General features: G+C 64.0%; 35 protein-coding genes. 27 read left to right on the top strand and 8 right to left on the bottom strand.

From position 1 onward, the window contains the following. The 3 genes from dprA to RMN95_RS09000 all read left to right on the top strand — a co-directional run. Positions 1–915 (top strand): DNA-processing protein DprA (gene dprA / locus RMN95_RS09010; RefSeq protein ID WP_309616597.1); only part of this gene is annotated, 915 nt, incomplete at its 5' end. Positions 916–933: 18 nt separating this feature from the next. After that, a complete protein-coding gene (locus RMN95_RS09005) occupies positions 934–1,869 on the top strand; it encodes a phosphodiesterase (RefSeq protein ID WP_309616596.1) in 936 nt (311 codons plus the stop codon). Continuing rightward, positions 1,866–2,774, top strand: coding sequence for a tyrosine recombinase XerC (locus RMN95_RS09000; RefSeq protein WP_309616595.1), 909 nt, complete (start codon positions 1,866–1,868; stop codon positions 2,772–2,774). Before RMN95_RS09005 ends, RMN95_RS09000 begins: the two co-directional genes overlap by 4 nt. A gap of 54 nt (positions 2,775–2,828) precedes the next feature. On the opposite strand, the gene RMN95_RS08995 is transcribed toward RMN95_RS09000, so the two are convergent. Then, complete coding sequence (locus tag RMN95_RS08995; protein ID WP_309616594.1) at positions 2,829–3,317, bottom strand: MarR family transcriptional regulator; 489 nt, start codon at positions 3,315–3,317, stop codon at positions 2,829–2,831. Positions 3,318–3,394: 77 nt separating this feature from the next. Here RMN95_RS08995 and RMN95_RS08990 point away from each other — a divergent pair, with 77 nt between their 5' ends. After that, positions 3,395–5,509 carry an MMPL family transporter gene (locus RMN95_RS08990; protein WP_309616593.1) on the top strand — a complete coding sequence of 705 codons (2,115 nt, stop codon included), beginning with the start codon at positions 3,395–3,397 and terminating at the stop codon, positions 5,507–5,509. Here the strand turns inward: RMN95_RS08990 and RMN95_RS08985 are convergent. Next, the gene (locus RMN95_RS08985; protein WP_309616592.1) at positions 5,461–5,961 is read right to left on the bottom strand and encodes a M23 family metallopeptidase; all 501 of its coding nucleotides are present in this window, start codon (positions 5,959–5,961) and stop codon (positions 5,461–5,463) included. The genes RMN95_RS08990 and RMN95_RS08985 overlap by 49 nt on opposite strands. Before the next feature lie 299 nt (positions 5,962–6,260). Between RMN95_RS08985 and rpsB the strand changes: the two genes are divergently transcribed. The 9 genes from rpsB (at position 6,261) to RMN95_RS08940 (ending at position 12,989) form a co-directional block, all read left to right on the top strand. Continuing rightward, the gene (rpsB, locus tag RMN95_RS08980) at positions 6,261–7,334 is read left to right on the top strand and encodes a 30S ribosomal protein S2 (RefSeq protein WP_309616591.1); all 1,074 of its coding nucleotides are present in this window, start codon (positions 6,261–6,263) and stop codon (positions 7,332–7,334) included. A 52-nt stretch (positions 7,335–7,386) separates the two neighbouring features. After that, the gene (gene tsf / locus RMN95_RS08975) at positions 7,387–8,214 is read left to right on the top strand and encodes a translation elongation factor Ts (RefSeq protein WP_309616590.1); all 828 of its coding nucleotides are present in this window, start codon (positions 7,387–7,389) and stop codon (positions 8,212–8,214) included. A gap of 137 nt (positions 8,215–8,351) precedes the next feature. Further along, on the top strand, positions 8,352–9,065 hold the full coding sequence (gene pyrH / locus RMN95_RS08970) for a UMP kinase (protein ID WP_309616589.1): 714 nt from the start codon (positions 8,352–8,354) through the stop codon (positions 9,063–9,065). Positions 9,066–9,140: 75 nt separating this feature from the next. Beyond that, the gene (gene frr, locus RMN95_RS08965) at positions 9,141–9,692 is read left to right on the top strand and encodes a ribosome recycling factor (RefSeq protein ID WP_309616588.1); all 552 of its coding nucleotides are present in this window, start codon (positions 9,141–9,143) and stop codon (positions 9,690–9,692) included. Continuing rightward, a complete protein-coding gene (locus tag RMN95_RS08960) occupies positions 9,692–10,567 on the top strand; it encodes a phosphatidate cytidylyltransferase (RefSeq protein ID WP_309616587.1) in 876 nt (291 codons plus the stop codon). The genes frr and RMN95_RS08960 overlap by 1 nt, the downstream gene beginning before the upstream one ends. A 45-nt stretch (positions 10,568–10,612) precedes the next feature. Next, on the top strand, positions 10,613–11,164 hold the full coding sequence (locus tag RMN95_RS08955; RefSeq protein ID WP_309616586.1) for a DivIVA domain-containing protein: 552 nt from the start codon (positions 10,613–10,615) through the stop codon (positions 11,162–11,164). A gap of 58 nt (positions 11,165–11,222) precedes the next feature. After that, entirely contained in the window at positions 11,223–11,888 is a 666-nt protein-coding gene (locus RMN95_RS08950; RefSeq protein WP_309616585.1) for a transglycosylase SLT domain-containing protein, read from the top strand. Positions 11,889–11,937: 49 nt separating this feature from the next. Then, the gene (locus tag RMN95_RS08945; RefSeq protein WP_309616584.1) at positions 11,938–12,258 is read left to right on the top strand and encodes a hypothetical protein; all 321 of its coding nucleotides are present in this window, start codon (positions 11,938–11,940) and stop codon (positions 12,256–12,258) included. Continuing rightward, positions 12,255–12,989, top strand: a complete 735-nt coding sequence (locus tag RMN95_RS08940) for an alpha/beta hydrolase (RefSeq protein WP_309616583.1) — start codon at positions 12,255–12,257, stop codon at positions 12,987–12,989. Before RMN95_RS08945 ends, RMN95_RS08940 begins: the two co-directional genes overlap by 4 nt. A 4-nt stretch (positions 12,990–12,993) precedes the next feature. On the opposite strand, the gene RMN95_RS08935 is transcribed toward RMN95_RS08940, so the two are convergent. Beyond that, positions 12,994–14,055: an AI-2E family transporter gene (locus tag RMN95_RS08935; RefSeq protein WP_309616582.1), complete on the bottom strand. Its 1,062-nt coding sequence runs from the start codon at positions 14,053–14,055 to the stop codon at positions 12,994–12,996. Positions 14,056–14,088: 33 nt separating this feature from the next. Next, positions 14,089–16,005, bottom strand: coding sequence for a hypothetical protein (locus RMN95_RS08930; protein WP_309616581.1), 1,917 nt, complete (start codon positions 16,003–16,005; stop codon positions 14,089–14,091). Positions 16,006–16,306: 301 nt separating this feature from the next. On the opposite strand from RMN95_RS08930, the gene RMN95_RS08925 reads away from it, so the two are divergent. Continuing rightward, positions 16,307–18,055, top strand: coding sequence for a hypothetical protein (locus tag RMN95_RS08925; RefSeq protein WP_309616580.1), 1,749 nt, complete (start codon positions 16,307–16,309; stop codon positions 18,053–18,055). Continuing rightward, the gene (locus RMN95_RS08920) at positions 18,052–18,981 is read left to right on the top strand and encodes a tetratricopeptide repeat protein (protein WP_309616579.1); all 930 of its coding nucleotides are present in this window, start codon (positions 18,052–18,054) and stop codon (positions 18,979–18,981) included. Before RMN95_RS08925 ends, RMN95_RS08920 begins: the two co-directional genes overlap by 4 nt. Positions 18,982–19,038: 57 nt before the next feature. On the opposite strand, the gene glgB is transcribed toward RMN95_RS08920, so the two are convergent. After that, on the bottom strand, positions 19,039–21,216 hold the full coding sequence (glgB, locus tag RMN95_RS08915) for a 1,4-alpha-glucan branching protein GlgB (RefSeq protein ID WP_309616578.1): 2,178 nt from the start codon (positions 21,214–21,216) through the stop codon (positions 19,039–19,041). Beyond that, a complete protein-coding gene (locus RMN95_RS08910) occupies positions 21,213–23,177 on the bottom strand; it encodes an alpha-1,4-glucan--maltose-1-phosphate maltosyltransferase (protein WP_397545272.1) in 1,965 nt (654 codons plus the stop codon). The genes glgB and RMN95_RS08910 overlap by 4 nt, the downstream gene beginning before the upstream one ends. A gap of 397 nt (positions 23,178–23,574) precedes the next feature. Here RMN95_RS08910 and RMN95_RS08905 point away from each other — a divergent pair, with 397 nt between their 5' ends. From RMN95_RS08905 to glgP, 6 genes are all read left to right on the top strand, one after another. After that, positions 23,575–24,153 (top strand): alternate-type signal peptide domain-containing protein, encoded by a 579-nt coding sequence (locus tag RMN95_RS08905; RefSeq protein WP_309616577.1) that lies wholly within the window; start codon positions 23,575–23,577, stop codon positions 24,151–24,153. Between the two features lie 84 nt (positions 24,154–24,237). Then, a complete protein-coding gene (locus tag RMN95_RS08900) occupies positions 24,238–24,810 on the top strand; it encodes a hypothetical protein (RefSeq protein WP_309616576.1) in 573 nt (190 codons plus the stop codon). Beyond that, the gene (locus RMN95_RS08895) at positions 24,810–27,047 is read left to right on the top strand and encodes a hypothetical protein (RefSeq protein WP_309616575.1); all 2,238 of its coding nucleotides are present in this window, start codon (positions 24,810–24,812) and stop codon (positions 27,045–27,047) included. Before RMN95_RS08900 ends, RMN95_RS08895 begins: the two co-directional genes overlap by 1 nt. A 2-nt stretch (positions 27,048–27,049) precedes the next feature. Then, entirely contained in the window at positions 27,050–27,814 is a 765-nt protein-coding gene (locus RMN95_RS08890; protein WP_309616574.1) for a hypothetical protein, read from the top strand. Beyond that, a complete protein-coding gene (locus tag RMN95_RS08885; RefSeq protein WP_309616573.1) occupies positions 27,811–28,407 on the top strand; it encodes a signal peptidase I in 597 nt (198 codons plus the stop codon). The genes RMN95_RS08890 and RMN95_RS08885 overlap by 4 nt, the downstream gene beginning before the upstream one ends. Positions 28,408–28,441: 34 nt before the next feature. Beyond that, complete coding sequence (glgP, locus tag RMN95_RS08880) at positions 28,442–30,997, top strand: alpha-glucan family phosphorylase (protein WP_309616572.1); 2,556 nt, start codon at positions 28,442–28,444, stop codon at positions 30,995–30,997. A 34-nt stretch (positions 30,998–31,031) separates the two neighbouring features. Here glgP and ybaK read toward each other — a convergent pair whose 3' ends face one another. Both ybaK and glgX read right to left on the bottom strand, forming a co-directional pair. Then, positions 31,032–31,505 carry a Cys-tRNA(Pro) deacylase gene (gene ybaK / locus RMN95_RS08875; protein WP_309616571.1) on the bottom strand — a complete coding sequence of 158 codons (474 nt, stop codon included), beginning with the start codon at positions 31,503–31,505 and terminating at the stop codon, positions 31,032–31,034. Positions 31,506–31,550: 45 nt separating this feature from the next. Beyond that, positions 31,551–33,599, bottom strand: coding sequence for a glycogen debranching protein GlgX (glgX, locus tag RMN95_RS08870; protein WP_309616570.1), 2,049 nt, complete (start codon positions 33,597–33,599; stop codon positions 31,551–31,553). Between the two features lie 56 nt (positions 33,600–33,655). Between glgX and RMN95_RS08865 the strand changes: the two genes are divergently transcribed. The 6 genes from RMN95_RS08865 to gatA all read left to right on the top strand — a co-directional run. Further along, complete coding sequence (locus tag RMN95_RS08865; RefSeq protein WP_309616569.1) at positions 33,656–34,810, top strand: cysteine desulfurase family protein; 1,155 nt, start codon at positions 33,656–33,658, stop codon at positions 34,808–34,810. A gap of 126 nt (positions 34,811–34,936) precedes the next feature. Further along, positions 34,937–36,076, top strand: coding sequence for a tRNA 2-thiouridine(34) synthase MnmA (gene mnmA / locus RMN95_RS08860; RefSeq protein ID WP_309616568.1), 1,140 nt, complete (start codon positions 34,937–34,939; stop codon positions 36,074–36,076). A gap of 110 nt (positions 36,077–36,186) precedes the next feature. After that, complete coding sequence (gene ligA / locus RMN95_RS08855; RefSeq protein WP_309616567.1) at positions 36,187–38,469, top strand: NAD-dependent DNA ligase LigA; 2,283 nt, start codon at positions 36,187–36,189, stop codon at positions 38,467–38,469. A gap of 248 nt (positions 38,470–38,717) precedes the next feature. Then, a complete protein-coding gene (locus RMN95_RS08850; RefSeq protein ID WP_309616566.1) occupies positions 38,718–40,121 on the top strand; it encodes an alpha/beta hydrolase in 1,404 nt (467 codons plus the stop codon). 92 nt (positions 40,122–40,213) lie between these two features. Next, on the top strand, positions 40,214–40,540 hold the full coding sequence (gene gatC, locus RMN95_RS08845; RefSeq protein ID WP_309616565.1) for an Asp-tRNA(Asn)/Glu-tRNA(Gln) amidotransferase subunit GatC: 327 nt from the start codon (positions 40,214–40,216) through the stop codon (positions 40,538–40,540). A 46-nt stretch (positions 40,541–40,586) separates the two neighbouring features. Then, on the top strand, positions 40,587–41,986 hold a 1,400-nt coding region (gene gatA / locus RMN95_RS08840), incomplete at its 3' end, for an Asp-tRNA(Asn)/Glu-tRNA(Gln) amidotransferase subunit GatA (RefSeq protein ID WP_309616564.1).

The raw sequence follows: 41,986 nt of genomic DNA, 5'->3' as shown, positions 1-41,986 counted from the left end.
CTCTCCGATCTCGGGCCGCACGCTCCGCTCGCGCTGTGGACGAGAGGAACAGAGGAGGCGCTCGACTCGCTCGGCCGCTCGATCGCGCTGGTGGGGGCGAGAGCGGCCACGGGTTACGGCGAACACGTCACGATGGAGGCTTCGGCCGGACTGGTCGATCGTGGCTATGCGATCGTCTCGGGCGCGGCCTACGGAATCGACGGGATGGCGCATCGTGCCGCGCTGGCCAGCCACGGGCAGACCGTTGCATTCCTGGCCGGTGGAGTCGATCGCTTCTACCCGAGCGGGCACGACGCGCTCCTGACAAGAATCGTGGAACACGGGATGGTAATCTCCGAGCTGCCGTGCGGTTCACAACCCACCCGCTGGAGATTCCTGCAGCGCAACCGGCTTATCGCGGCGACGAGCCTGGCGACGATTGTGATCGAGGCGGGCTGGCGCTCGGGCTCGCTCAATACCGCGCACCATGCCCTGGATATGTCCAGACCGGTGGGCGCTGTACCGGGGCCGGTGACAAGTGCGGCATCGGCCGGATGCCACAAACTGATCCGAGAGGGCCAGGTGATGTGTGTCACCAACGCCGATGAAATGGCCGAGCTCGCACCACTGTCGGCGCAAATCGGTTGGACCGCACCGGTCGCAGCGGTCTCTGAATCTTCTGAGTCGCCGCCGCCAGAGGCCGCTCCCGCCAGCATCCCCTCCGCAAGCATCAGCCCCGTTGCCACCAGAGTGCTCGACGCACTGAGCGTGAGAGCGCCGCGGGAGGCGACTGACATCGCTTCGAGGTCAGGGCTTTCCCTCGCCGACGTGCGTGCTGAGCTCGGTCGCATGCAACTCGACGGGGTTGCGCGGGAGAACGACCGGGGGTGGATGAAACGTCTCGTCGCCGCGCAGAAGCCCCAGCGCGACGGCTGACACGCTTAGTCTGATCCTGTGATCCAACTCGGACAGTACCCTGCGGCATCCCACGTCATCGCACACATCAGTGACACTCACCTGCTCGCGTCGGGTAGGCCCCTGTATGGCCAGGTCAACACGATCGCACACCTCGGCCAGGCGCTGGCGCAACTCGAACGGTCCAGCGCGAAGCCGCAGGCGATCGTGTTCACCGGCGACCTGGCCGACCTCGGCGAACCCGATGCCTACGTCAGGCTTCGTGCACTTGTCGAACCGGCAGCGAAGCGCATGAATGCTCAGGTCATCTGGGTGATGGGCAACCACGACGAGCGTCCCGAGTATTCGCGACTGCTCTTCGACGACGAGTCCGATGCTCCGCAGGATCGCGTGTACGACATCGACGGGCTGCGCATTATCTCGTTCGACACTACGGTTCTCGGCTACCACCACGGTGAGATCACCGACGAGCAACTCGACTGGCTCGCCGACGTGCTGGCAAGTCCCGCGCCGCACGGCACCATCATGGCTCTTCATCACCCGCCCATTCCCACGCCGATGCTTGAGGCGATGGGCATGCTTGAGTTGCGCGACCAGCCGCGGCTTGCAGAAGTGCTCAGGGGTTCGGATGTTCGCGCCATCCTCGCGGGTCACCTCCACTATTCGACGCACAGCACGTTCGCCGGCATCCCGGTCTCGGTCGCTTCGGCGACCTGCTACACGCTCGACCTGAGCGCGCAGGATCGCCTGCTGTCTGGGGTTGATTTCGGGCAGTCCGTTAATGTCGTGCACGTCTACGAGGAACAACTCGTGCACTCGATCATCCCGGTGGGCGACACAACGGAAGTGTCTGGCTTCCCGGCGGCAGCATGGCCACAGCTTGAGGCGATGACTCCAGAGCAGAGGCTCGAGGCGTTCTCGTCGAAAACGTCGACCTTCAACGCAGCCGAAGTAACGAGCTCGGGCCCGGCATGAACCTCCGGGCGGCCGTGGACGGGTTCATTGCGCACCTCGGCACTGAGCGCGGATTCAGCGAGCACACCGTGCGGTCATACGGTTCAGACCTGGCGCAACTGGTGGCGTTCGCATCAGAACGGGGTGCGACGCAACCAGGCGAACTCGACCTCGAACTTCTGCGTGACTGGCTATGGCACTCCTCGCAGCGGGGCCTGGCCAAATCCACGCTGGCGAGGCGCGCTGCTGCCGTTCGCAGTCTCACCGCGTGGCTTGCGCGTACCAACCTCTCAGCGGCGGATGCCGCCAGCAGGCTGAAGGCTCCGAAGCCCGACCACTACCTCCCGCGGGTTCTCACGCGCGAGCAGATGGACGCCATCCTGGGTATTGTCGCGGGCCGAGCGATTTCCGACGATCCGGTGGCGCTGCGAGATTGTGCCATTGTCGAGTTACTGTACGCGTCGGCGTTGCGCGTGAGCGAGCTGACCGGGCTCGATAGGGGTGATGTCGACCAGGGCCGGCTGACGGTCCGGGTGATGGGTAAGGGCTCGAAAGAGCGAATTGTGCCCTTCGGCGTGCCCGCTCGAGCGGCGATTGACGACTACCTTCGGCGGGGTCGGCCCGCCCTTGCTCCGGATGAGTCAGCGGGTTCACCCCTCTTCGTCGGTGCCAGAGGCGGGAGGCTTGCCAACCGAACTGTCTACACGCTGGTTTCGACGCTGCTGTCCGGCGTTCCCGGCACGGGGCCAGCGGGCCCCCACACCCTCAGGCACACGGCCGCGACACACCTGCTCGACGGGGGAGCCGATCTTCGTGCCGTGCAGGAGATGCTCGGACACGCCAGCCTCGGGACCACCCAGCTTTATACCCACGTCTCGACCGAGAGACTGAAGGAGAGCTACCGAATCGCGCATCCGAGGGCCTAACAGCGAGGGCTGTACCGCGCGAAGGCTCTCTTTTCCGCATGATCGGCCTGTAACTCAAAGCTGCATGGCCCCGTGCGCGTGCGCGGGTACCTGCGCCTGGTAGATGCTGACGACGCGCTCGAGGTAATTCGTGATGACACCGCGCTGTTCCGCGGGAAATTCATCCAGCACCCTGTCGATCCCTGTGATCATGGGCATAATCAGACCCATCGCCTGACTGACGGATGCTGCGCTCGGCACAATCACGACCGCGCGACGGTCGGTGGGATTCTGGAATCTGCTGGCGTGCCCGACCGCCTCGAGCCGGTCAACGACCGTGGTGACGGCCGCAGTGCTCATCCCGAGGCGCTTCGCAAGCTCGGTGGCCCCGAGTGGGCCGCCGGAGATCAGGTGCGTCATGGCAGTGAGGTCGGTGGTGTTGACCGCGAGCTCGCGGCCCAGGTGGCTGAGAAACTCGTCATGGGCAGAGATCATGTCGCGAAGCAGTTCGGTCGCCCGGTGCACTGGCATGCCTGGCGCTTCCGTCTCGTCCGCGTTTGTCATGAGCTCCACTTTACCGCTACATTGTTCGAGAGATAAGTAGTTCGACAATCTAATAAAATAAACGAGCGAATGAGTTCATGACACGCCTGACGAATTTCATCACAGCCCGCCGCACTTCGTGGATTGTGCTGGTGGGTTCGCTCCTGCTCGCAGGAAGCATCTTCGCCATTGGTTCTGGCTCGAAGGGGGATTCGTCTCCGGACGTGGGCCTTCCCGCAACCGCAGAGTCAGCCATGGCGGCGGCCGCCCAGCAAGACCTTCCGGGCGCCGACTCGAGCACCGCGTTGCTTGTGTTCAGCCGGGTGGGCGCAGGCGGCGGCGAATCCCGTGGCACTCTTAGCGACTCTGACATCAGCGCGGTGGCAGTTGCGTCCACGGCGTTGGCAGACATTTCCGCCGAGGGTTTCATTCCCCCGCCTAGCGTTTCCGACGACGGTACCGTCGCTCTCGTCGTTGTGCCGCTCGATACCATCGAAGACGTCGCCGAGCAGGCGGATCGCGCCGCAGAAATTCGCGCCATCGCCAACGCCGAACTCCCCGAGGGAATGACGGCGCTGCTCACCGGGCCTGAGGGGTTCGCCGTCGATATTGCGGCGGTGTTCAAGGGAGCGGATGTCACCCTGCTGCTCACGACGGTGATCGTCGTGGCCGTGCTGCTGTTGGTGACCTATCGCAGCCCCTGGCTCTGGCTGGTGCCTCTGGTGGTAGTGGGTCTTGCCGATGGCCTGGCTGGCGTCGTGGCCGCCAGGGTCGCATCCGCACTGGGAATCGCACTTGATGCGTCGGTCACCGGCATTCTGTCGGTGCTGGTGTTCGGTGCAGGCACGAACTACGCGCTGCTCCTGATCGCGCGCTATCGAGACGAGTTGCGAGCCACCGAAGATCGCCGTGAGGCGATGGCGAAAGCGCTGAGGGGCGCGGGCCCGGCCATCATCGCCAGCGGCAGCACGGTGGTGCTGGCGCTGCTCACTCTGGCTTTCGCCCAACTTGAGGGAAACAGAGCTCTCGGAATAGCCTGTGCGACCGGAGTCGTCATCGCGATGATTTTCGCCCTGATCGTTCTGCCGGCGACTCTTGTGCTGTTCGGCCGCGGACTATTTTGGCCGTATGTTCCCAGGTTCGGCACAGCCGGTAGCGCCGAGCGGGGGGTGTGGCATCGCCTCGGCATCCTCGTCTCGCGCAAGCCGGTCGTGGTCGCCCTGATCGGCGCCGTCGTGTTGGGCGGGCTTGCGCTGGGTGTGCCGCAGATTCGCATCGGGCTGGCTCAGACTGAAAAGTTCACGGCCGTTCCTGAAGCGGTGGTCGGCCAGAAGGTTCTGGCCGATGCATTCTCTGCTGGCAGCGGTTCACCGGTGGTGGTCATCGCCACCAGCGAAAAGGCTCAGGCGGTGGCGGATGCCGCGGCCGAGGTCGCGGGCGTCGTGTCGGCCACTCCCGGCGAGACCAACGGTGAACTCACCCAGGTCGACGTGGTGCTGGATGCAGCTGCTGACACTCCCGAATCGTTTGCCGCAGTCACGGCGCTCCGAGAAGAGCTGCACGGCATCCAGGGCGCTGGAGCCCTGGTGGGAGGGCGCGACGCGCAGACGCTCGACGTCAACCAGGCCCAGACTGCCGACCAGAATCTGGTAATCCCACTGATCCTTGGTCTGGTCTTCCTGGTGCTCGTCCTGCTACTTCGTTCCCTGGTCGCACCACTGCTGCTTCTCGCCACGGTGGTGGCGTCGTTCTTCGCAAGTCTGGGGGCAAGTTGGCTGCTGTTCAAATCTGTCCTGGGGTTTCCGGCGATCGACACGAACGTCGTGTTGTTCAGCTTTCTGTTCCTCGTTGCCCTCGGTGTCGACTACAACATCTTCTTGGTCACACGAGCCCGTGAGGAGGCCGTCATGCATGGCACCAGGGTCGGGATGATTCGCGCCCTGTCGTCCACCGGCGGCGTGATTACCAGCGCAGGCATCCTGCTTGCCGCGGTCTTCGCGGTGCTGGGAGTCCTCCCGCTCATCACCCTCACCCAGATCGGAATTATCGTCTGCATCGGCGTGCTGCTCGACACTCTCATTGTGCGAACGGTCATCGTGCCGTCACTTGCCTTCATTGCGGGCGAGAAGTTTTGGTGGCCGGGACGCCCGCATAACCCGCACGCTCACCTCCTCGTTGGTAGCAGCACTGACGGTTCCAACCCGCCCAGGTAAAGCATCGGTGACACATACTCGCCATCCAGTCGCACACCGAAATGCACGCACAACGCAGAGCAATGACCCTGTATTGCGGTGCCAACCGGGTCACCGCGTGCGACCGGGTCGCCGGCGGTGAGCGTCGTCTCGACGGGTTCGAAGCTGGATATCAGGCCTCCCGGATGCCGGATCGACAGCACGGGACGATCCACGACGACCCCGGCGAAATGCACGATGCCGTCGGCGGGAGCGTAGACGGCGCCATCGTGCGCGGCCAGGTCGACCCCGCGGTGGCCGCTCGCGTAGCGATTCGCGGGAGCGATGAACTGCCGCACCACGACGTGGGGTGCGGCAACGGGCCAGCCCCACCTCGCGTCCCCGGTGTCGGCCGCCAGAGACGAGGGCGGCTCGGCAGCCGCAGACCCGGGAGCGACGAGCAGGACGAGGACAAGGGCGATAGCGCGCAGCATCCGGCAATCATCGTCACTGACTCAGGCCGTCGGGGACACACCGCCGAATCGGTGGGAACAAGCCGGGCGGGCGCTCGGTGGGGGAGCGGTGCTATCATGTGGGAAGCATCCGGAGCAATCCGGCTGACTACGCGTGCCCGTGATTGCAGTGCAGTCACCTTCGGCCATCACCTCCATTCAGTCCTGGAAACAGGCGGTTGTGTGCCCGGGTACCAGGTTTCGCACCGACCGGTAGCGAAAAACAACTGAGAAATGGCACGAGGCTGCAGAGATGCAGCGTGCCGAGAAGGAGCACGGTCATGGCCGTTGTCACCATTCGCCAGCTGCTAGACAGCGGCGTCCACTTCGGGCACCAGACCCGCCGCTGGAACCCGAAGATGAAGCGCTTCATTCTGACCGAGCGTTCGGGCAGCCACATCATCGACCTACAGCAGTCCCTCAAGCACATCGACGCGACCTACGACTACGTCAAAGAGACCGTTGCTCACGGCGGCACCATCCTGTTCGTTGGCACCAAGAAGCAGGCCCAGGGCTCCATCGCCGAGCAGGCCACCCGCGTCGGACAGCCCTACGTCAACCAGCGCTGGCTTGGCGGGCTGCTTACCAACTTCCAGACCGTGTCCAAGCGTCTTGCTCGCATGAAAGAGCTTGAGGAGGTTGACTTCGATGACACCACCCGTGGTTTCACGAAGAAAGAGCTGCTCATCCAGAAGCGCGAGCTCATCAAGCTGCAGAAGAGCCTCGGTGGTATCCGTAACCTCACAAAGACTCCCTCAGCGGTGTGGATCGTCGACACCAAGAAGGAGCACCTCGCGATCGACGAGGCGCATAAGCTCAACATCCCCGTCATCGCTATTCTCGACACCAATTGCGACCCGGATGACGTCCAGTACCCGATTCCGGGTAACGACGACGCCATCCGTTCGGTCGGCCTGCTGACCCGCATCATCGCGGATGCCGCCGCCGAGGGTCTCATCCAGCGTCACCAGAAGCCAGAAGATGGCGCGGAGATTGAGCCTTTGGCCGCGTGGGAAGCCGAGCTTCTTGCATCCTCCGAAACGCCGTCCACCGAGGCGGAGAAGATCGAGGCCGTCGACGGCCTGGTCGAGTCCACCAGCCCTGACACTGAGGCTGTGGCCGAGGTTGTTGCGGCCGCTGTTCCCGTCGAGGAGAACGACGCAGATGCTGTTGCTGCCGAGCACGAGGCGGCCGCAGACGCGACTATCGTCCCCGAGCACCATGTCGAGTCCGATGAGGCCACCGAAGCGAAGATTGAAGCCGAGGCCACCGACGACGAAAAGGCTCCGCCGGCCGAGAAGGCAGCAAAGGCTCCGGTTAAGGCTGCTCCGAAAAAGCCAGCCGCCGCCAAGTAACCTGCGGCACCGCGCCACTGGCGCATGCCAAACCCAAGAGTGAGGAAGAACAATGGCAGACGTGAGTCTCGCTGACATCAAGGCCCTTCGCGAACGCCTCGGCACCGGCATGGTCGACACCAAAAATGCTCTCGTCGAAGCAGATGGCGACTTCGAGAAGGCCGTCGAAATCCTTCGGCTCAAGGGAGCGAAGGGGAACGCGAAGCGCGCCGACCGCTCCACGAGCGAGGGGCTCATCGCCGCGGTCGAGAGTGCAACTGCGACCACGATGATCGAGCTCGCCTGTGAGACGGACTTCGTGGCCAAGAACGATAAGTTCGTGGCGCTCGGCAACGTCGTCCTGCAGGCTCTCGCTGATTCAGGCGCCGAGACCCTTGAGGCTGCACTTGCCGTCAGCTTCGAAGGAAGGACGATCGGGGCGATCATCGACGACGAGGCCGCAATCCTCGGCGAGAAGGTGGAGTTGCGTCGGGTTGTCCGCCTCCCGGGAGACAAGTTTTCTCTCTACCTGCACCGCACCAATAAAGACCTGCCACCGCAGGTCGGCGTCGTGCTGTCGTACACGGGTGACGATACAGAGACAGCCCGGAGCATCGCGCAGCACATCTCGTTCGCCGACCCGCAGTACCTGACGCGGGAGGATATTCCGGCGGCCGACGTAGACAACGAGCGTCGCATCGTTGAGGAAATCAGCCGTGGCGAGGGCAAGCCCGAGGCCGCTTTGCCGAAGATCGTCGAGGGGCGCGTCAATGCCTACCTCAAGCAGGTTGCCCTGTTTGAGCAGGATTACGCGCGGGATAACAAGCTCACGATCAGCACGGTGCTGGCAAACGCAAAGCTCACCGTGACCGGTTTTGCGCGGTTTAAGGTCGGCGCCTAAGCGCGACACCTCATCGAGCCTGTCCCGACGATCACCGAATTGGTGATCGCCCGGGCAGGCTCGATGTGTGTCCGGGATAGGGTGCCCAGCCCCGCCGTCGGACGATAGCCTGTAACGGAACACCCTGAAGGAGAACGATGACCGACGGTCGCACACGCCGAGTCCTGCTCAAGCTTTCTGGTGAAGCATTCGGTGGTGGCTCTCTCGGGGTCAACCCGGATGTTGTCTCGGCGCTGGCCAAGGAGATCGCCGCGGCATCCGCCGAAGTCGAGATCGCGATCGTCGTGGGCGGCGGCAACTTCTTCCGCGGCGCTGAACTCAGCCAGCGCGGTATGGATCGTGGTCGCGCCGACTACATGGGCATGCTCGGCACGGTGATGAATGCCCTCGCGCTCCAGGACTTCCTCGAGCAGGCTGGTGCAGCGACTCGCGTACAGTCCGCCATCTCGATGACGCAGGTTGCTGAGCCATACATCCCACGCCGTGCCGAACGTCACCTCGAAAAGGGTCGAGTCGTCATCTTCGGCGCTGGGGCGGGTCTTCCCTACTTTTCCACAGACACCGTCGCGGCCCAGCGCGCACTCGAGATCGACGCACAGGTCGTACTGCTCGCGAAAAATGGCGTTGATGGCGTCTACGACTCCGATCCGCGCACGAATCCCGATGCCAAGCGCATCGATGAGATCACGTATCAGGAGGCACTCGTGAAGGGCCTCAAGGTGGTCGACTCAACGGCATTCAGCCTGTGCATGGATAACTCCATGCCAATGGTCGTGTTCGGAATGGAACCCGCGGGCAACCTGACGAAGGCAATTCGCGGCGACCGCATCGGCACGCTCGTCTCACACTAGAAATCTGCCACCCTGGTGCTGGCCGGTCCCGTCGTGCCCGCACTCTAAACTTGTCCACAACGCAAAGGAGTTCCCGTGATCAGCGACGTTCTGTCCGAAGCCAAAGAGAAGATGCAGAAGGCGCTCGAAGTGGCCAAAGACGACTTCGGAACAGTGCGAACCGGTCGCGCCAATCCGGCGCTGTTCCAGCGTGTCTTGGTGGACTACTACGGCACCCCGACCCCGCTCGCGCAGCTCGCGTCCATGGTGAACCAGGAGGCTCGCACCCTACTCATCACGCCGTACGATAAGGGCGCTCTCAAAGACATCGAGAAAGCCATCGTCGGGGCATCGAACCTGGGCGCCAGCGTCGGCAACGACGGCAACGTCATTCGCGCGACTCTCCCGGAGCTCAACGAGGAACGTCGTCGCGAGTTCGTCAAAATCGTGCGCGACAAGGCCGAGCAGGCGCGTGTGAGTCTTCGCAATATCCGTCGGAAGGCTAAAGATGACCTCGATGGCCTCAAGGAGGTCGGCGAAGACGAGATAGCGCGCGCGGAGAAAGACTTGGAAGCGGCGACGAAGCAGCATGTCGACGCGATCGACGATGCACTCAAGCGCAAGGAAGCCGAGCTGCTAGAGGTCTGATGGCCAGCGACTTCGAGGCTCAGGTTCGCGCCACAAACGACAAGATCAACGCTCGAACAGGCAGGCCGCTGATCCGCGCGATTGTCGTTGGATTGACCCTCGGTCTCGCGTTGCTGGCCAGCCTTATCTTCGTGAAGGCGCTCTTCATGATCTTCGCTGGCGCGCTGGTGGCGTTCACTGCCTGGGAGCTGGCCAGCGCGCTGCGCTTTGCGGGCCGACGCGTGCCTCGCATCCCTGCCCTGATCGCCGCTCTCGCAGTGATTCCTGCGGCGTTCTTCTGGATGGCGGTGGGCCATTGGGTGGCAACCCTGGCGGGGATCGCGCTCATCGTCGTGTGGCGACTTGCTGAATTGGTGAGGCCTGCGGCGAGAACGTCTGCTCGTGAAGTGCTGCTCGACCTGGGTGCCGGCGTTTTCATCATGATCTACATTGCCTTCATGGCAGGCTTCACGGTGCTGCTCACCGCCCAGGAGGGTGGCCAGTGGTGGACACTGGCGTTCCTGATCGTTGTTGTGTCAGTGGATGTCGGCGCGTACGCGACCGGTCTGACGTTCGGCAAGCACCCGATGGCCCCCACAATCAGCCCCAAAAAAACATGGGAGGGGTTCGCCGGTTCCGTCGTCGCGGCGATGACGGCCGGCATCCTCACGGCGCTGTTCATGCTCGGCCAGCCCTGGTGGGTCGGAATCATACTCGGGGCTGTCCTTGTCCTGACGGCTACGGCGGGTGACCTTGCGGAGTCATTGATCAAGCGTGATTTGGGGATAAAAGACATCAGCACATGGCTGCCCGGGCATGGCGGATTCCTAGATCGAGTTGACTCCTCACTGCTCTCGGCTGCCGCGGCATATGCTCTCTTCCTCATCTTCACTTAGGGTCGTCGTCAGGCATCCTGGCGGCACCTGGGGCACAATGGTGACGTGAGCACAACTTTTCCCCGAACCCGCAGGTCGAAACTTGGGTACAGCGTCGACCAGGTCGAAGATTTTTTAGAAGAGGCTCGACGCGCATACACGGCGGCTGCAGACCAGCCCAATGTGCTCGACGCTGACAACATCCGCATCATGGCGTTCGCCATGCAGAAGGGCGGCTACTCGACCAACCATGTCGACGCAGCGCTGGAGCGACTCGAAGACGCTTTTGCATTACGTGAGCGCGAACGCGCAATGGCCCGAGAGGGAGACGCGGCCTGGTATTCAAAGGCCCGTAGTTCTGCCCAAACCATCCTTGACCGGCTTGCCCGTGATGAGAGTCACAGATTTTCGAGGGTCGGCCCGCTGACCACGGGTTACCACCCGAAAGACGTCGATGAGTTCGCTGACCGGATGGTGGGATACTTCCAGCATGGCAAGGCCTTGAGTGTCGACCAGGTGCGAACCGTGGTCTTCCGCAGCGTCAAGAGGGGCTACAACGAGCAGCAGGTCGACCTGCTGCTCGACGCTGTGATCGATGTCATGCTTGCGGTACGGTGAGCCCCCGTCACGGCGCTGTCGCGACTTTCTCAGCCTTCTCGACTAACATTCTTTAACCGTGGGCAGGCATTCTCGAATTGACGACCTCCGTGCGCAGCTGAAAAGTGCTGGCGGGGACATTTCCGGTCGCCACACCCGAGCAGCATGGTCGCTGCCGATCTTCGCCTCGGTAGCCAGTTTCGCCTTTATCGCCGTGATCCTTGCCCCACCGTCCGCCTCCTCCGCTGCAGCGTCCGAGTACGGCTCGGTCGTGTCACCCTCCACGGCACGAGTGATCGAACTGCAGTCAGTCACGGTGGCAGGAGGGCCGACTTCTGTCGAGAGTCGGGATGCCTTCTCGATCACCGACCCCGTCGCAGTCGCTCCCGTAGTGGAAGCGGCTCCCACCGCGTCAGCGGCCCCTGCGGCGGGAGTCCCCGATCCCGGCAGCGCCCAGGCAGTGGCGTATGGCATCCTGAAGTCCATGGGCATGGGTGACGACCAGTACAGCTGCCTTGTAGCCCTGTGGGCGCGGGAATCCGGTTGGAATGTCTACGCGTTCAATGAGTCAAGTGGCGCCTATGGAATTCCGCAGTCTTTGCCCGGTGACAAGATGGCATCGGCAGGCGCTGACTGGGCGACGAACCCCGCGACTCAAATCTCATGGGGCCTCAGCTACATCCAAAGCCGTTACGCGACCCCGTGCGGCGCATGGGAGCATTCAGAGAATAAGGGCTGGTACTGACCAGGCGCACGATCCGCGACTGAGCCTGCGGCGTGCTTACACTGGAGGGGTGCCTCGTTCGAATCGTCCCCGTGGCCGTGGCCTTGCAGGCCGTCGCGTCGTTGGGGGAGGCGACGAACAAGAATTCGATCTCTCCCGCGCCCTGGTCGGAACCAGGCGCACCACGAGCAAGCGGGATGGCCTGTGGAACGTGCAACCCCTGTCGGCCGCCGGGGCGACCAAGAGCTACGTGTGCCCGGGCTGCGGCCTCGAGATCAGCGCGGGCGTAGCGCACACCGTAACGTGGCGGGCCGATGGCATCATGGGCGAGAACAATGACCTGGCCGACCGGCGGCACTGGCACCTGCACTGCTGGAAGACCAGGCCGTGAGCGCACAACCGCTGGGCAGCACCGAGATCCGTGGTGGTATTGAATTGCCCGCTCGGCGCGAAAACATCGAGTTACACACCAGCGACGGCCTCATCCTGGTGGGAGAGCTCGCGCTGCCGCTCAGTACCCCTCCCGTCGCTACTCTGGTGACGCTTCATCCGTTGCCTACCGCTGGCGGGTTTATGGACTCGCACATCCTGAGAAAGTCCGCAGCGCGGCTTCCCGCCCTTGCCGATGTCGCGGTGCTCAGATTCAACTTCCGAGGCGTCACCTCGCCGCGGGGAACCTCGCAGGGAAAGTTTGGCAACGGAGTCGACGAGGCGCGTGATCTCGACGCTGCCATGCAGTTTGTCCGCGAGCGCAACCTGCCGAATCCGTGGCTGCTCGGCTGGTCGTTTGGCACCGATGTCGTGCTGACCCACGGCCGACAGTACCCGGTGGCTGGCGTCATCCTGCTCTCCCCACCGCTGCGCACGACCACTGAGGCTGAGCTCGCTGCCTGGGCCGGCTCCGCCGCTCCGCTGGTGGCGCTAATTCCAGAATTCGACGACTATCTGCGGCCCGTCGAGGCCGCCCGCCGGTTCGCTGCGATTCCTCGAATTGAACTGGTGGCCGTCGACGGGGGCAGGCACCTCTGGGTTGGTGAGGAGCAGACCTACCGAGTCTTGACCGAGATCGTCGCTCGCGTGAACCCTGCCGCGCTTCCCCTACCCACAACCTGGACTGGGTAGCGCGCTACAGCTCGTTCTGCCGGGGAACGAACACCTGGTTGATGATGAGCAGGATTGCGGCCGCCACCGGAATCGCAATCAGCGCCCCGAGGATGCCAAGAAGCGTCCCACCAGCGAGTGCCGCGATCACCACGATGGCACCGGGCACTTTCACGGCCCTCGCCATGATCCTGGGGTTGAGAATGTATGCCTCAACCTGCATGTAGACGGCGTAGTAGAGGGCGACCGCGATGACGCTGGGCGGGCCATTGAAGAGCAACACGAGCAGGGTGATGATCACCGACCCCGAGATGGTGCCCACAAGGGGGATCAGCGAACCGAGGAAGGCGATGAATGCCAGTAGCGCCGAGTATTTGACGGGAAGGCCAAAGAGTGGAAAGACGACGGTCAACACGATGAAGGAGAGTATGCCGTTAACCAGCGCCAGCGATCCCTGGCCAATCACGTACCGCCCGACCGCGGCAGCAACCTGCTCGGCGAGGTCGATGAATCCCGAGCGTTTGGACGCGGGGACCAGTTGGTAGAGCCCCCGCTTGAGGCTTGTCAGCGACGAGACAAAGTAGATCGTCAGGATGAGCACAACCACCGCGCCGGTGATTCCGGTAGCGATTCCGATCCCGACACTGAGCACGCCTCCACCGATGGTGGTGAAGTCGAGGGTGGTGACCCAGCCCCGAAGGCCATCCAGGGCGCCCTGCACGTCAAACCAGGGCACGGCCTGTTCGATATTCTTCCTCAGTGTGCCATCGCTGAACGCGTTGATGAGGTCGGGAATTGTCTTTATCGCGGTCTGTACCTGCTCGGTGATGACCGGGATAATCGCGAACACGAGGCCGGTGAAGACGCCGAGCACCGCCACGAGCACGGTGGCGATCGCCAGCGGCCGTGGAAACTTGTGTTTCTCGAGCCAGCTGACGACGGGGTCGAGGCCCAGCGCAAGGAACAGCGCGGCGCCGATATAGGTCAGGATCGTCGCGAGTGACCCGACCGTGGTGCCGATTCCAATGGCGACCAGAACTCCCAGGCCACCCAGAAGTCCGAACAGGAACGGGTTGTGAATCTTCACGGCGGTCCTTCAGTTGTCGGCGTTATAACGAAGCTAACCTGCCGACATCTTCTCGGCCTGCTGCAGCACACCTCGCAGGTTCTCGAGGTAACCGGCGACGGTGTCTCGTTCGATCATAATCTTCGCGAGACGCTCTTCCGCCTCGGACACGAGCTGTGTGCTTCGCTTCTCCGCATCTGACATCATCGCCGCAGAGCGCGCCTCGGCGTTGTCGAGAAGCTCCTTCGCGCTGGCTGCAGCGGCGTCGCGGGTTTTCTTTGCGGCCGATTTTGCCGTGGAGTCCAGGGTGCCCGCCTGCTGGCGTTTAGTGTCGGCCTGGCGAATCGTGTCGGCAAGCTGCACTTGCGCTTCTTCGAGATATTTCTGTGTTTGTGCCGTGGCCTCCTGATGCTTTTCCAGGAAGTCCTTCTCGTCGGCGTCGCGACGTGCAGTGATGTCGAGTTCGTGGTCGATGCGCGCCTGCTCTGTTTCCCGCGCAAGCGTGGAGCGAGCTTCGTCGGTGTCGTGGGCGAGAGCCGCGCGGGTGGTGTCGGCTTCGCTGGCAAGTTGTGAGCGCTGGCGTGCGATATCGCGGGCCAGGTCGGTAGTCTGCTTTTCGATGTCATGAGCGAGGGCGGCTCTGGCCTCGGTCATCTCAGCATCGAGTGCCGCCCGCTGTTCAATGATCTCCGCGGTGAGAGCGGCAAGCTTTTCTGCGGTATCTGCCTCGAGGGATGCCCGTGCCGCAGCCGTCTCGGAGGCAAGCGCGTTCTGCGCCGCCGTCGTCTCGGTCTCGAACTTCACCCGCTGGGCCCGGCTGTCTGCCTCGAAAGCCCCGCGTGCCGCCGCGGTTTCTGAGTCAAGCGCCACCCACGCGGCGGACGTCTCGCTGTCGAGGGCGGCTCGCGCGGTAGCGGTCTCAGCCTCAAGCGTGGCGCGGGTGTTGATAGTTTCGGCATCGAGCGCTGCCCGAGCCGCTTCGGTCTCTGCCGCGAGCGAAGCCCGGGCCGTCTCGGTCTCGGCCTCGAGCGTGGCGCGTGCCTCTTCTGTGTCGGCCTTGAGGGCGGCGCGCGCGCTGTCGGTCTCGATGCGAAGTGTGTCGTGAGCTCGCGCCGTGTCGTTCGCCAACTTTTCCCGCTGTGCCACGGTGTCGTTCTCGAAGGTCTCGCGAGCCGTCGCTATCTCGGTGGCGAGCTCGGCGCGACCGGATTCCAGCTCGCGTGCCAAATCCGTCCTGCCCTGCTCAATGTCGCGGGAGAGGTCGGCTCGAAGCTGGGCGTTCTCGTTCTCGTAGGTCGCGCGGCCAAGCTCAGAGTCGCGGGCAAGCTCCGCGGCGGCCTCCCGCGCTTCGGCCGCATCCCTGCTCGCCGTCGATTTCAGTTCTGCGGCCTCGTGCTCCGCCTGGGCGCGCAGCGCGGCAGCTTCCCTCTTCGACGTAGTGCGCAATTCTGCGGCTTCGGTGGCGACGGCGCCGCGAATTGCGCCTGCCTCCCGCATCGCATCCTGCATCATCGCGTCGGCGTCAGCCCTCGCACTCGAGACCAGGCTGTCGGCCTCAGCATGTGCCTCCGCCAGCAGTGTTGCGGCGGCTTCGGCCGCAACGCCTGCCGCCCTGGTGTTCTCGTCCTGGGCGTCGGCTTTGAGCTTGGCGACCTCTGCGGCGGTGGTATTACGCAGCTTCTCGGCATCGATGTCGGCTTGGCTGATGAGCCTCGTCGATTGCTCCTCCGCCACACGGAGCGTATTTTCGAGCTTGGTTCCGAGGCCGGCATAGGTGGGACTGCCGCTCTCATCGAGCTCGGCCTGAAGATCTTCGTTTACCGCCAGCAGTCGTTTAACTTCTTTAGCTGAGTCGCTGCGCCCTGCGTTTGCCTTGATGAGCTCAGCGCGCAGTTGCTGGAGGGACTTGTCGACTTCGTCCTTCTTATAGCCGCGCATCTCTGTGCCGAAAGTGGTGTCGTCAGCAGCCATGACATCTCCTTGGAACGTGACGGGGAACGGTGTGAGTTTAGCGTGACGAAACACCCTCTCCCGTGCGGCGATCGTCGATGATTCGGGCGGACAACCTCGAGGCGCGTCCAAGAAGCTATCAGCAAATTCCCAGACGCGCAGTTAGGCGGTGTCCGGCTGATCGGCTATTCTTGGAAGCCTTTGCTGCTACTACTCCCTGTGTATGGGGAGGCCCTCCTCTCGTCCCGAGTGCGAGCATCCGCTTCCCGTGGCGGAGGGTGTCGTGACCACGTCTGGCTGGGTAGTGCGAAAGGAGTAACTCGTGCGATTTGTTCTCGCCATCATTAGTTTTGTGCTCGCTGCCGTGATGATCGGTGCCGGTATCGCGCAGCGCACCATTTTCGCTGAGCCAGACCAGGCCGTGCTGTCGACCTCGGTGGAAACGGATGCCGCGGTCACCGTCATTGACGGCGCGGCACTGAATGCCTACCAGGGCAACCAATCGCTGACCCTCTCCGGCACAAAGTCGGTTTTTGCGGCCTACGGGCGCACCACCGACGTCATTGCCTGGGTGGGGGAGGCGACCTACAACGAGATTGGCTTCGACCCCGAGACGATGGAGCTGACCAGTGACCTTGTCCGTGGCACCGAATCCGAGGTCCCGAATCCGGCAGGTTCTGACCTGTGGCTGAACGAGTATGAACGAGATGGCGAGCTCACTCTTCGGGTCAGCGTCCCGACTGACTTCTCGTTCGTTGTCATTTCGGATGGCGTCGCACCAGCACCCGGAGACGTGAGGGTGGCCTGGCCCCTCGACAACGCGACTCCGTTCTCCGGGCCACTGATCGTCGGCGGGGCGGTGGCGTTGCTGCTCGGTCTCGCGTTCCTGCTGTGGGCCATCACCCACATGCGCCGGTCGCGCGGGCCACGCCGTAAGCAACTGAAAATGCCGAAGGTTCCCAAAAAGCCACGGTACAAGACCGCGCGCACGCCGCTGGAGAAGCCGCCTGTGGGCCGGCGGGCACTGGGGCGCGGTATGGCGGCTGCTCCCCTGGTACTGGTCGGCATCCTTGTGCTCAGCGGCTGTACCTCCGGATTGCCCGGGAGCGGCGGCGCGAGCGTGACGCCCACACCGAGCGCTTCCGCAACTGCTGCCAACGCAAAAGCGGCTCCACCTGCGGTCACTGTTTCGCAGGTCGAGCGCATCATCGAATCCATTTCACAGACGACGTCTGATGCGGATGCCGCGAAAGACCCGGCGCTGCTTGCCACCCGATTCGGCGGAGCCGCACTCGAGGTTCGCACGGCAAACTACGCCATCACGACGGCCGACCCGAATCTCGCGCCCCTCCCGGCTATTCCCGCCGGACCGGTCAAACTCACCCTGCCGCAGCGGACGGACACCTGGCCGCGTACGGTTTTCGCGGTAATCCAGAATGACACCGACGAGACGATCCCCTCGATCGCACTGTTTCTTGAGCAGGCGGATCCGCGATCCCAATACAGGGTCCTGTATACGATCACGCTCGAGCCGTCCCAGAAGATTCCGGACGTGGCCCAGGCCGATGTGGGTGCTGACCGGCTCCTGCCAGACACTCCGGTGCTGAGTACCACCCCCACCGAGATTGCGCTGGCGTACGCCGACATCCTTGCAAAGGACGTCGACAGTGAGTCGTACGCCGACTTTGAAGCCGAAGGTGACACTCTTCGAGTAGCGGTCGGACCAACCTATAAAGCCTCGGTGCGAGCCGGACTGCCCACGACAGCAAGTGTCGCCTTCGCCAGTGCGATCGGTCCCGCCGAGGCCATTTCTCTCGCGACCAACGACGCCGGCGCTCTGATTGCCGTGAATCTCAACGAGACCACCACTGTCGCACCGATTGAAGCGGGAGCCGCGGTGAATACCACTGGCCAGGTGAAGGCGCTTTCGGGGCTTGCCGTCAGCTCGAAGGGCGTCATCGCCACCTACGGGTTCCAGCTACTGTTCTATGTGCCCCCCACCGGCGGCGATGGCAAAATCGTTCTGCTGGGATACACACAGGGGCTCGTCAAGGCTGGGGAGATCGGATGACCAACGCACCTCTGGGTGGCGCTAACCTTCGTGGGGCAGTCGACCTGTCCTCCCTCGTCAGGCCGCCCGCGCCCGCGCCCGCGCCCGGAGCGCACGAGCCTGGCTCGTCATCGACCACCGCCGGTGGTGTCGTGCGGTCGGCGACTGACGCGACGTTCACCGAGGTGCTTGACCTGTCATCCACTGTCCCGGTCATCGTTGAGTTCTTCGGGCAGGGTGTCGAGGCCTCACTGACCGAGTTTGTGCCCCAGTACGGTGGGCGCATCGCGCTTGTCACGGTGGATGCCACGACCAACCCCCAGCTTGTGCAGGCGTTTCAGGTGCAGCAGGTTCCCACCGTCGCGGCCGTCGTAGGTGGCCGGCCCGTGCAGCTCTTCACGGGGACACTGGCGGAGCAGGACCTGCGCGACGTGATGGAGCAGGTGCTTCAGCTGGCCGCCCAGAATAATGTGACCGGATCCATTGCGGTGAGCGTGGATGCCACGGCCGAGGCCGAGCCGCTGGAGGAGCCACTTCCCCCGCATCACCAGGAGGCGTACGACGCGCTCGCCAATGGGGACTTCCCCACCGCGATCAAAGCCTACGAGACAGCGATCGCCCAGAATCCCCGTGACAGCCTTGCCGTTGCGGGGCTCGCCCAGATCTCGCTGCTGTCGAGGCTGGATGGTGTTTCTCCGGACGAGGTGCACGGTAAGGCGGCAGCTGATCCAACGAACGTAGACATCCAACTGGTGGTCGCCGACCTGGACGTGGCCGGTGGCAACCTGGATGATGCGTTTGCCCGGCTGCTCGACCTGTTTCCTACGCTGGATGCCGAGGGCAAGAATCGCATACGCACCCGAATCCTCGACTATTTCGAGATCGCAGGAGCCGATGACGAGCGCGTCGCGGCTGCTCGTCGCCGCCTCACTCTGCTGCTCTACTGACCGATGGGCCCTGCATCGGCCGGGCTGCGGCAGCGACGCAGACCGCAACGGCGAACGCTAGCGTTGCGGTGCCAGCCAGAGCCCTCCCAGCGGCGGAAGCGTGAGTTCAACCGACGCCGGTCGACCCTGGAACGGCGCATCAACGGCCTGCACCGAACCGAAGTTTCCGACGCCCGATCCGCCGAACTCCTCGGCGTCGGTGTTGATGACTTCGGCCCACCTTCCGGCGAACGGCAGGCCGATGCGATACGGAGCGATGGGGTTGCCACCAAAGTTGAAGATGCCGACGAGTGGCTCGCCCGAGCGCGACCAGCGCACGAAGGCGACGACGTTCTGCAGCGAGTTGCCGCCATCCAGCCACTCGAATCCGGCGGCATCGTTGTCTTGCTCCCAGAGTGCGGGGCTGCCGGTGTAGTGGTGGTTGAGGCTGCTGACGAGCTTCTGCAGCCCCTGGTGCACGGGCTGGTCGAGGATCCACCAGTCGAGACCTCGCTCTTCACTCCATTCTGATGGCTGCCCGAATTCGCTGCCCATGAACAGCAGTTGCTTGCCGGGGTGCGCCCACATGAAGGCAAGGTACACGCGCACGTTTGCCAGCTTTTGCCATTGGTCACCCGGCATTTTGTGAAGCAGCGAGCTCTTGCCATGCACAACCTCGTCATGGCTTATCGGCAGCAGAAAACTCTCACTGAACGCGTAAACGAGCCCGAAGGTGAGCAGGTTGTGGTGGTACGAGCGGTTGATTGGGTCTTCCTGCATGTAACGCAGCGTGTCGTTCATCCACCCCATGTTCCATTTCAGGCCATAGCCGAGCCCGGATGACGAGGTCGGCTTGGTCACGCCAGGCCACGAGGTCGATTCCTCGGCAATCATCACGACGCCGGGGTTGCGCTTATATGCGGTCGCGTTGACCTCCTGCAGGAAGCTGATCGCCTCGAGGTTTTCGCGGCCGCCATACTGGTTTGGCAACCACTGGCCCTCCTCACGTGAGTAGTCGAGGTAGAGCATGGACGCGACGGCATCCACCCGCAGACCGTCGATGTGAAACTCCTCCAGCCAGTACAGCGCATTGGCTACCAGAAAGTTGCGCACCTGGGAGTCACCGAAGTTGAAGATCAGCGTGCCCCAGTCCAACTGCTCGCCGCGCCGTGGGTCTGAGTGCTCATAGAGCGGTTGCCCGTCGAAATTCGCGAGCGCCCACTCGTCTTTGGGAAAATGACCGGGCACCCAATCCATGATGACGCCGATGCCGGCCTGGTGCAGGCAGTCGACGAGATATTTGAGATCGTCGGGGTGCCCAAACCGGCTGGTCGGCGCGTAATATCCGGTCACCTGGTAGCCCCAGGAGCCGCCGAACGGGTGCTCCGCGAGCGGCATGAACTCGACGTGGGTGAACCCGAGCTGGGTGACGTAGTCGATGAGCTCGATGGCGAGGCTGCGGTAGTCCAGGCCGGGGCGCCATGAGCCGACGTGCAGCTCGTAGATGCTCATGGGGGAGTTGTGCGGATCGGTCGACGCGCGCCGCGACATCCACTCTTCGTCGGCCCACTCGAACCGGCTCACGCCAACCCTCGAGCCGGTCGCCGGGGAGACCTCGGTGTATCTGGCCATGGGGTCAGCGCGGGTCACCCAGTCACCCGCCTGGCTCAGAAACTGGAACTTATAGGTGTTACCGGGTTCGAGGCCCGGGACGAACAGCTCCCACACCCCGTTATCGTCGAGGCGGCGCATGGCGTGGCTGATTCCGTTCCAGCCGTTGAAATCGCCCAGCAGCCGAGCGGCACTGGCGTGGGGAGCCCAGACCGAGAAGCTGGTGCCGGCGACGCCCTCGTGAGGTCGGAAGTGGGACCCCAGCACATGCCATAGCTGCTCGTGTCGGCCTTCGCCCCACAGGTACAGATCGATCTCGCCGACCGAGGGTACGAACCGGTACGGGTCTTCGGCCACCCAGTCGGCGGCGCCCTCGTAGGTGGCCTCGAGAGTGTAACCCTGGCCCTCGCCGGGAGCGAACCCCTGCCACAGACCGTCGGTGACGTGCTCAAGCGCGACCCGGGAGCTGTCGGTGCGCACGGCCGTGACGGTGGAGGCCAGCGGCCTCAGCGCGCGGATGACAAATCCAGAGCCCGCAGGGTGCTGACCGAGCGTGTCGTGCGGCTGCGGGTGGCGACCCGAGACGATGGAGGCGATCAGCCCGGGGTGTAGCTCGGGAAGGGTGGGGTGTGACTCGGCCATCATGTGCCTTTCGTGTACTCGACGCGCAGGATGTGCACAGGTTGGGTGAATGGGTCGAGTCGGACGTAGTTGTCGCGACCCCAGGTGAAGCTGTCGCCGGTAATCAGGTCGGTGACTCCGATGCGAGCATCGGCCTCGACACCGAGCCTGGTGAGGTCGAGGTGCACCTGCGTTTCACGCACCGCGTGCGAGTCGAGATTGGCGACAATGATCAGCCCATCGGGTGATCCTGTGCCGGTGAACTCGGCGGGCAGGAACTTCGAGAACGCGAGGATCGATTCATCATCGGTCCACTGCACGTCAAGGTTTCGTAACTGTCGCAGCGAGGGATGCGCCGCCCTGATCAGGTTCAGCCGAGTGAGGTACGGCGCCAGTGTCGTGCCAGCGGCGTCTGCCGCCGCCCAGTCGCGCTTCTTATATTCGTACTTCTCGTTGTCGACATTCTCTTCGCTGCCAGGCCGCGCCACATGTTCGAACAGCTCGAAGCCCGCGTACACGCCCCAGGACGGGGAGGCTGTGGCAGCGAGAGCCGCTCGCACCTTATAGGCGCCCTGGCCGCCGAACTGAAGGTACTCAGTCAGGATGTCTGGAGTGTTGACAAAGAAATTCGGGCGGAAGTAGTCAGCCGACGTGCTCGACACTTCCGTGAAGTAGGTCTCGAGTTCGAGCTTTGTATTGCGCCACGTGAAATACGTGTACGACTGTTGAAACCCTGCGCCCGCCAGCGATTGCATCATCGCGGGCCGAGTGAAGGCTTCGGCGAGAAATACGACATCAGGGTGACGTTCGTAGATCACGCCCAGCAGCCACTCCCAGAACGCCAGCGGCTTCGTGTGGGGGTTGTCCACCCGAAAAATGTGCACGCCAACCGAGATCCAGTACTCGACGATGCGCAGCACCTCGGTGCGGATGCCCTCGGGATCATTATCGAAGTTGACCGGGTAGATGTCCTGGTACTTCTTGGGTGGGTTCTCGGCAAACGCGATGGTGCCATCGGTGAGGGTCGTGAACCACTCGGGATGCTCGGCCACCCACGGGTGGTCGGGGGAGCATTGCAGGGCCAGGTCGATTCCGATCTCAAGACCCACCTTCTTCGCCGCCCGAAGGAAAAAGGTGAAGTCTTTGACTGTCCCGAGATCAGGGTGGATGGCGTCGTGGCCACCCGTGGCAGCACCGATCGCCCACGGCGAACCCGGATCATCCGGGCCCGCATCGAGCGTGTTGTTCGGCCCCTTGCGGTGGGTGACACCGATCGGGTGGATGGGGGGCAGGTAGAGCACGTCGAACCCCATGGCCGCAACCCCGGGCAGGCGCTGTGCGGCCGTGCGAAAGGTGCCAGAGATCCAGGATCCATCCTTCGCCCTCTTTGCGCCTTCGCTGCGGGGAAAGAACTCGTACCAGCTGCCCACGGCGGCACGGGAACGTTCGACTCGAAGGCTCATGGTCTCGCTGAACGTCTCGAGGCTGGCCAACGGCGACGAGTCCATCGCAGCCGCAATCGCCGGATCGGTCAGGGCCGCCAGCATTTGCTCGGGTGAGAGGGTACTGTTGCCGAGCGTCTTGCGGGCGCCGGCGAAGACTGTGCGCGACCCTGCGCGGGCGAGCAACTGCGCGGCGATGGTGAACATCAGCTCGACGTCCACCCTCGCCGGGATCTTCAACTCCGCGTTGTGCTGCCAGGTGAGCCAGTCGTCGGTGAACGCCCGGATGCGCCAGGTCCAGGTTCCGGCGGAGGTGAGCTGGGCATCCGTCGTCCATCGATCTGTGCCGGGCCCCATGGGCCGCATGCGGTGCACCTGCTCGGCGCCGGAAGGATCGGCGAGAACAAGCTGCACCCCGATCAGGTCGTGCCCCTCGCGGAAAACGGTGGCCTCGAACGGCACCACCTCGCCGACGAAGCTCTTTGCCACCCAGCGATTCTCGGGCTGTTGCGGTGAGAGATGGCGAATCGGGATGCGGCCGATGGCGGGCGTGGGAATGGTCGTGGCCCGCGAGACCACCTTGTCAGCTTTTGGTTGTGCCACCTTTCGAAGTTAGCGCACGAGGCTCAGCGGGGGGCAGCCCCTGACAAACGACTCGGAGTAAGCGACAATGTGATGCTTGTGCCAGCGGTCAGCACTTGGGGGGACACGATTTGTGCCCCGTTTTGGGTGGGGGACAAAGCTTGTCCCCCCTAGCGCCCACACGATATATTTCTTTTGGGGGAGAGAGACTCATCTTTTTCTGGGGGGCACATTCTCCGCCTGACTCAGTGCAGGCATCCTTACACTCCGCACGAACCCAACGTGCACACCAGGTTGCTGGTGTGTCAACACAGACCGACATCCGGTGCCATTTGTGGCGCCCTCGAAAGGAAACATAATGAACAAGCTCGTCAAGGGCGCAGTCGCAACGGCTGCCGGTGTCGCACTGCTCATGGGTGGCGCTGGAACCTTCGCCTTGTGGAACACCAGCGCATCGGTCTCCGCCGGAGCCGTTGCCTCGGGTACCCTCACCATTGCCACAAATGGCGCAGGTACGTGGAAGGACATCTCCGCTGACCGCACCGCAACCGCGATCCCGACGATCTCCAGCTGGAAAATCGTCCCCGGTGACAAGCTCGAATTCACGCAGAACATCAACGTGGTCGCGACCGGCAACAACCTCCTCGCAAACCTGAGCTACGACCCCGCGACGATCGTTGCAGCGACCGGCCAGGCAAGCCTCGACCTTAAGAGCAAGCTCGTCGTCACGATCACAGCGACCGGCACCGGAGTGACAACCAACGCCACCACGGGAGTCATCACTGTGGCCCCGAGCGCCGCGACCATCCCGGTAGCCGTCAAGGTCACCGTCGAACTTCCGTCCACCGTCGGCGACGCCGTCGGTGAGAGCAGCATTGCCCAAAACGGTTCGGTCAGCCTCGCGACCCTGTCGCTCAAGCTTAACCAGACCCGCTAGGCACCCTGGGGCATGCCGCGTTGGCGGCATGCCCCAGCCTGGGTTGGACCACCACCGCGATCGAATACCGAAATGGAGCCCGTCATGAGGAAGATCACCGCTTCCGTCACGCCCCCTCGTGCTTCGGTCGCTCCTCTTCGTCGGATTCTCACCACCGTCGGCATCTTCGCCACGGCCATCGTGCTCGCCACGAGCGCGGCCGGTGGAACCTATGCGGTCTGGAATTCCCGCACCATTGTCAACGCTTCAAGCATTACCTCAGGATCCACAGCCCTGACGATCAACGATGTGTCGAGCTACGCGGTGCCCGGCATGGATAACAGCAAGCTCCTGCCAGGGCGCTCAAGCGTCTCGGGGGTCATCACCCTCAAGAACACCGGCTACACTCCGATTTCCATCACCCTCGCGCCGGTAGTTTTCAGTGATCCGAGCAGCCTGCTCGCCGCCAACCTGACCGTGGTGCTCCGCCAGGCGACGACCTGTGAGGTCACCCCGTTTGGCACAACTCCGAGCTCCTTTGTCGCGCCCATTGTGCTCGCGAAAGGCCAAACGGCAACCGTCTGCCTCGAGGCCCGCCTCGGCGTGAATGCGCCAGCGTCGGTGCAGGCGGCTTCCACGTCATTCTCAGTACCACTCAACGCGAGGCAGGTGCGCTGATGAGAGTCCGCATCGCGATCGCCTTGGGTTTCATCCTGTTTTTTGTGCTGGCGGGCACCAGTGTGTCGAGCGCGTTGTGGTCGACCTCGGTCAGCCAGAACGCGACGGTCGCAGTGGCATCCCTGAACTCCAATTGCACTCCGGCCACGCGCTTGCAGAACGGTAGCTTTGAGACGCCCGCGATACCCGCGAGTTCATACTCGTTGCTCCCAGCCGCACAGGTTCCGCCCTGGTCAACGACCGACTCGAGCATTGAGATCTGGAGCAGCGGATTCAACGGGGTTCCGTCGGCGGTCGGCAGCCAGTTTGCCGAACTCAATGCGTACATCAACGGCACGCTCTTTCAAAACGTTGCCACCACCCCCGGCCAGGTCGTGCGGTGGTCATTGCTTCATCGCGCACGAGTCGGAACAGACGTGATGAGTGTCACTCTTGGAGCGCCCTCCGACGCCGGTGTTGTGCAGGGCAGCTACAGCGCGACGACCTCGGGGTGGGTGCGCCACGAGGGGATCTACACGGTCCCGGCAGGCCAAACGACCACGAAGTTTGCCTTCTCGGCAATCAGCACGGGGTCAGGAGACCAAAGCGTGGGAAACTTCATCGACGATGTGTCATTTGGCTCCGGGCCGTGCCTTGTCGCCTCGTCAACGGTGGCAAACATCACCACTCCGGGCGGGGAGCTGCGCGTCGGGGACACTCTCGAAGCTACGACCACCATAAAAAATACCGGGGGAAGCCTCGCGCTCACCTCGGCTATCTCCGGCGTTGTGCCGGCAGGAGTTGAGTTCGTTTCCGGCTCCATCGTTGTCGGGGGCACCACGATAAGCGATGCGGCAGGGGACGACCAGGGCGAGTACGCCCCGGCCAGTCGAACCGTGTCCGGGCGCCTCGGCCTCGGCTCCTCCGCCACCGCCGGCGGTTCGATTGCCCCGGAAGAATCACTCACGCTCAGGTTCAGGGCCGTTGTCCAGCAGGGCACGGCAGGTGCAAGTGGCGCCTACGGAGCCTCAGCCGTCTATACGGACTTCCTGGCTCCCCAGTGGGGCCAGTCGAGCACCGCACCAGCGATCACAAGCACCATCGCCCTCGGTGCCGACGTGACGGTCGCCGCGTTGGCCACGCCCACGCCGGCGGCGGGGAACGCCACGCCGTCGGCCTGGACTTTTACGGTCACCAATAATGGGCCAAAGCCAGCCGTTGGCGTGCGGACGACACTCACGCTGCCCGCCTCGCTGTCGGTGACCTCGGTGACTCGCACTACGGCGAACGCCCCGACGACGACGGCGGACTGCACCGTCGCGACCGCCACCACACGTCTCTGCGACACCGGAGCCGCGACTCAACTAGCCTCAGGCGAGTCACGCATCATCACGGTGCGAGGCACATTCCCCTCGGCCACCCCTGCGGGCCCCGCCGTCGTCACGGCTGACGTCGCCAGCGCGGTGAACGCGACGGTGTATGACCACAACCTGGCGAACAACTCCGCCACGAATAGTGCGACAGTGACCGCCGAGTCGGTTGCACCGAGTTCGCCGACAAATGTCATGACAAACACCTCCACGGCGGCACAAAACACGGTCACCTGGATGAGCTCAACGGACAACGTCGCAGTGACCTCGTACCAGATCTTCCGCGATGGCGTGCTCGCGGGTTCGACTGCTCCGGAAACCCTTGCCTACACCGACACTGGCCGTACCGCGGGCGTCATTCACGTGTACTCGGTGCGTGCCGGGGATGCCGCTGGTAACTTCTCAGCGCTTTCCACCTCCTCCGGAGCGATGACGAGGCTTGATCCGGCGCAGACCTACCGGGTGGTGTACGCAGCAACAACCCAGTGCCTGACTGCCGGTAGTACCACCGTGGATGCGCCTCTCGAAAGCGCCGGATGTTCGACATCTACACTGCACGACTGGAAATTCATTCCGACCGACACTGGCTACTACAACGTCATCAATGTCGAGAACGCAACGCGTGGATGGTCGCTGACGAGTGACACGACGCTCGATGGAACTCTCGTGATCATCGGCTCACAGAACGCCCTCACGAACGATCGCGCAGAGTGGATGGTCAAGCCCGAGATCGCGGCCGATGGGACTCCCAGGGGCACTGTCACGTTCGTCAACAGGTATAGCGGTGTCTGTCTCGCCGTACCTGGCACTGCGAACGGAACCCAACTTCAGCAGTTCGCCTGCAACGGTGGCGCATCCCAGTCGTTCGCCCTCACGAAGAAGCCGTAAGCGTGATGCGCAGCGCGTGGACGCGGGTGGCGGCGGTTGCCCTATCGACTGTCATCGCGACAGGGCTCATCCTCGCCATGGCCGGTCCGGCGAGCGCAGCCTCACCCGAGGTGCTGCTCAGTGACGACGGCGTCAACTTTTCCACGGGACTGCCCGGTGGTTTGTTCGACGACCTCGGCCTGCTGGTGCCGGGGGAGTCTGTCACCACCACCCTCTGGGTCAAAAATCCGACGGTAGATTTTGCCGTCGCTCGCGTGAGCGTGGGAGCGCTTTCGGTGCCATCAGCAGCGTTCGCCGCCGGGGTCACTCTCACCACACTTGACGTCGGAACTGCCGCAACCTCAAGGGCGAGCTTCGCCGAATTGCAGCGCTGTGCTGTGCTCGTGCCCAGCCACACTCTGGGTGCACGGGAGGTGCTGAGGATCGACTTCACCGTCACCATGTCAGAGTCTGTGTCGGGATCGGACGCGCAGGGGCAGGCAGCGGTGCTCGACTTCCAAGTGGCGATGCGGGATGCGGCCGCTGGAGCATTTCCGAACGCGGAGTGTGTCAGTCCGAGCACTCCACCGGCGCCCACTGTCCCGGCTAATCCGGGCTTGTCGACCACTGCCTCGATGCCTGCTGGCGTCTCACGGCGGCTCGGTTCGGGTCTTGCTTACACGGGCCAAGCACCCGCGACATTCCTGTTTCCCTGTGCCGGGGTGCTCATCGGTGTCGGTATATTCTGTGTTGTCCGTCGTCGGCGGAGGAAACCAGGGGAGTCATGACCGACACGGGCGCCGCGAAAACTCTCACACAGGAACGCTCACTCTGGTACTACCTCGGAGTGGGGCTCAGCGCGGCGCTGCTGATCATCGTTGTCACTCTCGCCGTCATGATCATCCTGATTCCCAAGGCGTCAGGGTCGATCCCACTCACTGTGCTGACGAGTTCGATGGAGCCCGGGCTTCCTCCGGGAACGCTGATCATCGTGCGCCCCATCGATCCCGAGAACATCGTCATCGGTACTGTCGTCACCTATCAGATTAGGTCAGGCGAACCGGATGTCATCACTCATAGGGTCATGGAGATCAACACCTCCACCGATGGCTCTCGTTCCTTTATCGTCAAGGGCGACAACAACAGCGATCCTGACCCAGATCCGGTTCTCCCCCTGCAGATCAAGGGTGATGTCTGGTATTCGATCCCCTGGGTGGGATGGGTCAATACGGCAATCAATGGCTCCAACAGGCCCTGGATCGTGCCGGTCGTTGCTGCCGCACTCTTCGGCTATGCCGGGTTCACTGTCGTGAGCGCGATCTCATCGCGGAGGCGACGCACGCCAAAATCCGACGGGGAGAACGGGCCGCTGGCTGAGTAATGGGCACTGCCTACAACTGCCATAGGCTTATCCGGTGAAGGCAATCAGACGGTTTACGGTTCGCACGGTTCTTCCGCACGCCCTGTCCGGGCTTGAAGAGCTTGCCTCAAATTTGCGATGGTCATGGCACGAGCCGACCCGCCAGTTCTTCCGTGAAATCGACCCTGCCCTCTGGGACGAGACGGGCCATGATCCGATCGGAATGCTCGGTGCCGTCGAACCCGCGAGACTCGACGAGCTCGCCGCAAACGCCGACTTCGTCGGCACCGCGAACGTCCTCCTCGACGGGCTGCACCAGTACCTGAGTGAGCCGCGCTGGTACCAGCAGCTGGAGTCGGCTCCGGCATCCATCGCTTACTTCTCGCCCGAATATGGAATCGCCGCGGCCCTGCCGCAATACTCGGGTGGGCTCGGCATTCTCGCCGGCGATCACCTGAAGAGCGCCTCCGACCTGGGTGTGCCGATCATCGGCGTCGGCCTGTTCTACCGGGCCGGGTACTTTCGGCAGGCTATTTCGCGCGAAGGATGGCAGCAGGAGACATATCCGGTGCTCGACCCCGATGGGTTGCCGCTGTCGATGCTGCGTCAACCCGACGGTCAACCCGCGCGGGTGACCCTCGCGTTGCCGGACGGGCGGGCGCTGTCGGCCGTTATCTGGGTGGCGCAGGTCGGTCGCATCCCGCTGCTTCTGCTCGATACCGATGTTTCGGAAAACAGCGACGAATTGCGATTCGTCACCGACCGACTGTACGGCGGTGGTGGAGAGCATCGGCTGATGCAGGAACTGCTGCTCGGCGTCGGCGGGGTGCGAGCAATCGGACTGTACACCGAGCTCACCGGCGCGCCGACCCCCGAAGTGTTCCACACCAACGAGGGTCATGCCGGCTTCCAGGCGCTTGAACGCATCAGCGACCTGATCGGTGAGGGCCTCGGGTTTGCGGATGCCCTGCAGGCTGTCCGCGCCGGTACGGTATTCACCACCCACACTCCGGTGCCCGCGGGCATCGACAGGTTCCCGGTCGGGACTATCGAGAAGTACTTCTCCACCGACCTGCTGCCCGGAGTTTCGGCATCGGATGTGCTGGCACTGGGAGTCGAGGACTACGACGGCGGAGACCCTGGCATGTTCAACATGGCCGTGATGGGACTTCGACTCGCCCAGCGCGCCAATGGGGTGTCGAAGCTGCACGGCGAGGTGTCGCGCGGCATGTTCGGCTCCCTCTGGCCCGGCTTTGACAACGCTGACGTGCCGATCGGCTCGGTCACCAACGGTGTGCATGCACCTACCTGGACCGATCCGCAGATGCTCGGGCTTGCGCACCAAAAGTTCGGCACAGTTGACACCACCGCGGTCGACTGGGCCTCTTCCGCGATCACCGACGAAGACCTGTGGGCGGTGCGGGGCCGGATGCGTGAGCAACTGGTGACGGATGCCCGTCGCCGCACTGCCGAGGCCTGGCAGGAGCAGAATCCGGGAGTGGGGGCACCCGCGTGGTTCTCGGAATTGCTCGACCCGCACGTTCTCACGATCGGGTTTGCGCGTCGCGTCCCGACCTATAAGCGCCTCACCCTGATGCTGCACGATCCGGAAAGGCTGCGCGCGCTGCTGCTGCACCCCGAGCGACCCGTTCAGCTTGTGATAGCTGGCAAGTCGCATCCCGCGGACGATGAAGGAAAACGCCTAATTCAAAAACTGGTCGAATTCAGCCAAGAGCCCGAGGTGCGAAAGCGCATCGTGTTCCTGCCGAACTACGACATTGCCATGGCGAAACTGCTCTACCCCGGCACCGACATCTGGCTGAACAACCCGCTGCGTCCGCTCGAGGCCTGCGGTACCTCGGGCATGAAGGCCGCGCTGAACGGTTCGCTGAACCTGTCGATCCTGGATGGCTGGTGGGCCGAATTCTATGATGAGGAGAACGGCTGGGCGATCCCTTCGGCAGATTCTGCTGGGGATGGCGCGGAGCGCGACAAGCTTGAGGCGAACAGCATGTACGACCTGATCGAGCACCAGATCGCGCCGAGGTTCTACGACCGCGGTGCCGACGGCGTACCCAGCCGCTGGGTTGACTCGATCCGCCACACGCTGGCAACCCTGTCTCCGGCGCTGTCGGCCGATCGCATGGTGCGCGAATACGTGGAGCGCCTGTACATCCCGGCAGCCGCCTCCAGTGCCACGATCAGCGCCAACGCGTACCAGCCCGCTCGGGATCTTGCGGCGTGGAAGTCGCGGATCACGACCGCCTGGCCGAGGGTACATGTCACCCACGTGGAATCCGGGGGAGTCGACACGGTTCCCCAGGTCGGTGACGAACTTCACCTGCGGGCCACAGTCGACACCGATGGGCTCGACGCGGCCGACCTCTCCGTGGAGGTGGTGTACGGGCGGGCCCGTGACGGCGACCACCTCGAGAACGTAAAGCATGCACCACTCGAGTTGATGCCGTCCGGCCCCGGCCAGCCGAAGGTGTTCGCCGGGACGGTGCCCCTGTCGCGAGCCGGGAGCTTCGGCTACACCGTGCGGGTTGTTCCGTGGCATCCACTGCTGGCATCGGCGTCTGAGCTGGGGCTGATCGCCGTCGCCGAATAGGGAGTGGTGGCCTAATCCGGCCGCGCCGGCGGGCTCAGTCGCGCCCGATCGCCGCCACCACTGCCCCGGTGACTCTCACCAGGTCGGCGGGGGCTAGCTCGATGTCGAAACCGCGCCGCCCGCCCGACACGAACACCGTGTCGTAGAGCTCTGCGGTCTCGTCGAGCACCGTGGGGTGAGTGATCTTCTGCCCGATCGGGCTAATACCGCCGACGATGTACCCGGTCTTTCGTTCGGCGACGTGCGGATCGGCCAGCACGGCCTTCTTTCCCTCCACGGCGGCGGCCAGCGCCTTGAGGTCGAGCCGGCCCGAGACCGGCACGATGGCGACGACGAGCTGGCCATCCACCTCAATCATCAGGGTCTTGAACACCTGGCCCGCATCGAGGTGCAGCGCGTCGGCCGCCTCCCGCCCGAAGTCGGTGGTGCCAGGGTCGTGCTGGTACTCGTGACCGATGAAGGGGATGCCTGCACTCGAGAGCGCTATCGTGGCCGGCGTCGCGCTCATCCCGGCGTCGCCTGCTGCGCCTGCATTATCCGCACGACGGCACCCTCAGTGCGCCCGGAACAGTTGCATCGACACTCCCGCTACGACCAGCTCGCCACCCGGTGCATGCTCGGTCATCGACTCGCTCGGGTCTTCGACCGCCGAGTCCCAGAGCAACAGGTAGCCGGTAACCCCAGCGTGCCGTGGCAGCGTCACCGTCACATCGTCCTCCAGCCCGTGCACGATCAGGAGGATGCGGTTGAACTCTTCGAACTCCGGTGTGGAGGCCGCGAGGTACTGCAGGGTGCGTTCGACCGGGGAATCCCAGTCCTGCTCTGACATCGACAGGCCCTCTTTGTTGTACCAGTCCATTTGGGTCGCCGACGGGATCGTTTCGCCCGCGATCCCGAAGCGCACTGGACGCAACGCCGGATTCTCGCCACGGAGCTGGATCAACTGGCGCGACACCTCCAGCAGCTCGTCCTGCCAGCCTTCCCGCTCCCACGGCAGCCAGGTGAGTTCGCTGTCCTGGTTGTAGGCGTTGTTGTTTCCGCGCTGGGTGCGGCCGAATTCGTCGCCCGCCGTCAGCATCGGTACCCCGGCCGACAGCAGCAGGGTGCCGAGCAGGTTGCGCATGGCCTTGCCGCGGGCATCCCGGATCGAATCGTCGTCCGTCGCACCCTCGACGCCGTAGTTGAACGAGTGGTTGTGGTCGGTGCCGTCCCTGTTTTTCTCGCCGTTGCCGAGGTTGTGCTTCTCGTTATACGAGGTCAGGTCGGCCATCGTGAAACCGTCGTGGGCGGTGATGAAATTGACGGAGGCCAGGGGTCCGCGCTCGTGGGCAAAGACGTGGGCCGACCCCGCGAGCCGTCTGGCGAGGGATCCGATGCCGTTGGGTGCAGAGCCGGTGGCCCGGGTTGCGCCAATATCGGTCAGCCAGAAGTCACGCATACGATCGCGGTAGCCGTCGTTCCATTCGCTCCACCCGGCGGGGAACTTCCCGACCTGCCAGCCGCCCATGCCGACGTCCCACGGCTCAGAGATGATCTTGGTTCCCGCGAGTTGCGGGTCGTCCCGAATCGCCAGCAGCAGCGGATGCTCAGGGTCGAAGTCGCCAGCATCGTTGCGGCCGAGGGTGGCCGCCAGGTCGAAGCGGAACCCGTCGATCTGCACGTCGTTCGCCCAGTAGCGCAGCGAGTCGAGGATGAGGCGCTGGGAGGCGGCGGTCGCGGTGTTCAGCGAATTGCCGCAGCCCGTGACATCCACATATCTGCCATCGGGGGTCTGGCGGTAGTAGTGGCGGTTATCGAGGCCTCGCAGACTCGTCGTGGGGCCGGTCATGCCCTCTTCGGCGGTGTGGTTGTACACCACATCGAGCACCACCTCGAGGCCCGCTTCGTGCAGCAGCTTGACCATGCCCTTGAACTCACGCAACACGGCGCCGGTTCCGCCGTGCTGGGCCGCGCGGCTCGCATAGCCGGCATGCGGGGTGAAAAAGTTGAGGGTGTTGTAGCCCCAGTAGTTGGTGAGCCCCTGCTTAATGAGGCGCTGCTCGCTGACGAACTGTTGCACGGGCAGCAGTTCGACGGCGGTGACTCCCAGGTCTTTCAGATACGCGATCGTCGTGTCGTGGGCGAGCCCGGCGTAGGTGCCTCTCAGGTGCTCGGGAACATCCGGGTTGAGCTTCGAGATGCCCTTGGTGTGCGCCTCGTATATGACCGTGTGGTCCATGCCGATGCGCGGCGGTGCCGAGTTGCCCCAGTCGAAGGTGTCCGGCTCCTGCACGTAGCCGCGCCAATCCCCGGTCTCGGCGCGGGCAAGCCCTCGAGCGTAAGGGTCGATCAGGTGCAGCGCAGGGTCGAAGGCGTGTCCCGGCGTCGTCGGGCCCGTCGCGCGCACCGAGTAACGCACCCCGGCAACCAGGTCGGTGGATGCCACGACCCACACATCCCCCTCGCTCCTGGTCATCGGCAGTCGCTGTGCGATCCAGTTGGCGTCGCGGTCGTCGAACAAGCACAGTTCCATCGCGGTCGCGCTGGCGGACCAGACCCGCAGTTCGCCACCCTTCGGGCCGAGGGTGACGCCGAGCTCGGCGAGTGAATCTGCTTCGGGCATGCGATCTAGAGTAATGAACGGGCGAGGCGCTCACGTACACGCTCGGGGAGGCAGGAATGGTCATTTATCTCGACCACGCAGCGACTACACCCATGCTCCCTGCCGTCGTCGAGGCGTACGCGGGCGCGCTGCCGGTGGTCGGAAACCCCTCGTCCATTCATTCGCAGGGCCAGAACGCGAAACGAATGCTGGAGGAGGCTCGCGAGGCCGTCGCGCTGTCCGTGGGTGCCGATTCGGTGGAGGTGACCTTCACCTCCGGCGGGACCGAAGCCATCAATCTGGCAATCAAGGGACTGTTCTGGGCACGCGCCCCGCGTAACCGAATTCTCGCCACTCGCGCCGAGCACCACGCCACCATTGACGCTCTCGAGTGGCTGCAGCAGCATGAGGGTGCTGTGATTGACTGGGTGCCCGTCTCTGACACAGGCCTTATCGACCTCGACTACCTCAACGCTGCCCTGAGCGACGACGTCGCCCTCGTGACCACCCTCTGGGCGAACAACGAGGTCGGAACCCTCCAGCCGGTGCGCGCTGTGGCCGACCTCGCCGCGGCGCACGGTGTTCCGGTTCATGCGGATGCGGTGTCGGCGTACGGCTATCTTCGACTCGACTTCCCGTCATCGGGGCTCGCGGCCCTGAGCATCTCGGCGCATAAGATCGGCGGGCCAGTGGGCATCGGCGCCCTCGTCATCGCGCGCTCGGCGACGGTCACCCCGCTGTTCCACGGCGGAAGCCAGCAGCGCGCCCGCTCCGGCACGATGGACGTCGCCGGATCCGTGGCGTTTGGCGCCGCGGCATCCATGATCGAATCGGATCAGTCTCGGCTTGTGGCCCTCCGTGACAGGCTCATCGACGGTGTCGCCGTCGCGGTTCCGTCGGCGATCCTCCGGGGAGATCCCATCCACAGGCTGCCTGGTAACGCCCACTTCACCTTTCCCGGGTGCGAGGGTGATTCACTGCTCTTTCTGCTGGATGTCGCGGGCTTCAGCGTCTCGACCGGATCCGCCTGCCAGGCCGGGGTTCCCGAGGCATCCCACGTGCTGCTCGCGATGGGTCTCGACGAGCCCACGGCGCGCGGAGCCCTGCGCATCACGCTAGGCCACGCCACGACCGTGGCCGAGGTGAACGCGTTCGTCGCCGCTTTGCCCGATGCCGTCGCCCGGGCCCGCGCCGCCGGTTACGCCGACCGTGAGCCGCACCTGGGCCACTGACCTGGCCCCGCCGACTTTCATTATTCAGGGGGTTGTGGTGGATGGAGTGACTGAAGTGACCCCGGCATCCACTCTGCTAACTCCAGTCACACACCCTCCTGAATGATGAAAGGTAAACTGGGGGGCGTGAAGGTTCTGGCGGCGATGAGTGGTGGGGTCGATTCCGCCGTTGCCGCCGCGCGGGCCGTCGACGCCGGCCACGAGGTAGTGGGCGTGCACCTTGCGCTCAGCCGCCAGCCCGGAACCCTGCGCACCGGCGCCCGCGGCTGCTGCACCATTGAAGACTCGATGGATGCCCAGCGCGCGGCCAATATCATCGGCATCCCGTACTACGTGTGGGACTTTTCGGAGCGATTCACACTCGATGTCGTCGACGACTTCGTGGCGGAGTACGCGGCCGGCCGAACCCCGAACCCATGTATGCGCTGCAACGAGCGGATCAAGTTCGCGGCGTTGCTCGAAAAAGCGGTCGCCCTGGGGTTCGATGCCGTGGCCACCGGCCACTACGCGAATATCGAGACCGACGCGGAGGGTAATCGCGAACTGCACCGCGCGAGCGCCTGGGCCAAAGATCAGTCCTACGTGCTCGGCGTGCTCACCACCGAGCAGCTTGCGCACAGCATGTTCCCGCTAGGGGCGACCCCGTCGAAGGCTGAGGTGCGCGCCGAAGCTGCCGAGCGTGGGTTCAGCGTGGCGTCGAAACCCGACTCCCACGACATCTGTTTCATCCCCGACGGTGATACCCGAGGTTGGCTCGCCGAGAGGGTGGGCGCCGAGCAGGGCGAGATCCTGGATCGCAGCGGCAGCGTGATCGGCAGGCACGAGGGTGCCCTCGCGTTCACGATCGGCCAGCGCAAGGGCATCAATGTCGGTTTTCCGACGGATGACGGCAAGCCGCGATTCGTGCTCGAGATCCGGCCGAAGTCCAATGAGGTCGTGGTGGGCCCGCGCGAGGCGCTCGCCCTGGGCGAGCTGGCGGGGTCGAAGTTCAGCTGGGCTGGGCGTGACCCCGTGGCATCCGGAATCATCGTCGAGGCCACCGACTCGTTCGAATGTCACGTTCAGATTCGTGCGCACGCCGACCCTGTGCCGGCGATGGCACAGCTGGTTCCGGATGCGGCCGGTGTCACCGAGCTCGTGATCAACCCGGTCGAGCCCATCATCGGCGTCTCGCCGGGCCAGACCGCGGTGCTGTATATCGGCACGAGGGTGCTCGGCCAGTGCACCATCGCGCGCACGGTGAGCGCGGTCGCGGCGCACGTCTGAGCGGCGCACCCCTGAACTGCGCACGCCTGAGCTGCCCGACTGAGCCGATCCGGCCGCGGGCATCAGGTCACGCTCCCACGCATGTCGGCTGGCAAACCTAAGCTTGGATGGTGGCCGAAAAAGAGATCCCCATCGCCGAGCACACCGATCCCGCCCTTATCGCGGCGAAAGCGGAGGTCGACACCCTGACAACGCGCATCCTCGAGCTGCGCGACGCATATTATGCGCGAGACGCCGAGCTGGTGCCAGACTCCGATTACGACGCGATGATCCGCCGCCTCGAAGAGCTGGAGCGCCTGTTCCCCGAGTTGCAGGGCCAAGACAGCCCGACCCAGACCGTGGGCGGTCGCGCCGCGAAACTGTTCGATCCCGTCACCCACGCCGAGCGCATGCTCAGTCTCGACAACGTCTTCTCGCTTGACGAGTTCGCCGCATGGGCCTCGAAGGTCGAGCGAGATTCCGGTCGCCGCGTCGACTACCTGTGCGAGTTGAAAATCGACGGGCTTGCGATCAACCTGCGCTATGAAAATGGTCGGCTGACCAGCGCCGCGACGCGCGGTGACGGGGTGGTAGGGGAGGACGTGACCGAGAATGTTGCCTTCGTCCCCGGTATTCCCTCACGGCTGGAGGGCGAAGGTCATCCGCCGCTGGTCGAGATCCGCGGTGAGATATTCTTCCCCGTCGTGTCGTTCCGCGAGTTGAACGCCGAACAGGCAGCCGCGGGCGAGAGGGTGTTCGCAAACCCGCGGAACGCGGCATCCGGTTCGCTCAGACAAAAGGCCGAAAGTAAGAATGCGGCCGGGCTCGACCTCATGCATCGCCGGCTGTCGAGGCTCAGGATGCTCGTGCACGGCATCGGCGCCTGGCCCAGCGCTGGCCCTTCCGGCCCACCCGTGGCCACCCAAAGCGCCATCTATGCGTTGCTGAAAACCTGGGGGCTGCCGACCAGCCCGTATTTCGAGGTGAAGAAGACGGCGGACGATGCCGCCCGATTCATCACGTATTACGGCGATCATCGCGACACCGTCGAGCACGAAATTGATGGGATTGTCGTCAAAGTCGACGAGTTGTATCTTCACGAAGAACTCGGTGCAACCTCGAGAGCACCGCGATGGGCGATCGCGTATAAGTATCCGCCCGAGCAGGTCAATACGCGCCTGCTCGACATCGTGGTGTCGGTGGGCCGCACCGGTCGCGCCACCCCGTTCGCGGTGATGGAACCGGCTCGGGTGGCGGGATCGGTCGTGCGGCAAGCCACCCTGCACAACCAGGATGTGGTGAAAGCCAAGGGTGTTCTCATTGGCGACATGGTGGTGTTGCGCAAGGCCGGCGATGTCATTCCCGAGGTGCTCGGCCCCGTTGTCGAACTGCGCGACGGCACCGAACGCGAGTTCGTGATGCCGACCCGGTGCCCAGAGTGTGACACGGCGCTTGGTCCCGCCAAGGAGGGCGACATCGACCTGCGCTGCCCCAATGCGCGCAGCTGCCCCGCGCAGGTTCGCGGCCGAGTCGAGCATGTGGGCAGCCGTGGCGCGCTCGACATCGAGGGCCTTGGCGAGGTAGGGGCTGCGGCTCTGACCCAGCCCGATTATCCGGATGCCCCGCCGCTGGTCACTGAAGCCGGACTGTTCTCGCTGACCCTGCCGCAGATCTTCGACATCAGGGTTCGCGTGCGTGACTCCGAGACAGGGCTGGTGAAACTGGGCGACGATGGGATAGAACGAACCGAAACCCCGTACCGCCGCAAGCGCGCAAAAAGGGACGGCGAGTTCACGGGGGAGAACGCGGAGTTCACCGGGGACGTCGACTTCGTGCCGTCCAGTGCTGCTACCAAACTGCTCAGCGAGATCGAACTCGCAAAGACGAAAGACCTGTGGCGTTTTCTCGTCGCTCTCAGCATTCGGCATGTCGGCCCGGTTGCCGCCAGGGCGCTCGCGGGCTACTTCGGTTCGATCGATGCGATCAGGGCGGCCGGTCGTGACGAACTCGCTTCGGTCGACGGCGTCGGCGGCATCATTGCCGATGCGGTGATCGCCTGGTTCCAGGTCGATTGGCATCTCGAGATCATCACGAAATGGGCGGACGCCGGCGTGCAGTTTGCGACTCCGGGCCATCCCGGCCCCGGGGCAGCCGCTGCCGCCGATGGCCCTCTCGCCGGGATTACTGTCGTCGCCACGGGCAGCCTTGACGGCTTCACGCGGGAGGGCGCGCTCGAGGCGATCATTGCGGCAGGGGGTAAGGCTGCGTCGAGCGTCAGCAAGAAGACGAATTTCGTGGCTGCGGGGCCCGGCGCCGGATCAAAGCTGGGCAGGGCGGAGGAACTCGGGGTTCGCATCATCGATGCGGCCCAGTTCGCGTTACTCCTGGCGGGGGGCCCGGAGGCGCTGGACTAGGAAATTCATCATCGAACAGCCGAATCTGGGGAGTTAACCGAGGTAAAGGCCAATATTGAGCCCGTTTCACGGCGGAATCAGGTGAACCTGCAAACGGGGTGGTCTAGCCCCTAATATTGGGGTTGCAAGGCCGCACGTCAGGAGGGCGTCGCGCGGCTACTGCAAACTGAGGGGAACACCCGACATTGCTGTTTGACATCGCAGCTTTCACCTCGGTGGCACTGGGACCTGTCGCCGAGGCATTCGGTGTGCATGAAATCTCCCGGTATTCCCTGGTGCAGTCGTGGGTCGCCAGCGGTCGCGACGTTCTCCCCAGCGAGGGATCACCGGCTGGCCTCCTCGGCATTCTTCCTATGGCCCCGCCGATTCCGGTGATCGGTCCCGCGCCCGTCACGCAGCCGAATGAGTTGGTCAAAGGCATCCGGTTGCTGCAGCAATTGTCGCTGCTGAAAGGTTCCGGTATCTCCGAGTACGTCACCGCGCATCCGGATGCCATCAACACGCTTCTCGCCAGCCCGCCACCGACGCGGGATGTCACCCTGTGGTGGTCGGCCCTCGATGCGCAGAGCCAGTCGGCACTTCGTCATTCGGCTCCCCAGCTCGTCGGGAACCTCGAGGGCGTTCCTTTCCGAGTTCGGGACGTCGCCAACCGGGGCATGCTCGATTCCACCATTCGTGACCTTGATCGATTGATTGGCAGTGACGCCGGGCGCTCGGTGGTCGAGAATGCCCGGCAACAGCTGAAGATGCTTCGCTCAATTTCGGTCGCCCTCGACGGCACTGGCGAAAACGTCGTGACAGGAAAACCCCTCCCGACCGCGGCCGTCGCTTCTGCGGATAAGTTGCGCCCGACGCTGCTGACCCTCGACGTGACCGGGCAGGGTCGCGCCGCCATCGTGTTGGGCGACCTGGCTACGGCTGATTACGTCAGCTTCCTCGTGCCCGGCATGTTTTTCACCATCGAGAACCAGATGGGCGACTGGGTCGGGGCTGCCGGCCGACTCTATGACCAGCAACTCAGTTGGCTCGACTATTTCGATTCGGCCAACGCGTCGACAGTCGGTGACGACGCGGCCGGCCCGAGCGTGGCGACGGTGGCATGGATCGGGTACCACACACCGAATCTGACCAACGTGGGTGGCATCCAGAATGCCGACGAAGGTCGGGACGCGCTGGCCTCCGCGATCATGGGCCTGCAGTCGATTCGCACCCACGACGAGCCCTACGTGACCGTGATCGCCCACTCGTACGGTTCGACGGCCGCGCTGATGGCGCTAACCGAGTATGACTTCGAGGTGGATGCGCTGGCAATGGTGGGCTCACCCGGAAGCCCCGCAAAGTCGGTCGCCGAGCTGCACGTTCGCAACGGCAACGTTTTCGTGGGGGAAGCCGCTTGGGATCCGATCCCCAATAGCTCCTACTTCGGTAGCGACCCAGGGTCGGCCAGTTATGGAGCCAGGGCTCTGGGAGTCACGGGCAATTCCGACTCGCTCGTGGGAGGCGCCCTGCTCGCCTCGACCGGGCATAACGAGTATTTCAGCCCCGGCACCGAATCGATGAGAAATTTTGCGCTAATTTCCATTGGTAAGGGGCAATTCGTTTCCGGCGGCGAACCGCCGATATCGGCGAGGGCAGTTGCACCACGAAGGTAGGCCCTTTCGGTCTGCCACGACGTCGGGCGCCGCAGGGTGGTCCGCGCTGTCCGAATAGACTGGGGCATCCCTGAAACTGTTTACGGAGCCGCATGCCTGACATCACCCCCGGCGCTAAGGGCGCAGCAATCACAACGGACGTGGTGTCGCATCTGGCGAACCTCGCTCGCATCGCGCTGACCCCGGACGAGATTGTCACCCTCGCCGGCGAGCTCGGCGTAATTGTCGACTCGGTGGCGAAAGTCAGCGAGGTTGCCACCGCGGATGTTACCGCGACGAGTCACCCCATCCCCCTGGTGAATGTATTCAGGCCGGATGTTGCGGGGCCGACCCTCACGACCGCCGAGGCCCTCGCCGGTGCGCCCGAGCACGATGGCAGCCGCTTCAAGGTGAGCGCCATCCTGGGCGAAGAGCAGTGACTAGCCGCCCGTACACCCTGCCCATCATTGCTACGGGGGCGTGCGCATGAGCGAACTCATCTACCTTTCTGCTTCCGCGCTGGCCGATAAGCTCTCCTCGGGCGAGGTCAGTTCGGTCGAGGCTACCCGGGCTCACCTTGATCGCATTTCCGCAGTCGACGGCGACGTGCACGCATTCCTCCATGTGAACTCCGAGGCCCTCGCCGCCGCTGAAGTCATCGATGAGCGTCGCGCGGCCGGCGAGAAGCTGGGCCCGCTGGCCGGGGTTCCGGTGGCCATCAAAGACGTGCTGTGCACGATGGGTATGCCCTCAACCGCGGGGTCGAAGATTCTCGAGGGATGGATCCCGCCGTACGATGCGACGCCGGTGGCGAAGCTGAAGACAGCCGGGCTCATCGCTCTCGGCAAGACCAACATGGACGAGTTCGCCATGGGTTCGTCGACAGAGCACTCCGCTTACGGGCCAACGAAAAACCCGTGGGATTTCTCGCGGATCCCGGGGGGCTCGGGCGGTGGGTCTGCGGCGGCGGTCGCGGCGTTCGAGGCGCCGCTGGCCCTGGGCTCCGACACGGGCGGTTCGATCCGTCAGCCGGCCGCCGTCACGGGTTCGGTCGGCGTCAAGCCGACCTATGGCGGTGTCTCCCGTTATGGCGCCATCGCGCTGGCGTCGTCGCTCGATCAGGTCGGCCCGGTCGCCCGAACCGTGCTCGATGCGGCCCTGCTACATGACGTGATCGGTGGTCATGACCCGCGCGACAGCACGTCCCTGACCGACGTGTGGCCGTCGTTCGCGGATGCCGCGCGCAGGGGTGCGAAGGCGGAAAATCTCAAGGGGCTGCGCGTGGGCGTAGTGAAAGAGTTAGATAGTCCCGGTTTCCAGCCCGGCGTTTCCCAGCGGTTCCACGAGGCGTTGGAACTGCTGACGGTTGCCGGTGCCGAGATCGTGGAGGTATCGGCGCCTCACTTCGAGTACGCCGTGGCTGCCTACTACGTGATCCTTCCGGCCGAGGCATCCAGCAATCTGGCGAAGTTCGATTCGGTGCGGTTCGGCATGCGCTCGAAGGTGAGCGGCACCGTCGAGGATGTGATGGCGGCGACCCGCGAGGCCGGATTCGGGCCCGAGGTGAAGAGGCGCATCATCCTGGGCACCTACGCGCTGTCTGCCGGATACTACGACGCCTACTACGGCAGTGCGCAGAAGGTGCGAACGCTGATCCAGCGCGACTTTGCTTCGGCTTTCGAGAAGGCAGATGTGCTTGTGTCGCCGTCGGCACCGACCACGGCATTCCCGTTTGGCGAGAAAGTCAACGACCCGATGGCGATGTATCTCAACGATGTGACGACCATCCCGGCGAACCTTGCCGGCGTTCCCGGCATGGGCCTGCCGATCGGGCTCGCTCCCGAAGACGGTCTGCCTGTCGGCTTCCAGATCATGGCGCCGGCGCG

The organism is Salinibacterium sp. (genome assembly GCF_031364185.1).
Classification (GTDB): Bacteria; Actinomycetota; Actinomycetes; order Actinomycetales; family Microbacteriaceae; genus Rhodoglobus.
The sequence above is the reverse complement of the archived record's forward strand: the minus strand, read 5'-3'. Positions and strand labels throughout refer to the sequence as shown.

Coding starts and splice junctions, on each gene's coding strand:
- RMN95_RS08995 (WP_309616594.1), bottom strand. CDS start 3,317: ATGACAAACGCGGACGAGACGGAAGCGCCAGGCATGCCAGTGCACCGG.
- RMN95_RS08985 (WP_309616592.1), bottom strand. CDS start 5,961: ATGCTGCGCGCTATCGCCCTTGTCCTCGTCCTGCTCGTCGCTCCCGGG.
- RMN95_RS08960 (WP_309616587.1), top strand. CDS start 9,692: ATGGCCAGCGACTTCGAGGCTCAGGTTCGCGCCACAAACGACAAGATC.
- RMN95_RS08920 (WP_309616579.1), top strand. CDS start 18,052: ATGACCAACGCACCTCTGGGTGGCGCTAACCTTCGTGGGGCAGTCGAC.
- RMN95_RS08900 (WP_309616576.1), top strand. CDS start 24,238: ATGAGGAAGATCACCGCTTCCGTCACGCCCCCTCGTGCTTCGGTCGCT.
- RMN95_RS08905 (WP_309616577.1), top strand. CDS start 23,575: ATGAACAAGCTCGTCAAGGGCGCAGTCGCAACGGCTGCCGGTGTCGCA.
- RMN95_RS08865 (WP_309616569.1), top strand. CDS start 33,656: ATGGTCATTTATCTCGACCACGCAGCGACTACACCCATGCTCCCTGCC.
- tsf (WP_309616590.1), top strand. CDS start 7,387: ATGGCAGACGTGAGTCTCGCTGACATCAAGGCCCTTCGCGAACGCCTC.
- ybaK (WP_309616571.1), bottom strand. CDS start 31,505: ATGAGCGCGACGCCGGCCACGATAGCGCTCTCGAGTGCAGGCATCCCC.
- glgB (WP_309616578.1), bottom strand. CDS start 21,216: ATGATGGCCGAGTCACACCCCACCCTTCCCGAGCTACACCCCGGGCTG.
- pyrH (WP_309616589.1), top strand. CDS start 8,352: ATGACCGACGGTCGCACACGCCGAGTCCTGCTCAAGCTTTCTGGTGAA.
- RMN95_RS08990 (WP_309616593.1), top strand. CDS start 3,395: ATGACACGCCTGACGAATTTCATCACAGCCCGCCGCACTTCGTGGATT.
- RMN95_RS08895 (WP_309616575.1), top strand. CDS start 24,810: ATGAGAGTCCGCATCGCGATCGCCTTGGGTTTCATCCTGTTTTTTGTG.
- glgX (WP_309616570.1), bottom strand. CDS start 33,599: ATGCCCGAAGCAGATTCACTCGCCGAGCTCGGCGTCACCCTCGGCCCG.
- RMN95_RS09000 (WP_309616595.1), top strand. CDS start 1,866: ATGAACCTCCGGGCGGCCGTGGACGGGTTCATTGCGCACCTCGGCACT.
- gatC (WP_309616565.1), top strand. CDS start 40,214: ATGCCTGACATCACCCCCGGCGCTAAGGGCGCAGCAATCACAACGGAC.
- RMN95_RS08885 (WP_309616573.1), top strand. CDS start 27,811: ATGACCGACACGGGCGCCGCGAAAACTCTCACACAGGAACGCTCACTC.
- rpsB (WP_309616591.1), top strand. CDS start 6,261: ATGGCCGTTGTCACCATTCGCCAGCTGCTAGACAGCGGCGTCCACTTC.
- RMN95_RS08930 (WP_309616581.1), bottom strand. CDS start 16,005: ATGGCTGCTGACGACACCACTTTCGGCACAGAGATGCGCGGCTATAAG.